Source organism: Streptomyces lydicus (assembly GCF_000717345.1).
Taxonomy (GTDB): Bacteria; Actinomycetota; Actinomycetes; order Streptomycetales; family Streptomycetaceae; genus Streptomyces; species Streptomyces lydicus.
In genome coordinates, this window is the sequence record NZ_JNZA01000026.1 from 56,429 (window position 1) to 104,319 (window position 47,891).

Below are 47,891 nucleotides of genomic sequence, written 5' to 3' on the forward strand. Positions count from 1 at the left end.
GTGCGAAGACCACCACCAGCCGCAGCCGCAGACTCGTCCAGCGCAGCAGCCCCGACGCCCGCCCCAGCAGCCGCGGCACCCGGCGGCCGGCGGTTGCCTCCGCGGCGCCCCCGGCCCCGTCGCCCGCGCCCTCGTCCGGCGCCCCGCCGCCGCGGGAAGGTTCCGTCACTGCGGGGAGTCCAGCCGGTAGCCGACGCCGCGGACCGTACGGATCAGCGTGGGCGAGGAGGGGACGTCCTCCACCTTCGCGCGCAGCCGCTGGACACAGGCGTCCACCAGGCGCGAGTCGCCCAGGTAGTCGTGCTCCCACACCAGCCGCAGCAGCTGCTGCCGCGACAGCGCCTGGCCCGGCCGGCGGCTCAGCTCCAGCAGCAACCGCAGCTCCGTCGGCGTCAGTTGCAGGTCCTCGCCGTTCTTGGTGACCGTCATCGCCGACCGGTCGATGACCAGCGAACCGAACGTCGCCGAGTCACTGGACTCCCGCTCGCCACGGCGCAGCACCGCCCGGATACGGGCGTCCAACACCCGCCCCTGGACCGGCTTGACGACATAGTCGTCGGCACCGGACTCCAGCCCCACCACGACGTCGATGTCGTCGTTACGCGCGGTGAGCAGGATGATGGGCAGCTGGTCCGTACGCCTGATCCGCCGGCACACCTCGAAGCCGTCGATGCCCGGCAGCATCACATCCAGCACGATCAGGTCCGGGCGCTGCTCACGCAGCAGCTTCAGGCCGTCCTCGCCCGTCGCCGCGGTCACCACACGGTGACCCTGGCGGGACAGCGAGAGTTCGAGGGCCGTGCGGATGGCGTCGTCGTCCTCGATCAGCAACAGGAAAGGCACAGCGCCATTCTGTCCCATGGGACGCCGGGACATCGACCAGTGGCGCCCCCGTGCACAAGGCCCGCACGCGCGGGGGACCCACGCGGCCGCCACCCGCCCCTGTGACAGGGCTGTGACAGTCGACGGACAACGCGATGAAACTGGCTTGGCAGTCTTTTGGGCACCGGGAGAGATCAACAACCCGGAGACACCGAACGAGCTGGCTCTACGACGGGGGGCGCGAGATGAACACACTGCACGGCACGACTTCCAGCGCAGTTATCACGCGACTCCACGACGTCGTACGGACCACCGAGAAGTCCGGTGCCGCAGGGCTCGGCGGCGCACGCAGCTGCACCCGCGGCGTCCCGCGTCAGCGGCCGCCCTACATGGTGGCCATCGACGCGACGACGATCAGCGTCACCGGGGGAAACGCGGCGCACGGGGGCGCCGCACACGGGGGAGACAACGGGGGAGCGGAGTACGGGGAGGCCACCGGGGAACGGCGTTCCGCGTCGGAGGCGGCCGAGGCCGAAGCGGCCTTCACCGCCTACGTCCAGGAGCGCCGCGCCTCCCTGTACGCCACCGCCTACCACCTGACCGGCGACCGCTACGAGGCCGAGGACCTGCTGCAGAGCGCGCTGTTCTCGACCTACCGCGCCTGGGACCGGATCAGCGACAAGGCGGCGCTCGGCGGCTACCTGCGCCGCACCATGACCAACCTGCACATCAGCGCCTGGCGCCGGCGCAAGCTCAACGAGTACCCGACGGAGGAGCTGCCGGAGACGGCCGGCGAGGTGGACGCGATGCGCGGCACCGAACTGCGCGCCGTGCTGTGGCAGGCCCTGGCCCGGCTGCCCGAGACGCAGCGCACCATGCTGGTCCTGCGCTACTACGAGGGCCGTACGGACCCGGAGATCGCGGACATTCTCAACATCAGTGTCGGCACGGTGAAGTCGAGCATCTGGCGCGCCCTGCGCCGGCTGCGCGAGGACGACGTCCTCAGCTTCGGCCGTGACGAGGAGGAGTCCTTCGGCGAGCTGGTGGCCTGAAGGAACCGGGCCCACGGGGGAAGCTGGGCCCGCACCCGAGGGGAAGCCCGAGGGGGGTACGGGGGATACGGGGGAAACCGGCAGAAGCGGAGCAATCCGCGGAAGCCGGACGTATCGGGGGATACGTAAAAGAGGGGAAACACGGGGGACACGGGGAAAACGGAGCGGGTTCGGGCGGCCGGGGGGTCTGCCCGAACCCGCTCCCTCGTTGTGCGCCGGGTCCGCGCCGGTCAGGCGCCCCGCACCGCCACCACCGGCACGTGCCGCACCGGGAAATTCACCGAGTTGGCGATGAAGCACTTCTGATGCGCGTCACCGTGCAGCGCCCGCGCCCGCTCGGCGTCGTCCGCCGACGCCACCTCGACCCGCGGCCGCAGCACCACATCGGTGAACCGGCCGCCGCCCGCACCGTCCTCCGCCATCGTGCCCTCCGCGTCGTCCACGTACCCCGTGACCACCACACCCGCCAGCGAGCACAGCGCCAGATACGTCAGCATGTGGCACTGCGCCAGCGAGGCGAGCAGCAACTGCTCCGGATTCCAGCGGTCCGCCGAGCCGCGGAACGCCGGATCGGCGGTGCCCGCGAGCGGCGGCGGCCCCTCCGCGCGCACCTCGTGCTCCCGGCCGTACGCGCGGTATCCGCTGGTCCCGGAACCGGAGTTGCCGGTCCAGGTGACGGTGGTGCGGTAGCTGTGCTGTCCCGGCATCGGGCCATCCCCTCGTCGACTGCCCGCAGCCTACGGCCGCCCGCCCGCCACGACACGAACGGCCGGGAGCCGGCAGCCCGCGACCGGACCTCAGGAGCGAACGGGCGCGCCCGGCACGCCCGCCGTCCGCGCGGCCACGATGCGCGCCAGCGCCTCCGGCCCCGCGCACGCATACGCACCCAGCGCGGTGTGCCGGGCCACCACGGCACGCTCACCGCGCATCAGCCGCAGCCCACGACGCACCAGATACGGCGCCGACTTGCGGCCCTCCCGCAGATCGCGCACCAGCCGCCGGCGGAACGTCGTGGACGGCCGGCCCCGCAGACACAGCGCGTCCGCCAGCACCCCCGCCGCCCGGCAGGCCGCGATGACATCCGCGGCGAAGATGCCCTCCGCGATGAACAGCCCGGACCCGCCCAGATCCAGCTCGGACCCGCCGACCCGGGCACTCGCGGCGATGTCGTACACCGGAACGTCCGAACGCCCCGTACGGCACAGTGCCTCGATCGCCGCCACCGCCGCGCCGGCGTCCCAGGAGAGCGGCGAATCCCAGTCCGCGCCGCCACCGTCGGCCAGTTGCGGCAGCGTCGGGTCCGTCCCGTCCTTGTAGAAGTCGTCGAGGTTGAGGACCGGCAGACCGCTGCGCGCGGCCAGGGACGTCTTGCCGGAACCGGACGGGCCCGTCAGCAGGACGACACGGGCGGGAGCGCCGCCCCGCTCAGGGCGGTCCCCCCGCCCGGCCGGAGCCGGGGGCGAAGGAGGAGCCGAGAGCTTGGCGGACGGCGGCAGGGCGAAGGAGTGAGAGCTCACGGGTACTCATTGTCGCCCATGCGGCCGTGTGGGGGACCCCTGGCGCGCGAGGTGGATCGGCCACCCCCGCTCAACTACGCTACGCAGTCAACCGATTACCCAACTCCTCCGCCCGTACAGCCATTCGACCCACAGGCAGGTGGCCCATGCCCTCCCACGCACGTCCCAGGACCGGTCGCGTCCCGCGCACCCTGCTGCGCGCAGGTCTGGCGGTCTCCGCGGCCGGAGCCGCCCTCGCGGCGGGCGGTGCGGCGACGGCGAGCGCGGCCCCCGCGCCCGCCCCGGCGCACGGCACCGACACCGGCGCCACGGCCTCCGCACTGACCGGCGCCCTCCTGCACTCCGTCGCCGGCGGCGTCGGCCCGGTCAAGAACCTCCAACTGGACCCGTTCGCCAACACCGCCGTCGACCCGCTCGCCAACGCCGTCGCCACCCAGATCGCCGACTTCAAGCCGCTGAGCACCACCGTCGTGACCGGCTCCCTCTCCCGCGGCGCCGCCCTCCGCGACGTACCGCTCGTCGGCCTCACCACCAGAGTGCTGCCCGGCTGACCGGCCGGCCCACCACGACGACGGCGCGGGACCCCACCACCACAGGTGGGGTCCCGCGCCGCCCTACGGGCCCGCAGGCCGCCCGGTCAGACGCCCATCGGATGCCAGACCGTCTTCGTCTCCAGGAAGGACAGCAGACGCTCCGTCCCCGGGGCGGCACTCCAGTCCACCGCCCCCGGGCGCAGCACCCGCTTGAGGTTGTCGGCCGCCGCCGTCTCCAGATCCTTCGCCAACCCGGCGTCCGCACCCGCGAGATCGATCGCGTTGACGTCCTGATGGGCGGCGAGCGGCGCCCCGAGCTCCGCCGTACGGCCCGAGAGGAGGTTGACCACACCGCCCGGCAGATCGGACGTCGCCAGCACCTCGGCCAGCGACAGCGCCGGCAGCGGCGCGTCCTGCGCGGCCACCACGACCACCGTGTTGCCGGTGACGATCGCCGGCGCCACCACCGAGACCAGACCGAGGAACGACGACTCCTGCGGCGCCAGGACGGCGACCACACCGGTCGGCTCCGGCGCCGACATGTTGAAGTACGGGCCCGCGACCGGGTTGGCGCCACCCGCGATCTGGGCGACCTTGTCGGACCAGCCCGCGTACCACACCCAGCGGTCGATCGCCGCGTCCACCTGCGCGGCGGCCTTGGCCTTCGAGCACCCCTCGGCGTCCGCGACCTCCGCGACGAACTGGTCCCGCCGGCCCTCCAGCATCTCCGCGACGCGGTAGAGGATCTGCCCGCGGTTGTACGCCGTCGCGCCCGACCAGCCGCCGAACGCCTTACGGGCGGCGACCACCGCGTCCCGGGCGTCCTTACGGGAGGCCAGCGGCGCGTTGGCGAGCCACCTGTCCTTCGAGTCGGTCACCTCGTACACCCGCCCGCTCTCGGACCGGGGGAACTTGCCCCCGACGTACAGCTTGTAGGTCTTGAGAACGCTCAGCCGATCAGACATTGAGGTACGCCTCCAGACCGTGCCGGCCACCCTCGCGACCGAAGCCCGACTCCTTGTACCCGCCGAACGGCGAAGCCGGGTCGAACTTGTTGAACGTGTTGGACCAGATGACGCCCGCCCGCAGCTTGCTCGCCATCCACAGCATCCGCGAGCCCTTCTCCGTCCAGATGCCCGCCGACAGCCCGTACGGCGTGTTGTTGGCCTTCTCCACGGCCTCCGCCGGCGTACGGAACGTCAGCACGGACAGCACCGGACCGAAGATCTCCTCACGGGCGATGCGGTGCGCCTGGGTGACACCCGTGAAGAGGGTCGGCGCGAACCAGTAGCCCGAGCCGGGCAGTTCGCAGTCCGGGGCCCAGCGCTCGGCGCCCTCGGCCTCACCCGCGTCGGCCAGCGCCGTGATCCGGGCCAGCTGCTCGGCGGAGTTGATCGCACCGACGTCGGTGTTCTTGTCCAGCGGATCACCCACCCGCAGCGTCCGCATCCGGCGCTTCAGCGCCTCCAGCAGCTCGTCCTGGACGGACTCCTGCACCAGCAGGCGGGACCCGGCGCAGCAGACGTGCCCCTGGTTGAAGAAGATGCCGTTGACGATGCCCTCGACGGCCTGGTCGATCGGGGCGTCGTCGAAGACGATGTTCGCCGCCTTGCCGCCCAGTTCGAGGGTGACCCGCTTGTCCGTGCCGGCGACCGTACGGGCGATGGCCTTGCCGACCTCGGTGGAACCGGTGAAGGCGACCTTGTTGATGTCCGGGTGCCCGACCAGCGCCGCGCCCGTCGAACCGTCCCCGGTGAGGATGTTCACGACACCCTTGGGCAGACCCGCCTGACGGCAGATGTCCGCGAAGAACAGCGCGGACAGCGGCGTCGTCTCGGCGGGCTTCAGGACGACCGTGTTGCCGGTCGCCAGCGCCGGGGCGATCTTCCACGCCAGCATCAGCAGCGGGAAGTTCCAGGGGATGACCTGGCCCGCGACACCCAGCGGGCGCGGGTTCGGGCCGTAGCCCGCGTGATCGAGCTTGTCGGCCCAGCCCGCGTAGTAGAAGAAGTGCGCGGCGACCAGCGGCAGATCGGCGTCCCGGGACTCCCGGATCGGCTTGCCGTTGTCCAGCGACTCCAGGACCGCCAGCTCACGCGAGCGCTCCTGGATGATCCGGGCGATCCGGAACAGGTACTTGGCGCGCTCGGCGCCCGGCAGCGCCGACCACTTCTCGAACGCCTTGCGGGCGGCCTTCACGGCACGGTCGACGTCCTCGGCGCTCGCCTGCGCCACCTCGGAGAGGGACTCCTCCGACGAGGGCGAGACGGTCTTGAACACCTTGCCGTCGGACGCCGGGGCGAACTCCCCGTCGATGAACAGGCCGTAGGACGGCGCGATGTCGACGACCGCGCGGGACTCGGGTGCGGGTGCGTAATCGAAGGTCATGGGTGCCTCAGTCCACCGTGACGTAGTCGGGGCCGGAGTACCGGCCGGTGCTGAGCTTCTGGCGCTGCATCAGCAGGTCGTTCAGGAGGCTGGAGGCGCCGAAGCGGAACCAGTCGGCGGTCAGCCAGGGCTCGCCGAGCGTCTCGTTGACCATCACCAGGTACTTGAGCGCGTCCTTGGTCGTACGGATGCCGCCGGCCGGCTTCACGCCGACCTGGACGCCGGTCGCGGCGTGGAAGTCGCGCACCGCCTCCAGCATCAGCAGCGTCACCGGCGGGGTGGCATTGACCGCGACCTTCCCGGTCGAGGTCTTGATGAAGTCCGCGCCGGCCAGCATCGCCAGCCAGGAGACCCGGCGCACGTTGTCGTACGTCTGGAGCTCACCGGTCTCGAAGATGACCTTCAGGTGCGCGGCGCTGCCGTCCGGGCGGGCGCACGCCTCCTTGACGGCCTTGATCTCCTCGAAGACCGCCATGTAGCGGCCGGAGAGGAACGCCCCCCGGTCGATCACCATGTCGATCTCGTCGGCGCCGGCCGCGACCGCGTCCCGGGTGTCGGCCAGCTTGACCGGCAGCGCGGCACGGCCGGCCGGGAAGGCGGTGGCGACGGACGCGACGTGGATCTCCGGAGCGCCGCCGTTGCGGAGCGCCTCCTTGGCCGTCGCGACCATGTCGGGATAGACGCAGATCGCCGCGACCTTCGGGGCGGTCCGGTCGGTCGGGTCCGGGTTGCTGCCCTTGGCGCACAGCGCCCGGACCTTCCCCTGGGTGTCCGCGCCTTCGAGGGTCGTCAGGTCGATCATCGAGATGGACAGGTCGATGGCGTACGCCTTCGCCGTCGTCTTGATCGAACGGGTGCCGAGGGTGGCGGCGCGGGCCTCGAGGCCGACCGCGTCGACGCCCGGGAGGCCGTGGAGGAAGCGGCGCAGCGCACCGTCGTCGGCGGTCACGTCCGCCATTGACGCCAGACGCCCCGCGGCTTCCTTGCCGTATGCGGGAACAGTGATGGGCATGGTCACGAGGGGAGCATATCTACGCGCGTAGCGCAATGTCACCCCCTCACCCGGCCGAATCCGGCCCCCGGCACGAATGATGCCGTAACGCAATGTCCGGCATCCGGACGGTCAGGCAGAATCGGCGGCATGACGAGCCAGGAACCCGCCACCCCGACCCCGCAGCGGTACGCCGAGCGCACCTACCGCTCACCCGCGGCCCTCGTCGGCGGCATCCTGCTCCTGCTGCTCGGACTCTGGCTCGCCGGCGACGCACTCCTGCGCGGCGACACCCACACCAGGCTCACGGCGGTGTGCGCCCTGCTGCTCGGCGTACCCCTGGTGATCGCCTACACCCTGCGGCCCCTGGTACGCGCGGGCGACGACCGGCTGACGGTCCGCAACCCGTTCCGCACCATCACGCTGCCCTGGGGCGCCGTGGAGGGCCTGCGGGCGTCCTTCTCCACCGAGGTCTTCACCACCACCGGCAAGTGCCAGCTGTGGGCCATCCCGGTCTCCCTGCGCCAGCGCAAGAAGGCCGGGCGCCAGGCGATGCGCGGCGCCGACGCGCCCCGCCCCCGCTTCGGCCCGAACGCCGACGCCGGCCCGCCCCCGCGCGCCGCGGCCGACCAGGCCCTCGACGAACTCCGCGACCTCAAGGAACGAGCCGACCGGCGCGCGGACGCGCAGAACACGGCCGAACCGGTCGTGCGCTGGGCATACGAGGTCATCGCCCCGGCCGTACTGGGCGCGATCGGGCTGGCCGTGATGATCGCGGTGTGACGGGGCGAGCGTGGTGTGGGCGTGACCGGGAAGGCGCACCCCTGAGGGCGTGACCGGGAAGGCGCGCCCCGCCGGTGCGGGGGGACCGGGAAGGCGCGCCCCGCTGAGAAGCGCGCGCCCGCCCGGCACACAGTCAGCCCCTCGGGCGCCCGACAAACAGTCAGCTCCTCGGGCAGCCATCCCCACGGGTCGTCAGATACCGGCCGCCGCAGCCACGTCCGCCTTGATCGCGGCCAGCGCCGTGGTCGCCTTCTCCCGGGCCTCCGGCAGCGCCTGCGCCGTCGCCACCGGGACCACGACCTCCAGATAGCACTTCAACTTCGGTTCGGTGCCACTGGGACGCACCACGACCCGCGCGGACTCGATGCCCGCGTCCGGGGAACCGGCGAGGTAGTACCGCAGGCCGTCGGTCGGCGGCAGCGCCTCGGTGCCCTTGGTCAGGTCGTCGGCACGGGTCACGGGCAGCCCGGCCAGCGAAGTCGGCGGCTGCTCGCGCAGCCGGCGCATCGCCGTGGCGATCAGCGACAGGTCCTCCACCCGGACCGACAGCTGGTCGGTGGCGTGCAGCCCGAACTCCACCGCGAGGTCGTCCAGCAGATCGCTGAGCGAACGCCCGTCCCGCTTGAGCTCCGCGGCCAGCTCCGTCACCAGCAGGGCCGCGGTGATGCCGTCCTTGTCGCGTACGCCCTCCGGGTCGACGCAGTAGCCCAGCGCCTCCTCGTACGCGTACCGCAGGCCGTCCACCCGGGCCAGCCACTTGAAGCCGGTCAGCGTCTCCTCGTAGGGGAGCGACGCGGCGGCCGCGATACGGGACATCAACTGCGAGGAGACGATCGTCGTGGCGAAGGTTCCGGACGCCCCCTTGCTGACCAGGTGGGCGGCGAGCAGCGCGCCGACCTCGTCGCCGCGCAGCATCCGCCAGCCGTCCGGCGTACCGGGGGCCGGGACGGCGACCGCGCAACGGTCCGCGTCGGGGTCGTTGGCGACGACGATGTCCACGACCGGCCCGCCCGCCGCGGCCCGCGCCCGGGCCGTCGCGAACGCGAGGTCCATCGCGCCCGGCTCCTCCGGATTGGGGAACGCGACCGTCGGGAAGTCCGGATCCGGCTCGGCCTGCTCCTGGACGACCGTGGGGGCCGGGAAGCCCGCCCGGTCGAACGCGGCGAGCAGGACGTCACGGCCGACGCCGTGCATCGGCGTGTAGACGACGCCGATGTCACGGGGCGAGCCGGGCGTCAGCACGGCGTCGGTGCGCGCCAGATAGGCGGCCGTCACCGCGTCGTCCAGGATCTCCCAGCCGGACTCGGGGCGCGGTACGTCCGCCAGCGAGCGCACCGCGGCGATCTCGGCGGCGATCTCACCGTCCGCCGGCGGCACGATCTGCGAGCCGTCGCCCAGATAGACCTTGTAGCCGTTGTCGCGCGGCGGGTTGTGGCTGGCGGTGACCTCGACGCCGGCCACCGCGCCCAGGTGCCGGATGGCGAACGCCAGCACGGGGGTGGGCAGCGGGCGCGGCAGCAGCGCGGCGCGCAGGCCCGCGCCGACCATCACGGCCGCCGTGTCCCGCGCGAAGTCGGCACTCTTGTGGCGCGCGTCGTACCCGATGACGACCAGCCCGGAGCCCTCGCCCTTCGCCTTCAGGTACGCGGCGAGGCCGGCCGCGGCCCGGATGACCACCGCACGGTTCATCCGCATCGGGCCCGCGCCCAGCTCCCCGCGCAGCCCGGCGGTGCCGAACTGCAGGGTGCCGGCGAACCGGGCGGCCAGCTCGGCGGTGATGTCGGCGCCGCCGGCGCCGTCGATGAGCTTGGACAGCTCCTCCCGGGTCTCCGGGTCGGGGTCCTCGGCCAGCCATGCCTGGGCCCGGTTGATCAGCTCCGCGGGATCGGTAGCCACGTGATGCTCCTGCCTGTGGGTGCGTGATGAGGTGACGTACGGGGTGGGCCTGAGGGCTGCCGGACGCCCGCCGCCCAGCACGGGGTGCGCCCGGGACTGCGGGGCGTGCGCCGCGCCGCGCACGCCCGGCTCGTACCCCTTACCCCGCGCGCGGGACGAACGACGCCAACCAGCCACCCGCCCGGCCCTGCGCCCGCCCGGCCTTGACCACACCCCCACCCCGTCACAGAATGTAACCGATCTCGGAACTAAACTACGTTCCGTAATCGTTGCCGTAGTGAAAGGGAGGAGGCGGCGGCACCCCAAGGCCCCGGTCGCCGAAGGGCGACGGCGAAGGGCTAGGCCGAAGGGTGACGCCGAAGGACGACGAACCGCAGGTGCCCAGCCGGAGCCGGCCAACAGCCGGAGGAGCCGACCGACAGCCGGACCGACCAACAACCGGAGCCGACCGGCAGCCGGAACCGACCAGCGGTCGGAACCGCGGACCAGCAGCGCCGGGCGTTCCCAGGCGCCAGGTGGGCGGCCTCATGGCCGACAGGTGGGCCGCCCACCAGCCGACGGGCTGTGGGCCAGGCGCCCGCCCGCAGCGTCGCGGCGTGGTGTCGACCGCGGCGTCGCGTCGGCCGGCGGCGTCGCGTCGGCTGGCCGGGCTGGGCGGTCGCCCGCTGCCGGCCCGGCCGACAAGCCGGCTAGATCTTGTTGAGGACCTGGCCGAGGAGGGCGCCCATCCGGGTCGCGGAGTCGCGGCCGGCCTGGAGGACCTCTTCGTGGTTCAGCGGCTCGCCCGTCATGCCGGCGGCAAGGTTCGTCACCAGCGACAGGCCCAGCACCTCGGCGCCGGCCTCGCGCGCCGCGATGGCCTCAAGGACGGTGGACATGCCGACCAGGTCGGCGCCCAGCGTGCGGATCATGCGGATCTCGGCCGGGGTCTCGTAGTGCGGGCCGGGGAACTGCGCGTAGACGCCCTCCTCCAGGCTCGGGTCGACCTCCTTGCACAGCGCGCGCAGCCGCGGCGAGTACAGGTCGGTCAGGTCGACGAAGTTCGCGCCGACGATGGGGGAGGTGGCGGTGAGGTTGAGGTGGTCGCTGATCAGGACCGGCTGGCCGGGGCGCATGCCCTCGCGCAGTCCGCCGCACCCGTTGGTGAGCACGATGGTCTTGCAGCCGGCCGCGGCGGCGGTACGGACGCCGTGGGCGACGGCGGCGACGCCCCGGCCCTCGTAGTAGTGGGTCCGGCCCAGGAAGACCAGCGCCCGCTTGTCGCCGATCTGGTAGGAGCGGATCTTGCCGCCGTGTCCGGCGACCGCCGGGGCGGGGAAGCCGGGCAGGTCGGTGACGGGGAACTCGTGCTCGGGCGCGCCCAGGGCCTCGGCCGCCGGCGCCCAGCCGGAGCCCATCACCAGGGCTACGTCGTGGGTCTCGGCGCCGGTCAGCTCGCGCAGGCGGGCGGCGGCGTCGGCGGCGGCGCTCTGCGGGTCGCGCGCGATGTCCGGGGTAACAGATGCGTTCACGCGGACGAGGGTAGCCGGTAATCCCCTACGCGCGTAGATGTCGCTGCTCACGGTCCTGGAATCGTTGTCTTGTGGCTTCCGCCAAATGGACTTCAGGATGCAGTTCGAGAGGGATTTCAGAGAGGGGCTTCGAGACAGGCTTGAGCAGGACTTCGAGGGGGAGGGGCTTCGGGCCTTGGGGGATGGGCTTCGGCCGCGTCGTGCGGCCCATGGGCGGCTTGGCGGCCCGGGAGGCCCTCGGCCCCGCATGCTCGTACGGCTGCCCGCACGATGCGGAAGGGTTCGGGCTCGCGCCCCGGCGTGACACCGTCCTCGCGCGCCCAGGTGAGTCCGGACACACCCCTCAGCTTCCGGCTGCGCCCCGGCGTGCTCCCGTACCCCCGTACCCCCGCTCGACAGCTCGACAGTCGACCGCGCGCCCCGCTCCCGGCTGAGCGGGGGCTCGCGACCCGCGCTCGCCTCAAGGCCGCTACCGTCGCCCCGGCCTCGGCAAGATCGCCGCTCCGGCCTCAGCAAGACCGGGCCCGGCGCCCGTCAGTCTCGACCGCTGCCCGGCCTCAGCCAAGGCCGCTACCGCCGCCCCCGCCTCAGCAAGGTCGTTTGCGGAGTTCCATGACGTAGTCGTGGGGGGCGCCGGCCGATTCGGCGGCGTCGGCGATTTCGCCCAGGTAGCGGGCGGAGGGGAGGCCGCCCTCGTAGCCGTTGAGGACGTAGATCCAGGCGGTCTCGTCGCCTTCGAGGGTGTGGACCCGTACCCGCATCCGGCGGTAGATGTCCATGCCGACGCCCTCCCAGCGGTCCATGGACTCCTCGTCCATGGGGGCGATGTCGTACAGCGCGACGAAGAGCTGGGAGTCCGGGTCCTCGACGACCGTCGCCAGTGCGCCCTCCCAGCCCATCTGCTCGCCGCCGAAGGTGAGCCGCCAGCCGTTGAGCCAGCCGGTGCCGCGCAGCGGCGAGTGCGGTGCGCGGCGGGACATCAGCCGCGCGTCGAGGTTGCCGGCGTACGCGGCGTAGAGCGACATGGTTCCGAGGGTACGGGAGGTTGCCCGTCGGGCTCGTGGTACCGGAGGTTCGCACGACGGGGCAGAGCGGAGCGTGCCCCGGGCGGCGCAAGGCATCCCGCCCCGGCCCCACGCCGTCTCCGCACCGCCCCCGCACTGTTTCTGTGCCGCCCCCGCCCGCCCCGTGCCGCGGTCCGCGCCCCCGGGCGAGAGGCACGTACGGGCGTGCGGGACAATGGAGTACGTGACTCGGATCGTGATCATCGGTGGCGGACCCGGCGGATACGAAGCGGCCCTGGTGGCGGCCTCTCTCGGCGCGGAGGTGACCGTCGTCGACTGCGACGGTCTGGGCGGGGCGTCGGTGCTCACCGACTGCGTCCCGTCGAAGACCCTCATCGCCACGGCCGAGGTGATGACCACCTTCGATTCGTCGTACGAAGAGCTCGGCATCATCGTCGAGGACGACACCCCCTACAAGGACCGGCCCGCCCGCGTGGTGGGGGTGGACCTGGGCAAGGTCAACCGGCGGGTCAAGCGCCTCGCGCTCGCCCAGTCGCATGACATCACCGCTTCCGTGACCCGTGCCGGCGGCCGGGTGATGCGCGGGCGCGGGCGGCTGGAGCCGGGGCAGGCGCCGGACGGGTCGCGCAAGGTGACGGTGGTCGCGGCGGACGGCTCGACGGAGGGCCTGATCGCGGACGCGGTGCTGATCGCCACCGGCGCGCACCCCCGCGAGATCCCCGACGCCCTTCCCGACGGCGAGCGGATCCTGAACTGGACGCAGGTCTACGACCTCGACGAGCTGCCCGAGGAGCTCATCGTGGTCGGCTCCGGCGTCACCGGTGCCGAGTTCGCCGGTGCCTATCAGGCGCTCGGCTCACGCGTCACGCTGGTCTCCTCCCGGGACCGGGTGCTGCCGGGTGAGGACCCGGATGCCGCCGCCGTGCTGGAGGACGTCTTCCGGCGCCGCGGCATGAACGTCATGGCGCGCTCGCGGGCCCAGTCGGCCAAGCGGGTCGGTGACCGGGTGGAGGTGACGCTGGCCGACGGGGGGACGATCTCCGGTACGCACTGTCTGATGGCGGTCGGCTCGATCCCGAACACCGAGGGCATCGGCCTGGAGGGTGCCGGGGTCAAGCTGAAGGACTCCGGTCACATCTGGGCGGACAAGGTCTCGCGCACCTCCGCCCCGGGCGTGTACGCGGCCGGTGACTGCACCGGCGTCTTCGCACTGGCGTCCGTCGCCGCGATGCAGGGCCGGATCGCGATGTACCACTTCCTCGGTGACGCGGTCACCCCGCTCAACCTCAAGACGGTCTCCGCGAACGTCTTCACCGACCCGGAGATCGCCACCGTCGGTTACTCCCAGGCCGACGTCGACGGCGGCAAGATCGACGCCCGGGTGGTGAAGCTTCCGCTGTTGCGCAACCCGCGCGCCAAGATGCAGGGCATCCGCGACGGTTTCGTGAAGCTGTTCTGCCGGCCCGGTACGGGCATCGTCGTCGGTGGTGTGGTCGTTTCCCCGCGCGCCAGTGAGCTGATCCATCCCATCTCGCTCGCGGTCGACAACAATCTGACCGTCGAGCAGATCGCCAGCGCCTTCACGGTTTACCCGTCGCTGTCCGGCTCGCTCGCCGAGGTCGCCCGCCAGCTGCACACGCGCAAGGGCGCCGGCGAGTAGCCGGGAGAACGGGAAGGCAGCCGCTGCGGCGACCGGGTGACGGGCGTCGCGGCGGCCGGCCGGAGCCGATTGAAAACTTTGTGCCCCCGGTGAGCACTTGGGATGAAACGTCCCTGCACGGCCCGGTGGGCCGGGGCGCGCCGCGGTCCGGTCGTCGTACCGGGCGGCAGGGGGCTGACCAGGCAGCAAGCGGCCCGGTCCGGCCGGGAGTTCGACGGACGAACGTCATATGCGTCCCGCATAGCACGTCACGCTGCGCTGCGTGAACAACTTCCGTTAATTGGTGCAACCTGCTGAAAACAGACGGTCGTTGGCGTTACTGTCAGTTTCGTGTTCGCTGCAGAACGTCGCCAATTGATCCTTGAAATGGTGCGCGCCAACGGGGCGGTATCGCTCCGGGAGCTCGCCCGCGTCGTCCAGACCTCCGAAGTAACCGTACGGCGGGATGTGCGGGCGCTGGAGGCAGAAGGACTGCTCGACCGCCGGCACGGCGGTGCGGTCCTGCCGGGAGGCTTCACCCGGGAATCCGGGTTCCCGCAGAAATCCCATCTAGCCACCGCGGAGAAGACGGCCATCGCCGATCTCGCGGCGGGCTTCGTCGAAGAGGGCGAGGCCATCGTCGTCGGCGCGGGTACGACCACCCAGGAGCTGGCCCGCCGGCTCGCCCGCGTCCCCGGTCTGACCGTCGTCACCAACTCCCTTCTGGTCGCCCAGGCGTTGGCCCATGCCAACCGCGTCGAGGTCGTGATGACCGGCGGCACCCTGCGCGGCTCCAACTACGCGCTGGTCGGCAGCGGTGCCGAGCAGTCCCTCCAGGGCCTGCGGGTGTCCCGCGCGTTCCTGTCGGGCAGCGGGCTGACCGCCGAGCGCGGGCTGTCCACGTCCAACATGCTCTCCGCCAGCGTCGACCGGGCGCTCGTCCAGGCGGCGGGGGAGGTGGTGGTGCTCGCCGATCACACCAAGCTCGGGTCCGACACGATGTTCCAGACCGTGCCGACGGACGTGATCACCCGCCTGGTCACGGACGAGCCGCCGGGGCACGACGACCGGGCCGCGACCGAGCTCCAGGCGCTGGCCGACCAGGGCGTGCAGATCGCCGTCGCGGGCGGCGCGGGTGCCGGTCACGGGGCGGGCCAGCAGGGGCTGGACAGTGCCGGTGAGCGCAGAGGGCCGCGGCGGGACGTGCCGCTGCCGGGCCAGCGGCGCAGTCACGCGCCGGGTGGCGGGGGCGGGGCGCCCCAGCTGCGCCCGGCCACGCCGCTGAGTGAGGCGCAGGGCGGCCGGGTCGCCGACCTGGCTCCCCGGCGGCGCTGAGCGCGGCGGGCGGAGGCGGCGCCGGACGGCGCGCGGGGTCCATCCCGCGGTGTGTCCGGTGGTGTCAGCGGCGGGTGGGTGCGGAACGGTTCCGCCTCACCGGGTGCCCGCCTTCAGCCCGCTCAGGGTGAGCGTCAGCAGCCGGTCGGCGAGCCCCGGATCGTCCGGGGACTCCTCGACGGCCAGCGCGATGCCGTTGGTCAGCTGCATCAGGTCGGTGATGTTCACGTCGGGGCGTACCGCGCCGGCCTGCTGGGCGCGGGCGAGGAGGGCGCCGCCGGCTTCCCGCATCGGTACGCTGCACCGCGCCATTCCCGAGGTCTCGTCCGCCGACGCGGTCATCAGTGCGCGGGACAGGCCGCGGTAGGTGCTGGCGTGGGTGATGATCGCGCGGAGCCAGTCGACGAGGGCGGTGCACGGCTGCGGGGCGTCGGCGAGTTCCTTGGCGTAGCCGAGCAGGGCGTCGACCTCGCCCTGGAAGACCGCGCCCATCAGGGCGGTGCGGTTGGGGAAGTGCCGGTAGAGGGTGCCGATGCCGACGCCGGCGCGGCGTGCGATGTCCTCCAGTGAGGTGTCCGTGCCGTGTTCGGTGAAGGCCGTGCGGGCCTCGGTCAGCAGCCGCTCGTAGTTGCGGCGGGCGTCGGCCCGCATCGGGCGGACGTCCTGTTCCCGCGCCGGTGCGGTCGCCTCCGGACCCCGCGCCGTCTGCCGCCGTCCTGCCGTCTCGGTCGCCATCGCCGTCCTCCCTCGGCCGGGCCGGTTGCGGCCCGGTGGCTCCAGGATGCCATTGCGTGGTGGGGGCCCGTTCCGGTGCGGAACCCCGGGCTTGCCGGAGGGTGCCTCGGCTTTGTTGCGTACGGTGCTGTCGCCGCGTCCGGTGGACGGCGGGCGGATCCGGTGTGAAGTCCCGGCGTACCCCCGTGGGCGCGCAGTCGAACACCTGCGGCGGGCCGCAACGCCGCGCCTCCAAGAGGCATCAAACCTGGCGCAAAGAGGTCTTCCGGGCGCTTCCGGAGACCTGGAAGGACGCCGTGGCGGGCCGCCGGGGGAGCGGTGCGCGGCGCGGGACATCTGGGGAATCGTCATGGGACTGACCAGCCGGTCGCTGTTGTACGCCATGGTCGCGGTCGCCGTGGTCTGCGTGGGGCTCACGCTCTGGCTGTGGCCGCGGTTCGCGGGGCGGGGGCCGCGGGCGGTGCTGGGGCGGCTCGGTTCGATCGTGGGTACCCAGCTGGCCGTCGTGGCGGCGCTGGGGCTGGCGGTGAACGCCAACTTCCAGTTCTACTCCTCCTGGCACGAGCTGCTCGGCCTGTACGACGACGCGCCGGCCGCCGTCGGCAAGTGGGGCGACGGGGGGACGGCGGGCCCGGCGGGCGATCCGTCGAAGGGGCTGGTGCAGACGGCCGGGCCGGACGGCCTGGAGAAGGTGCACGGGCTGCCGAAGGGCCCGCCGGAGCAGGTGGGCCGGGTGGAGTCGGTGCGGATCGTGGGCCGGCGGACCCGGGCGGTGGACCCGGCGTACGTCTATCTGCCGCCGCAGTACTTCCAGCCGCAGTTCGCCCGTCAGCGCTTCCCCGTCATCGTGGCGCTCAGCGGCTATCCGGGCGGCAGCTTCCTGCTGGGCCAGCACCTGCGGCTGCCGCAGACCGCCGCGCGGCTGATCCGGGCCGGCCGGATGCAGCCGACGGTCATCGTGATGATGCGGCCCACCATCGCGCCGCCGCGCGACACCCAGTGCGTCGATGTGCCGGGCGGCCCGCAGGCCGAGACCTTCTTCGCCCGCGACGTGCCGCAGGCGCTCGTCTCGCACTACCGGGTCGGCCACGACCCGGGTGGCTGGGGCGTCATGGGCTACTCGTCGGGCGGCAGCTGCGCCCTCCAGCTGGCCATGCGGCACGACCGTACGTACAGCTCGGCGGCGGCCCTGTCGCCCGATTACAGGGTCAGCAACGACCCCACGACCGGGAACCTCTTCGGTGACGGCCGGGACCGGGCGCGCCGCCGTCAGGAGCACGATCTGATGTGGCGACTGCGGCATCTGCCGGCGCCGCAGGTGAACGTCCTGGTGGGCACGAGCCGTTCCGGGGAGAAGAACTATCCGGCGGCCGAGGCGTTCCTGGCGGCGGTCCGGCCGCCGATGAAGGCGGACGCCCTGGTCCTCGACCACGGCAGCCACAACTTCGCGACCTGGCGGCGTGAACTGCCCGCCGCGCTGCTGTGGATGGACAGGCAGCTGACGTTCCCGGAGGACGTGGTCGGCAACTCGTAGGCGAGCGGCCGGCCTCGTCCGGACAACGGGCGAGGGGCTCCCGGCGGCTGGTGCCGGGAGCCCCTCACACGTGGTCGCGGGTGCGCGTCAGTCCTTGATCTCGCAGATCACCGCGCCGGAGGTGAGGGCCGCGCCGACCTCGGCGGTCAGGCCCTTGACGGTGCCGGAGCGGTGCGCGTTGAGCGGCTGCTCCATCTTCATGGCCTCCAGGACGACGATCAGCTCGCCCTCGGTGACCTGCTGGCCCTCCTCGACGGCGACCTTCACGATGGTGCCCTGCATCGGGGAGGCGAGCGCGTCACCGGAGGCGGCGCTGCCGGCCTTCTTGGCGGCCTTGCGCTTGGGCTTGGCTCCGCCGGCGACCGCGGCGCGGGCCAGCGGCATGCCCAGCGAGGACGGCAGCGAGACCTCCAGGCGCTTGCCACCGACCTCGACGACGACGGTCTCGCGGCTGTCCGCCTCGGCCTCGTCGCCGCCGGGGGCGGCGAACGGCGGGATCTCGTTGACGAACTCGGTCTCGATCCAGCGGGTGTGGACCGTGAAGGGGTCCGCGGAGCCGGTGAGTTCGGGGGCGAAGGCGGAGTCCTTGACCACCGCGCGGTGGAACGGGATGGCGGTGGCCATGCCCTCGACGGTGAACTCGTTCAGCGCGCGGGCGGCGCGCTGCAGCGCCTGCGCGCGGGTGGCGCCGGTGACGACCAGCTTGGCCAGCAGGGAGTCCCAGGCCGGGCCGATGACCGAGCCGGACTCCACACCGGCGTCCAGGCGGACACCGGGGCCGGACGGCGCGTCGAACCTGGTGACCGTGCCGGGCGCGGGCAGGAAGTTGCGGCCCGGGTCCTCGCCGTTGATGCGGAACTCGAAGGAGTGGCCGCGCACCGCCGGGTCGTCGTAGCCGAGTTCCTCGCCGTCGGCGATCCGGAACATCTCGCGGACCAGGTCGAGGCCGGTGACCTCTTCGGTGACCGGGTGCTCGACCTGGAGGCGGGTGTTGACCTCCAGGAAGGAGATGGTGCCGTCCTGGCCGACGAGGAATTCGCAGGTGCCGGCGCCTTCGTAGCCGGCTTCCTTGAGGATGGCCTTGGATGCGCGGTACAGCTCGGCGTTCTGCTCGTCCGTCAGGAACGGGGCCGGGGCCTCCTCCACCAGCTTCTGGTGGCGGCGCTGCAGGGAGCAGTCACGGGTCGACACGACGACGACGTTGCCGTGCTTGTCGGCCAGGCACTGGGTCTCCACGTGCCGGGGGCGGTCGAGGTAGCGCTCGACGAAGCACTCGCCGCGGCCGAAGGCGGCAACTGCCTCGCGCACCGCGGAGTCGTACAGCTCGGGCACCTCGTCGAGCGTGCGGGCGACCTTCAGGCCGCGGCCGCCGCCGCCGAAGGCCGCCTTGATGGCGATCGGCAGGCCGTGTTCCTTGGCGAACGCGACGACCTCCTCCGCGCCGGAGACCGGGTCGGGGGTGCCGGCGACCAGCGGCGCACCGGCGCGCTGGGCGATGTGCCGCGCCGCGACCTTGTCGCCGAGGTCGCGGATGGCCTGCGGGGGCGGTCCGATCCAGGTGAGGCCCGCGTCGAGGACGGCCTGGGCGAACTCGGCGTTCTCGGAGAGGAAGCCGTAGCCGGGGTGGATGGCGTCCGCGCCCGAATCGGCGGCGGCGGCCAGGACCTTGGCGATGTCCAGGTAACTGGTGGCAGGAGTGTCACCGCCCAAGGCGTATGCCTCGTCTGCCGCGCGTACGTGCAGGGCGTCCCGGTCGGGGTCGGCGTAGACGGCTACGCTGCCGATCCCCGCGTCCCGGCATGCACGGGCAACGCGAACAGCGATTTCGCCACGGTTGGCGATGAGCACCTTGCGCACGATGGGTCCTTCCTTGGCGCTTCGCCGCAACAAATTTGGATGCGGCGATTTTAGGGACTGGCGACACCGCGTGCCGACCCGTTCCCCGGGGTGAGCTTGCCCACACGGAGTGTGCTCGGAGCGCCGGCGAGGGGCCTGAGTCCTCTGGTATCCCAGGGTAGGCCCGGATTTCCGGGCTCGGAGCCGGGACGCGATGTGGCCTAGGTCTCGATCTTCCGACGTCCAGCGGATCGTCAATTCTTTGTGGAGTCCCTACGAATGGGCGAAGGAAACTTTGCTGCGGCTCCGTCCGCCGGGCGTGCCGCGGGACGCCGTTCGCGGTCCGCCGGCACCCACTCGTGCACGACCCTTGCCCCAGCTATTACCCATTAGTAGCGTGCCCGATGTCTTCTGTACTCGCGGTAACGGATGTTCTTCCGGGGCGCGGCGACAGTCCTGCGGCGAGCGGCAACGGAAGTGGGTGGACGGTGGTGGCACGACGGCCGGTGGCCTTGGTGGCGGCGGTGGTACTGGTCCTGGAGGCGTGCGGGATCGTGCTGCTCAACTGGATCCTGAGCATCGTGGTGGACCGGCAGCAGATGTCGCTGGCCGGGCTGGAGCCCGGTGCGATGTCCACCGGTTCGTGGGTGGGCGGCGGCGTCTTCGGCCTCTACCTCCTGCTGTGCGCCGGCATCCTGGTCCGCACCGCGCTGCGTGACCGCGCGCCGGGCGGTTTCGCCCGGATCGTGCTGATCAGTGCCGTGGTGGTGCACGGCATGGTGGGCGCGTTCGCCATCGGTCTGGTCGGCTGGGTCGCCTTCGTCGCGATGATGGTGGTGCTGGCGCTGCTGGTGTTCACCCTGGTGGCGTACGGGGAGGGTCGGGCGCGCGGTGGCGACGGCCCGGCCGCGGACGGCGCGCCGACCGGTCCGCGACCGGCGGCACCGGGCGCGGCCTGAGCGGTCCGAGCGCCGTGGCCGGGGGCTGAACTCCCGCCCGCGGCGCCCGTTTCGGCCCGCCCGCGCTCCCCGGTCCGAGGCGGTCCCCGGCCCCGCGACACGCCCGGGTAGTCTCGTCGCGCGGTGTCGTCGGACGGGGGTTGATGCGCATGCGGGCGCCGGTTGCGGGTGCCGGGGGACCGGTACGGACGGGTGTGCCGGGCACGGTCGGCCCGTACACGGTGCTGGGCCGGCTGGACGGCGAGGCGCCCGGGCTGCCCGTACCGGAGCAGCGGCTGATCGGGCGGAGCGCGGACGGGGACCGTACGGTCCTGATCGGTGTGCCGCTGCCCGGCGCCGACCCGGGGCGGTTCCTGGCCGAGGCGGACGCCTCGCGCTATCTGCTCGGGCCGTGGTCCTGGCCGGCCGTCGAACTCGCCGCGCCCGGTGAGCCGCCCTGGCACGCCCGCCCCTACCTCCCCGTCCTCCCGCTGCCGACCGCGCTCGCGGTGCACGGTGGGCCGCTGCCCGAGCGCACCGTACGGGCGCTGGGCGCGGCCCTCGTGGAGACGCTGATCATCGGGCACGGGCAGGGCCTCACCCATGCCGGAGTGTCGCCCGCCGCCGTCCTGTTGGCGGCGGACGGGCCCCGGCTGAGCTGCTTCGGGGCGGTACGGGCCGCGGCGGCGGACGGCGCCGGGCGCTCCGGGCTGCCGGGCCTGGAGTCCGGGAGCCTGCCGCCCGAGCAGGCCGGCGGCGGGCCTCCGCAGCCGGCGGGTGACGTCTACGCGCTCGGCGCGACGCTCGCCTACGCCGCCACCGGCCACACCGTGCCCGAACGGGACGAGCTGCCGGCCGCCCTGCGGACCGTCGTCACGTCCTGCCTGTCGCGGGACCCGGCGGCCCGGCCGCGCCCCGGCGAGCTGCTCGACGCGATCGGCCCGCTGCCCGCACATCCCGCCACGGCCCTCGACAGCGGCGGTGGGCCCGCCGGGCGGGCCGCCGCCGCGCTCGGGCCCGGCTGGCTGCCCGGCCGGATCATCGCGGCGCTGGCCCGCCAGTCGGCCGAACTGCTCGCCGCGACCCTCCCGCCTCCGCCCGCCGCACGCCAGGACTGACGCCCGCCATGCCTTCGCCGCTCACCCATGACGACCCGCCCGGCCTCGGCCCGTACCGTCTGCTCGCCCGGCTGGGCAGCGGCGGCATGGGCACCGTCTATCTGGGCCGCTCCGCGGGCGGCCGGACCGTGGCACTGAAGACCGTGCACGCCCGGATCGCGACCGAGACGGAGTTCCGCACCCGCTTCCGGCTGGAGTCGGACGCCGCCCGGGTCATCGGCGGCCGGTACGGCGCCCAGGTCGTCGAGGCCGACCCGCTCGCCGACACCCCGTGGCTCGCCACCGAGTACGTCCTCGGCCCGCCGCTCGACGAGGCGGTCCGGCTGGCCGGTCCGCTGCCGGAGGCCGCGGTGCGCGCCCTGGGGGCGGCGCTGTGCGGGGCGCTCGGGCAGCTGCACCGCTCCGACGTGGTGCACCGCGACCTCAAGCCGTCGAACATCATGGTCACCGCGTTCGGCCCGAAGGTCATCGACTTCGGCATCGCCCGCGCGCTCGGCGACGACCGGCTCACCCACGCCGGTGCGGCGGTCGGCACGCCGGCGTTCATGTCGCCGGAGCAGGCCACCGGCGCCGAACACGACCCCGCCGGGGACGTGTTCGCGCTCGCCGGGGTCCTGGTGTTCGCCGCCACCGGCCGGGGTCCCTTCGGCGACGGGCAGCCCGCGGACCTCCTCTACCGGGTCCGCTACGCCGAGCCGGACCTCACCGGCACCCCCGCCGCCCTCGTCCCGGTCCTGGCCCGCTGCCTGGCCAAGGACCCCGCCGAACGCCCCGGCACGACCGAGCTGGCTGCCCAACTGCACGACGGGTCGGGGGAGTTCGCCGACCACCTGCCGGACGCGGTGCTCGCCGAGATCGGGCGGCGGGCGGGCGAGGTGTGGCAGGTCGAGCCGCGGCGGCTGCCCGCACCGCCCGAGCAGCCGGCGACCCTCCCGTCCGCCGACGCCCCCGCCGCGCCCCGGCTCTCCCGCCGGGGGCTGCTGCTGGCGGGCGCGGGCTCCGTGCTCGGCGTGGCCGGCGCCGGGGCCGGGGTGTGGGCGTGGCTGGGGCGGGACGGGACCGCTGCCGGCCCGGGCACCGGACCGGGGTACACCCAGCCGAAGGCGGGGCCGAGCGTCGGCGCGCTGAAGAAGAAAAAGCTGGACTCGGTGTGGCAGAAGCAGACCGGTGGGCCGGCCGACGACCAGTCGCCCGAAGTGCCCATGGTGGCCGGCGACCAGGTCGTCCTGGTGGCCAACGCCGAGGCGCGCGGCGTCGACCCGAGGTCCGGGGAGTCCCGGTGGACGTTCTCGCTGTGGGCGGACGACTCCTGGCAGGTCGCCTCGGACGGCACACACGTCTACCGGATCCTGCGCGTCGAGCACGGCCAGGACCTGGCCACGAAGACCGTCTCGTGGTTCCTCGCCGGCGTCGACCTCGCCACCGGCAAGGCCGGCAAGCACCTCGCCCCGGTGTCCGACGCACAGCACAACGGCATCCTCAGCCGGCTGCTGGCGGTCGCCGACGGCACCGCCTACCTGGCGATCTCCCACGGGAAGGTCAAGCGGTACGAGCGCCAGTCCCCCTGGTTCGTGATCGCGGTGGACCTCGCCTCGGGACGCCGGAAGTGGTCGGACCCGGTGCCGTTCCACCCGGCCAGGAGCGACGACAACCACTTCATCGCCGCCAAGGCGACCGGCAACCGCCTGGTCCTCTTCCAGCAGACGAACGACAACAAGGTCCGGATCGTCGCCCGCGACACCCGCACCGGCAAGGTGGCCTGGGACAAGCCGTGGAACGGCGCCGACCCCCGGTTCGTGCGGGACCCGCTCGCGGTCGACGACCGTCATCTCTACCTGGGCTACGGCCCGTTGCGGGCGCTGCGGCTGAGCGACGGCGGGCAGGCGTGGGACACGTCCGCCGTCCGCGCCGGGAAGACGTACGGGCCGGCGGTCCTCAAGGGCGGCGCGGTGTACACGGTGGAGAAGGGCCTCGGCCTGGTGTCGTACGGCCCCGGCGGCGGGCAGCCGCGGTGGGCGGAGAAGAGCGCGGAGGGGCCGCGGGCGGAGCACGTGGTGCGGCCCGTGATCGGCTCCGAGTACGCCTACACGTACAGCAGGACCGACGGCGTGCTGCGGGCTGTCGGCCTCACCTCGCGCACCACCGAGCAGCTGTACACCACCAGCGGGACCCGCTTCACCGCCCACGAGAAGAGCCGAATGATCATCGCGTCCGACTCCCATTTCCTCGCCGGCTTCCCGCTCCGCTGAACCCGCCGGAAGGACTCCGCCCATGAAACCCCTCGGCACCGGCGACCCGCTGCGCCTCGGCCCGTACCGCCTGCTCGGCGTGCTCGGCGAAGGCGGGATGGGCAAGGTCTACGTCGGCCAGGACGGCGAAGGCACCGTCGCCGCGGTCAAGGTGCTCCGGCCCGAGCTCACCGGCGAGGCGAACCTCGCCCGCCGCTTCGTCCGCGAGGCGCAGGCCGCGACGGCCGTGACGAGCAAGGGCGTGGCCCGGGTCCTGGGGACGGACACGGAGGGCGGACGGCCGTGGATCGCCACCGAGTTCCTGGCCGGCCCGACCCTCGACGAGGCGGTCGAGACGTACGGCCCGTTCGACGAACCGGCGGTGCGCGCCCTCGCCGCGTCGCTCGCCCGCACCCTGGTGGACATCCACGCCACCGGGCTGGTGCACCGCGACCTCAAGCCCCCGAACATCGTGCTGACGTCCGGCGGTCCGCGCGTCATCGACTTCGGCATCGCCCGGCCCGAGCACGGCCTGACCCTCACCACCACCGGCCAGGTCCCGGTCACCCCCGGCTACGGCGCCCCCGAGCAGGTCCTGGGCCGCCGGGTCGCCGCACCCGCCGACGTCTTCTCGCTGGGCGCGGTCCTGGTCCACGCGGCCGGCGGCCGGCGGGCGTTCGACGGCGCCCACATCGCCGCCCTCCAGTACAAGGTCGTCCACGACGAGCCCGACCTGACCAGCGTCCCGGAGGTGCTGCGTCCGCTGATCGCCCCCCTCCTGGCCAAGGATCCGGCCGCCCGCCCCACGCCCGACCGGATCGCCGCGGCGTTCGCGCCGCCGCGGGGTGCCGAACGGGCCTGGCGGCGCGGCCCGGTGAGCCAGGCGATCAAGGAGCGGGAGAGCGGCATCCACGAGCTGACCACCACGCTCGTCGCGGGCGCCGCCCCGCAGCGGGTCTCCCGGCGCCGGCTGCTCACCGGCCTCGCCACGGGCGGCGCGGTCCTCGCGGCGGGCGGCGGCGCGGCCGCGGCGTGGTGGCCGCGTCCGCCGGCGCCACCCGGGAAGAAGGTCGACCTCTTCGCCTTCCCGCCCGCCGCCAGGACGCCCGTGGCGCACGTGCTGAACCCGGACGACGGCGACATGATCGTCGGCGGCTCGCCGAAGGAACTGTGGGTCGTCCACGGCCTCGGCGCGGACACCCCCGCCCCGCTGCCCGTCCGGGACGTCATCGTCTTCGGCACCCGCGACGGCGGGATCGCCGCCCACAACGTCGTGGACGGCAAACGCCGTTGGGCCGCCCGCGACATCAAACCGACCGGCCGCTACCTCTCCCTCTCGGATCGCCTGATAGCCGCGGTCGACGCCAAGGGGACGCTGCGCACCTTCGTCCCCTCCACGGGGGAACGCCGCTGGACCGCCGACGTCCGGGCCCACCAACTGCTGGCCGCGGACGACGAGGCGGTCTACCTCGTGACCGAGGACCACCGGCTGCGCGCCGTCGCCCGCTCCGACGCGACGGTCCGCTGGACCGTGCGTCCACCCGAGGGCTTCCGCGGCACGCTCGCCCCGCCGGGCGTCGCCGCCGAAGGCCGGCTGGTCGTCTCCACCGACAAGGGGGACGTCCTGGCGTTCGCCACCTCCGACGGCCGCCGGGTCTGGGAGTTGCGCAACCAATGGGACGCCCTGATCCGACCGGCCGTCCACGGCTCCACGGTCTATCTCAACGGCACCACCCTCACAGCGCGACGGCTGGCTGACGGAAAGGAGTTGTGGAAGGTCGAAGCCCGGGACGCGGCCTGGCACAAACACCAGGACTGGGGCCCGGCGACGCCGTACGACGACAATCTGCTCTATGCCACGCACGGCAACTGGGCCCGCAAGATCAAGCGCAGCGACGGCAGCAAGATCCTGGAGTGCCGTGGGACGGCTGACCTCAGCTGCCCGGTGCTCGCTCAGGGCAACGGTGTGTGGTCCATCGACGAGGCCATCTGGAAGCAGGTCAACGCGGTGGACCAGCGGACCGGCTACCTCGTCTGGGAGTACAAACTCCCTGAGGCCGAACGACGCTGGCTGGCGGCTGCCGGCAACCGCGTCTTCGTCATGAATGACGAGGCGCTCTATGCCCTGCCGGTGTTTTGACGTCCGTCCCGGGGCAGGGGTTGACGGCTGCAGACGGCTTGAGCGGTAGGGCGAGGCGCTGCGCGAGGTGCGCATTTTGAGGAGCCCTCATCAGCCCCTTTCACTAGCCTGTGTTGATCACCTCGGGCACCTTTGCGAGGCGATCGCGGTGAGAGTTCCTCTGGGACCGCAGAGGGATGCGGAAGCGTCAACTACGAGGGGGAAAGTATGCGGAAGACACGTGTGAGGGTGATGGCAGCGGTCGCGTGTGCGCTGATCGGCACTGCGCTGACCGGCGGCAGCGCGATGGCGAGCACTCCTGTACCGACGGACGTGCGCACTGTGCAGAGCGGACCGACAGGTCACGGACCGACCCTTGAAGCGGTGACGTTGCGAGCTGAACCGACCACACAGTCCGCTGCCTTGGGCGTTATCCCCAAGGGCTCGAAGGTCCTCATCTACGAAGGTGCGGTCCACGGGATGTACAAGGCTTGTGGAAAACGCGGGAACCTGTGGCTGCACGTGGTGGACCGCATGGGGGCTGAGGGATGGGTCGTCCGCACCTGCGTGAAGACGAACGCCTGGCCGTCGTGAACGGTCGGCGGGCCCGGGACACCGGTCCCGGGCCCGCCCCGCCTCAGTGCTTCACCGGTGCGTGCTCCCGCAGGATCTCCATGAACGCGCGCATCCAGTCGGGGTGGTCGTTCCAGGCGCGGGCCGAGACGACCTTGCCGTCGACGACCGCCGAGCCGTCGACGAAGACGCCGCCGCCCATCTCGACGTCGGGGGCGCAGGCCGGGTAGGCGGCGGTGCGGCGGCCCTTGAGGACGCCGAGGGGGGCCAGCGAGACGGCCGCGTGGCAGATGTGGGCGACGGGCTTGTCGGCGTCGAAGAAGTGGGTGACGACCCGGCGGTAGTCGGCGTCGTTGCGGAGGTACTCGGGGCCCCGGCCGCCGGGGAGGACCAGCGCCGCGTACTCGGCCGGGTCGACCTCGGACAGGGCGAGGTCGGACGGCCAGGAGTGGCCCTCGCGCTCGATGTAGGTGTCGAAGCTGTCGACGAAGTCGTGGACGACGAACTTCAGCTTCTTGCGGGACGGGGCGGCGACCCGCGGTTCGTAGCCCTCCTCCAGCAGCCGCTGGTAGGGGTAGAAGAACTCCAGGTCCTCGGTGGCGTCGCCGGCGATCAGCAGGATCTTGGGCATGCTGCCTCCTCCTCGTGAGCGCATCAACCGGTCTGATCGGGGTGATCGGGCCGTATCGGATCAATCGGTTCCCCACGCCGGGACGTTGAATGCGCCGGCCCGGGCCGGCTTTCCGGATTCCCCGGCGGCGGGCCCCGCCCCGGCCGGGGTCAGGCCGCCGCGCGGGCCGCCGTGCCGGGCGCCGTGCCGGCCGGTTCGCCCGTGAGCCGGGCCGCCCGGCGCCGCACGAGGAGGCCCTGCACCGTGTACGTCACCGCCAGGTAGAGGTGGAGGGTGGACAGGCCCAGCAGGCCGGCGGTGGCGGTGTGGTCGATCCACTGAGCCATCGCGGCGTGCACGGCGGCCGACACCAGCCACAGCGCCGTGGTGAGCGCGGTCCCCTTCCGCAGCACCCCGCCGTCCGGGCCGCGCCAGACCCGTACCGTCCGGGCCCGGACGACGCCCAGCGGCACCGCCAGGGCGAGGGTCAGCACGACCAGGGCGACGGGCAGCGCCGTCAGCGGGTGGTTCTTGGTCGCCGACGCGACGCCGAAGGCGAGGGCGGCCACGCCCAGGACGCCGAGGACGGCCGTGCCGATCAGCGGTGCCGTGGCGCGCACCGGCCGGGTCCGCAGCTGGCGGCGGACGATCAGTGCGACGACCAGCAGGGCGAGGGCCGGTCCGGCCGTGGTGTGCATGGTTCCCCCCGTTTTTTGTGTGGTGTGCCGGTCCCGGCGGTCAGGTCCACAGGTCGGTGATGGCGACGCCGAGGTCCGCGAGGAGGCGGCGCAGCAGCGGCAGGGACAGCCCGATGACGTTGCCGGGGTCGCCGTCGATGCCGTCGATGAAGGGTGCGGAGCGGCCGTCGAGGGTGAACGCGCCGGCGACGAAGAGCGGTTCGCCGCTCTCGACGTAGGCGGTGATCTCGGCGTCGGTCGGCTCGCCGAAGCGGACCGTGGTCGAGGCGGTCGCGGACACCTGCCGGCCGTCGGCGGTGTCGATGAGGCAGTGGCCGGTCTGCAGGACGCCGGAGCGGCCGCGCATGGACTTCCAGCGGGCGGTGGCGTCCTCGGCGTCGGCCGGCTTGCCGAGGGCCCGGCCGTCCAGTTCCAGCACCGAGTCGCAGCCGATGACCAGTGCGCCGTGCGCTTCCGGGCGGGCGGCGACCGCGGCGGCCTTCGCCTCGGCGAGTATGCGGGCCAGCTCACCGGGGGTGGCGGCGCTCAGCGCGTCCTCGTCGACGCCGCTGACGATCACCTCGGGCGCCAGCCCGGCCTGGCGCAGCAGGGCCAGCCGGGCGGGGGACTGGGAGGCGAGGACGAGGCGGCGGGGGCGGGCATGTTCGGTCATGCCCGCCATCGTACGGAGCCGCGGCGGGTGGGGGGCGGCCGGACTACTTGCCCAGTACCGCCTGCATCACCTGCTTGGCGATCGGGCCGCCGAGCTTGCCGCCGGCGATCTCGGAGCGCGGGATGTCCATGTCCTTGGGGTCGACGAAGACGGCGACCGCCACCGGGGAGGAGCCGTCGCTCTGCTTGGCGTAGGACACGAACCAGGCGTAGGGGCGCTCGTCGTTGACGTTCGCGCCGTGCTGGGCGGTGCCGGTCTTGCCGCCGACGGTCACGCCGTCGATGGCGGCCTTGTCGGCGGTGCCCTTGTCGACGGTGTACTCCATCATCTGCTGCACCTTCTTCGCGGTGCCGGCGGAGACGGCCTGGGACATCAGCTTCGGCTCGAACTTCTGCATCGTCGACAGGTCGGGGCCGCGCAGTTCGTCGACGAGGTGCGGCGTCATCAGCTTGCCGTCGTTGGCGAGCGCCGCGGCGACCATCGCCATCTGCATCGGGGTGCTGGTCAGGCTGCCCTGGCCCATGCCGGTGAGCGCGGTCTGCGGCTTGTCGAGCGACTTCGGGTAGAGGCTCTTGGTGGCCAGCAGGTCGCCGAACTCCTTGTCGTAGACGTCGGAGTTGAAGCCGAACTTCTCCGCGGTCTCGCGCATCTTGTCCTTGCCCACCTTCAGCGCGGTGTCCAGGAAGACGTTGTTGCACGACCACTGCATGCCGGTCTTGAGGGACGCCTTGTCGCAGGGCGCGCCGGCCACGTCGTTGCCGATCTTCGTGCTGCTCAGCGGCAGCTGGTACGGGGCGGGGGCGCCCGAGGGGGCGTCGATGTCGCTGACCACGCCGTGCTCCAGGGCCGCGGCCGCGGTGAGGATCTTGAAGGTGGAGCCGGGGGCGTAGGTCTCGCGCAGCGCCCGGTTGCTGAGCGGCTTGCTCTTGTCGGCGTCCAGCGCCTTGAACTTGCGGGCCTCGGAGTTGGAGATGCCGGCGAAGACCGACGGGTCGTAGGAGGGGGTGGAGGCCAGCGCGAGGATCTTGCCGTTGCGCGGGTCGAGGGCGACCACGGCGCCCTTGGCGTTCAGGTCGGTCAGCCCCTTGTAGGCGGCCTTCTGCGCCTTGGGGTCGATGGTGGTGATCACGTCGCCGCCGCGCGGCTTCTCGCCGGTGAGGATGTCCTGGGCGTGCTTGAGGGCGAGCCGGTCGTCTTTGCCGGAGAGCAGCTTGCTGTAGATGCCTTCCAGGAAGGTGCTGCCCTGGGCCTGCGAGGCGAAGCCGGTGACCGGCGCGTACATCGGGCCGTCCGTGTACGTCCGCTTGTACTTGAAGTCGCCGGCGGTCGCCACGGAGCCGGTGACCGGCCGGCCGCCGACGATGATGTTGCCGCGCGGGTAGGAGAACGCCTCGATCTTGACCCGGCGGTTGTTGGCGTCGTTGGCGAGATCGTCGCCCTGGACGAACTGGACCCAGGTCACCCGGACCAGCAGGGCCAGCACCAGCACCCCGCAGAAGACGGCTATATGCCTCAGCGGCCTGTTCATCGTTCTCCCACTCCCCGTCGACCGCGCCGCCCGGGGACGGCGAGCGTCCGAATTGCGCTCTTCGAGAGTGAAAGATGAGATTCCGGGGGCTCTGGTTGCGGCCGAGGCGTGTGAGCGTTACCTCCCGCGGGCGGGAACTTTTGCCCCGGGCGTGGGCGTCGGCGGTCAGCGCGACGAGAGCAGGAACATCAGCAGCACCGCGGCCACGGCCAGCACGATGCCCAGCCGGCGGAGCTTGGCCTGCACGTCGCGCAGCTCCTCGGGCGGTTCATCGGGCGGATCGGACCACAGCATGTATCGATCCTGTGCCCGGAACGTCCCCGGCGCCTGAGTACGCGTACTCAGGCGCCGGGGCGCAAAGGACTAGTCCGTGCATCATGCACCGACCTGCCCGGTGGGCCGGTCCGGCGCGCGCGACCGGTCAGCGCGGCCAGTGGCTGGTCCGCCAGGCCCGCGGTCCCGGGTGCGGCATGCGGGACCGGGCCGGCACCGTCGTCGCCGGATCCGACCACTCGGTGCCGGAGTCACCGCTGCCGGGGGCCGGGCCGGCGGCGGCCGCCGCGGCCCGGGCCTGCACCACCGCCAGTGCGGCGGCCAGCTCCTCAGGGGTCGGGTTGCCCCGTACGACCTTGATCATCCTCGACCGACCTCCTACAGCGGGATGTTGCCGTGCTTCTTCGGCGGCAGGGCCTCGCGCTTGTTGCGCAGCGCGCGCAGCCCCCGGACGATGTGCCGGCGCGTCTCGGACGGCATGATCACCGCGTCGACGTAGCCGCGCTCGGCCGCCACGTACGGGTTGAGCAGGGCCTCCTCGTACTCCCGGATCAGCTCCTGGCGGCGCTCCTCCTGCGCGGCCGGCTCGTCGATCGCGGCGAGCGTGCGGCGGTGCAGGATGTTGACCGCGCCCTGCGCGCCCATGACCGCGATCTGCGCCGTCGGCCAGGCCAGGTTCAGGTCGGCGCCCAGGTGCTTGGAGCCCATGACGTCGTACGCGCCACCGAACGCCTTGCGGGTGATGACCGTGATCAGCGGGACCGTCGCCTCCGCGTACGCGTAGATCAGCTTGGCGCCGCGCCGGATGATCCCGTCGTACTCCTGGTCCGTGCCGGGCAGGAAGCCGGGGACGTCCACGAAGGTCAGCACGGGGATGTTGTAGGCGTCGCAGGTCCGCACGAACCGCGCGGCCTTCTCGCTCGCCTTGATGTCCAGGGTGCCCGCGAACTGCATCGGCTGGTTGGCGACCACGCCGACCGAGTGGCCCTCGACCCGCCCGAAACCGGTGACGATGTTCGGCGCGAAGAGCGACTGGGTCTCGAAGAACTCCCCGTCGTCCAGGACGTGCTCGACCGCCGTGATCATGTCGTACGGCTGGTTGGCCGAGTCCGGGACCAGGGCGTCCAGCTCGCGGTCGTAGTCCGAGGTCTCCAGGTCCGCCTCCTCGGGGAAGACGGGCGGGTCGGAGAGGTTGTTGGACGGCAGGTAGGACAGCAGTCCCTTGACGTACTCGACGGCGTCCTTCTCGTCACCCGCCATGTGGTGCGCCACGCCGGAGGTGGTGTTGTGCGTCCGGGCGCCGCCCAGCTCCTCGAAGCCCACGTCCTCACCGGTGACCGTCTTGATGACGTCCGGGCCGGTGATGAACATGTGCGAGGTCTGGTCGACCATGACCGTGAAGTCGGTGATGGCGGGGGAGTACACCGCGCCGCCCGCGCAGGGGCCGACGACCAGGCTGATCTGCGGGATCACGCCCGAGGCGTGGGTGTTGCGGCGGAAGATCTCGCCGTACATGCCCAGCGAGACCACGCCCTCCTGGATGCGCGCGCCGCCGGAGTCGTTGATGCCGACGACCGGGCAGCCGGTCTTCAGCGCGAAGTCCATCACCTTGACGATCTTCTCGCCGAAGACCCCGCCGAGCGCCCCGCCGAAGACCGTGAAGTCCTGCGAGAAGACGGCCACCGGGCGGCCGTCGACCGTGCCGTAGCCGGTCACCACGCCGTCGCCGTACGGGCGGTTCTGCTCCAGCCCGAAGTTGGTCGAGCGGTGCCGGGCGAACTCGTCCAGCTCGACGAACGAGCCCTCGTCCAGCAGCAGGTCGATGCGCTCACGCGCCGTCAACTTGCCCTTCGCGTGCTGCTTTTCCACCGCCCGGGCGGAACCGGCGTGCGTGGCTTCGTCGACCCGCCGCTGCAGATCCGCCAGTTTGCCCGCGGTGGTGTGGATGTTTGCTTCCGGCTCGGACATCGGGATGCGGCTCCTGCTCGTCCTGGACTGGTGCTCGTACTGAGGGTGGTACGTGTGTGGCTACCAACCCGTAGCGTATCCGCGGGGCTGCTCAGCGGCACTGCGTCGTTGACCACACCTAGGCTGGTGCCATGACGCCTCAACCGCCGGGAAACCGGGACAAAGACGCCGGTCGCTGGAGCGATCTGGGCCGCCCGCCGCTGAACGCCACCGCGCTGCGCCGGGCACTGGTGCGCCCCGGCAGCCTCTGGACGTCCCTCGACGTCGTTCCCGCCACCGGCTCCACCAACACCGATTTGGCGGAACGGGCGTCGAAAGGCGCGGCCGAGGGGGCCGTTCTGGTGGCCGAGGAGCAGTCCGCCGGCCGCGGCCGGCTCGACCGCACCTGGTCGGCGCCCCCGCGCTCGGGCCTCTTCTTCTCCGTCTACCTCACCCCGCGGGTCCCCGCGGCGCGCTGGGGGTGGCTCCCGCTGCTCGCCGGAGTCGCCACCGCCACCGCCCTCACGCGCACCGCCGGCGTCGACACGGCACTCAAGTGGCCCAACGACCTCCTGGTCACTGTCGAGGGCGCCGAACGCAAGGCCGGCGGCATCCTCGCCGAACGGACCGACGGCGGCGTCGTCGTCGGCATCGGCCTCAACGTCACCCTCACCGCCGACGAGCTGCCCGTCCCCACCGCGGGCTCCCTCGCCCTGGCCGGCGCCCGCACCACCGACCGCGACCCGCTGCTGCGCGCCGTGCTGCGGTCCCTGGAGCACTGGTACGGCGAATGGCAGACCGCCGACGGCGACCCCGACGCCAGCGGCCTGCAGGCGACCTACGCCGCGGGCTGCGCCACCCTGGGCCGCGAGGTGCGGGCCGAACTGCCCGGCGACACCTCGCTCACCGGTGAGGCGGTCGCCATCGACGGTGACGGACGGCTGGTGCTGGCGACCGGCGAGGGCGTGCAGCAGCCGGTGGGGGCGGGCGACATCATCCATCTGCGAGCTACCGGAGGGGACGGCGCCGAACGGCCGGAGTGACCCGCCGTCGAGAGCCCGACGGCAGCCCGCCCTGACAGCAACCACCCACGGCTCCGCCCCGGGCCACCGCGACGCAGCCGCGGCGGGGCACCACGACGCACGTGAAGAGTGAGCCACAGCACACCTGCCGTATCGTTGAGGCGGTCCGCCAGGGAGCGGACCTCGGGCGAGCAGTGATCGGAAGGGCAGTGCGCAGGGATCGGACAGGGAGCGGCCGGTGAGCGCCGACGACTCGGGCGCCACCCCGCGCGAGGTGGCGACCGAGGACGACGCCGTACGCGACGTCCCGGAGGGCGAGCCGCCGGAGGCGGGCGGCGAGGGTGAGGAGGGCGAGGAGAACAGCATCGCGCTCCGCCTCGAACAGCTCATCCTCGGCGCCGACCGCCGCTACACGCCGTTCCAGGCGGCCCGCAGCGCCGGTGTCTCCATGGACCTCGCGGCCCGCTTCTGGCGGGCCATGGGCTTCGCCGACATCGGCCAGGTCAAGGCGCTCACCGAGGCCGACGTGCTGGCGCTGCGGCGGCTCGCCGGTCTCGTCGAGGCCGGCCTGCTGAGCGAGGCGATGGCCGTGCAGGTCGCCCGCTCCACGGGCCAGACCACCGCCCGTCTCGCCGACTGGCAGATCGACTCCTTCCTGGAGGGCCTCACCGAGCCCCAGGACTCCGGCCTGACCCGTACGGAAATCACCTATCCGCTGGTCGAGCTGCTGCTGCCGGAGCTGGAGGAGTTCCTGGTCTACGTCTGGCGCCGCCAGCTCGCGGCCGCCACCGGCCGGGTCGTACGGGCCCAGGACGACGCCGAGATGGTCGACCGCCGGCTCGCCGTCGGCTTCGCCGACCTGGTCGGATTCACCCGGCTGACCCGCCGCCTGGAGGAGGAGGAACTGGGCGAGCTGGTCGAGGCGTTCGAGACCACCTGCTCCGACCTGGTCGCCGCGCACGGCGGCCGGCTCATCAAGACCCTCGGTGACGAGGTCCTCTTCTCCGCCGACGACGCCGGGATCGCCGCCGAGATCGGCCTGCGGCTGATCGAGACGATGACGAACGACGAGACGATGCCCGAGCTGCGGGTCGGCATCGCCTTCGGCACCGTCACGACCCGGATGGGCGATGTGTTCGGCACGACCGTGAACCTGGCCAGCCGGCTGACGTCGATAGCGCCGAAGGACACCGTGCTGGTGGACGAGGCGTTCGCCGAGGAGCTGGGCCGGATCGGTGACGCGCCGGTCTCCGAGGCGGAGGCCGCGGCCGCGGAGAAGGCCGCCGAGGAGGGCACCGGCGCCGCACCGCCGTCGTACCGCTTCGCGCTCCAGCCGATGTGGCAGCGGCCGGTGCGCGGGCTCGGCGTCGTGGAGCCGTGGCTGCTGACCCGGCGCGGCTGACCGCCGGCACCGGCTGACGGGGCGCCATCCGGGTGTCCCGGAGGCGCCAACCCCGGCGCCCGTCCACGGAGCGTCGCCCCGTACCCCTGTCCCGCCCGGCCCTCACCTGGCATGATCCGTCCCGTCGCACAGGTCAACGCTCGTTAACAGGACGCCAGGAGGGCTTCATGCAGCGGTTCGGCGAGGACGGATGGGTCGGCATCGAGCGCCACGGCTTCGTGGCGGAGCTGGTCATGGACCGCCCCAAGGCCATGAACGCGGTCTCCACGGCCATGGCCGACGCCCTCGCGGGCGCCTGCGCCGAGCTGGCCGCGGACCACTCCGTACGGGCGGTGGTGCTCACCTCCACCCATGAGCGGGCGTTCTGCGTCGGCGCCGACCTCAAGGAGCGCAACTCCTTCACCGACGCGGACCTGATGCGGCAGCGCCCGCACACCCGCGCCGCCTACACGGGCGTACTGGAGCTGCCGGTGCCCACCGTCGCCGCGGTGCACGGCTTCGCGCTCGGCGGCGGCTTCGAGCTGGCGCTGGCCTGCGACCTGATCGTGGCGGACCCGACGGCGGTGGTCGGCCTGCCGGAGGTGTCGGTGGGCGTCATCCCCGGTGGCGGGGGCACCCAGCTGCTGCCGCGCCGGGTGGGGGCGGCGCGCGCCGCCGAGCTGGTGTTCACCGCCCGGCGGGTGCCGGCGCCCGAGGCGGCGGAGCTGGGCCTGGTCGACCGGCTGGCCGAAGAGGGGCAGGACCGGGCCGAGGCGCTGGAGCTGGCGGCCCGGATCGCCCGCAACTCACCGGTCGGGCTGCGTGCCGCGAAGCGGGCGATGAGGCTGGGTCACGGCCTGGATCTGCGGGCCGGCCTGGAGGTCGAGGACGGCGCCTGGCGCAGCGTGGCCTTCTCCGGTGACCGCGCCGAGGGTGTGGCGGCGTTCAACGAGAAGCGGGACCCGCAGTGGCCGGGGGAGTGACGGCGGGCGCCGGTCACGCTCCGCGACCGGTGCCGTCCGCGACCGGGATCCGGCCCGTTACCAGCCAGGACGCGGATAACGCCCCGGTGTCATTCCCACGCTGAAAGGGGCGAAAGGGGTTAAACATTCCTACGCTGTAGTACGGAGCGTGCTCACGGTGACGGAATGTGAGGATCCGGTGACGGGCGAGGGCGATGCGAGGCTGCGGGCAGTCGTGGAACTGGCGCAGGCGATGGCGGCCGCGCACACCCCGCGCGAATCGGCGCACGCCGCGGCGCAGGGCGTGCGCCAGGCCCTGGGCGGCTCCTTCGCGGCGATCTCGAAGTGGGAGCGCGAACTGGGCAAGCTGCGGGTGCTGGTCAACGTCGGTGAACTCGCCGAGGGCGAGGAGGAGTTCCCGGAGGACGAGAGCTACCCCGTCCACGAGTTCCCGGAGATCGTCGGCTTCCTGCACGAGCAGTGGGCCGGCGGCGGCGAGCCCAGCGCCTGGGTGGAGACCGCCGAGACGGACCCGGTGCCGCACGGGCCCGGCGACGGCGGCCCGTACAACCATCAGCGGGTGGCCGCGCTGCGCCGCCGCGGCCGGGGCTGCTGCGTCGTCGCGCCGATCGTGCTGCACGGCCGGGCGTGGGGTGAGCTGTACGTCGCCCGGCGCACCGGCGAGCCGGTCTTCGACCGGGCGGACGCCGACTTCGCGAGCGTGCTCGCCGCCGTCACGGCCGCCGGGATCGCCCAGACCGAGCGGCTGGCGGAGGCCCGCCGGCTGGCCTTCACCGACGCGCTGACCGGCCTCGCCAACCGGCGCGCCGTCGACATGCGGCTGGACGAGGCGCTGGAGCTGCACCGGGGCGGCGACGTGGTGGTCAGCCTGGTGGTGTGCGACCTCAACGGGCTGAAGCGGGTCAACGACTCCCGCGGCCACGCGGTGGGGGACCGGCTGCTGGAGCGGTTCGGTTCGGTGCTGTCGCTGTGCGGCGCGATGCTGCCCGGCACGCTCGCCGCCCGGCTCGGCGGCGACGAGTTCTGCCTGCTGGCGGTGGGGCCGCCGGCCGACGAGGTGGTCAAGGTGGCCGGTGAACTGTGCGAACGCGCCGGGGAGTTGGACCTCGGCGAGGGCGTCGCGGTGGGGGTCGCCTCGACCGGCGACCCGATCGGCCCGGTACGCAGCGGCCGCCGGCTCTTCCGGCTCGCGGACGCCGCCCAGTACAAGGCGAAGGCGGCCGGCTCGGGCGAGCCGGTGGTGGCCGGCCGGCACGGCGGCAAGGACGATCCGGTCGTCCGGCTCGCGGACGCGCCCGACCGGCGGCCGGGGCCGGAACGCCGGCGCTTCCGGAGGTGAGGCGACTGGGGTTGCGTGGCCGCCGGTCCGGGGTGCTCACTGCCGGTAAGGGGTGCTCCCGAAATCCGGTGGTGACATCCGGCGATTCAGTCTCTAGGGTGCCTGAATATGGATATGCACACTGTGGTGCTGGGGACGTCCGGCACGACCGCACAGGACGTCATCGCGGTGGCCCGCGGCGCGGCCCGGATCGAGCTGTCCGAGGAAGCCCTCGCGGCCGTCACCGCCTCGCGCGCCTTCATCGACGAACTCGCCGCCAAGCCCGACCCCGTCTACGGCGTCTCCACCGGCTTCGGTGCCCTCGCCGTCCGCCACATCAGTCCCGAGCTGCGGGTCCAGCTCCAGCGCAACATCGTGCGCTCGCACGCGGCCGGCATGGGCCCGCGGGTCGAGCGCGAGGTCGTCCGCGCGCTGATGTTCCTGCGGCTCAAGACCCTCGCCTCCGGGCACACCGGCGTCCGCCCGCTCGTCGTCGAGACCATGGCCGCCATACTCAACGCCGGCATCACGCCGGTGGTGCACGAGTACGGCTCGCTCGGCTGCTCCGGCGACCTCGCACCGCTCTCGCACTGTGCGCTGACGCTGATGGGCGAGGGCGACGCGGAGGGCCCCGACGGCGTCGTACGGCCGGCCGGCGAACTGCTCGCGGCGCACGGCATCGAGCCCGTCGAGCTGCGCGAGAAGGAGGGCCTGGCCCTCCTCAACGGGACCGACGGCATGCTCGGCATGCTCGTGATGGCCTGCGCCGACCTCGCCCGGCTGTTCACCTCGGCGGACATCACCGCGGCGCTCTCCCTGGAGGCGCTGCTCGGCACCGACAAGGTCCTCGCGCCCGAGCTGCACGCCATCCGCCCGCACCCCGGGCAGGCCGCCTCGGCCGCCAACATGCTGAAGGTGCTGGAGGATTCCGGCTTCACCGGCCACCACCAGGACGACGCCCCGCGCGTCCAGGACGCCTACTCCATCCGCTGCGCCCCGCAGGTCGCCGGCGCCGGCCGGGACACCCTGGCGCACGCCCGGCTGGTCGCCGAGCGCGAGCTGGCGTCGGCGGTCGACAACCCCGTCGTCCTGCCGGACGGCCGGGTGGAGTCCAACGGCAACTTCCACGGTGCGCCCGTCGCCTACGTGCTGGACTTCCTCGCCATCGCCGCGGCCGACCTGGGCTCGATCGCCGAGCGCCGCACCGACCGCCTGCTCGACAAGAACCGTTCGCACGGCCTGCCGGCCTTCCTGGCCGGCGACCCGGGCGTCGACTCCGGCCTGATGATCGCCCAGTACACCCAGGCGGCGCTGGTCAGCGAGCTGAAGCGGCTGGCCGCACCGGCCTCGGTGGACTCCATCCCGTCCTCCGCGATGCAGGAGGACCACGTCTCGATGGGCTGGTCCGCGGCGCGCAAGCTGCGTACCGCGATCGACAACCTCACCCGGGTCGTCGCCGTGGAGCTCTACGCCGCGACCCGCGCCGTCGAGATGCGCGAGGGCCTGACCCCGGCACCCGCCACCCGCGCGGTGCTCGACGCGGTCCGCGCGGCGGGCGTGCAGGGCCCGGGCGGGGACCGCTTCCTGGCCCCGGACCTGGAGAGCGCCTACGCGTTCGTGCGGAGCGGGAAGCTGGTGGCGGCCGTGGAGGCGGTCACCGGAGAACTGGCGTAGCGGCCTCGCGGGGGCCCGGGCGGAGCGTCCGGGCGCCCCGCCGGCGGGCGGGTCAGGCGCTCCCGTCGCGGGTGCGGCGCACCGAGTAGCTGACCAGCCCGGCGCCGAGCGCGAGGCTGGCGGCACCGCCGATCACGTACGGGGTGGTGTCCGGGCTGCCGGTGTCGGCGAGGTGGTGCGGCGCGACGGCGGAGCCGGCGGCCTGCGGGCCGCGGGCCGGGCCGCTCCCGTCGCCGGCGGCGCTGCCGGTGTGCGCGCCGTCGGCCGCCGGGTCGGTCCCGGTGGCGTCGGTGAGACCGGACCCGGCCGGGGCGGCGGCCGCCCGCAGGCCGGAGTGTGTCGCCCCGTCAGCTTCCGCGGTCGCATTGGCGGAGGGCACGAACCACAGGGCGAGCAGCACCGATCCCGCGGCTGCGGCGGTCAGTAGTGGTCGACGTGCGGTCACGGCAGCGATCCTCCTTGTGGGTCCGGCGAATTGGCCGTTGAGCGCAGATGTTAGTGACCGCCGCGGGTCGCGGGGAAGTCAGGACCCGACCATGCCTAACCTCCGTGCTATGAGCAATGGTGAGACATCACGTTTTGTGCGCCTTCATGTGGAACTGATCATGGAGGTCACCGACACCGGCCGGCTGACCGGCGCCGCCCTGGAGCACATCGACCGCGACTCCTCACTCCCGGACGAGGAGCGCAGACAGTCGCAGGAGACCGCGAAGGAGGACCCGGCGGAGGCGCTGGCCCAGCTGATCGACCCGTTCGACCTCGTCACCGCCGTACCGGGTGTCGAGCTCGCGCAGGCATCCTGGAGCAGTGAGGAGCTGACCGACTACGACCCGGACGCCGAGTGGGACGCGGCGGAGTGGGACCTGGCGGACGACGCGGACGGGGAGGGCTGACACCGGCCCCGCGCCCGCCCACCGGACACGGCCCCCGTACGGCATCCCCGCCGTGCGGGGGCCGGGTGCGTTCCGGGGCGCGGGCCGGTGCGCGGGGCGGTGGGGACGATCATGGGCATAGGTGTCCTATCCCACACTTTTCATAGGAATGGAACGGGCGAAACGGAAAAGGCGTTCAATTGGGCGTCGGCCGGAATGCCAGCGTCCGGATATGCCTGCGTTCAGTTGGCAGATCGCTCGGGGATGTTTTGCGAACTCGGTAGCAATGGAGATGCGTGTGATGACGGACAGCAAGCGCCGCAAGGGCCTCATAGCCAGCGCCGCGCTGCTCGGGGGCGTACTCACGCTGGCGGCGTGCGGCGGCAGCAGTGCGGCGGACGGCGGCAGCGGCGGCAGTGGCGGCAGTGGCGCTGACGGCATCCGGCACGAGAACACCCAGCAGGTCGACGAGGCGGCCGCCAAGGACGCCTCGGACGCCAGAATCACCATCTCCCCCGAGGACGGCGCCGCGGGCGCGGGCATCAACAGCGACGCCAAGGTCACGGTCAGTGGCGGGAAACTCACCGACGTCACCATGACCTCCGTGGAGACCAAGCAGCCTGTCGACGGCACGCTGTCCGCCGACGGCACCTCCTGGACGCCGAACCAGCCGCTGCACCGTGCGACGAAGTACAAGGTCACCGCGCACGCCGTGGACCCGCAGGGCCGCAAGGCGGTGGAGAACTCCAGCTTCACCACGGTCTCCCCGGCGAACAGCTTCATCGGGAACTTCACGCCGGAGGACGGCTCGACCGTCGGCGTCGGCATGCCGGTGTCGATCAACTTCGACAAGCCGGTCAGGAACAAGGCCGCCGTGGAATCCGCGATCAAGGTGTCGGCCAGCAGTAACCAGCAGGTCGTCGGCCACTGGTTCAGCGACACCCGGCTGGACTTCCGGCCCCAGAACTACTGGAAGCCGAACTCCGACGTCACGATGAAGCTCGGCCTCGACGGCGTCCAGGCGTCGCCGGGCGTCTCCGGCATCCAGAACAAGACCGTCAGCTTCCACGTCGGCCACTCGCAGATCAGCACCGTCGACACCAAGTCCCACCGGATGACCGTGGTGCGCGACGGCCGGGTCGTCAAGACCATCCCGATCTCCGCCGGCAGCGACGAGCACCCGACCTACAACGGTGCGATGGTCATCTCCGAGCGGTTCAAGCAGACCCGGATGAACGGCTCGACCGTCGGCTTCAAGAAGAAGGACGGCAAGGGCGAGTACGACATCCCCGACGTCCCGCACGCCCAGCGGCTGACGTCCTCCGGCACCTTCATCCACGGCAACTACTGGGGCAAGGGCATCTTCGGCCACGCCAACACCAGCCACGGCTGCATCGGCCTGGAGGACGTCAAGGGCGCCGACAACGCCAAGACGAACGGCGCCTGGTTCTTCGACCACTCGCAGACCGGTGACGTCGTCAAGGTGATCAACTCCCCCGACCACACCGTCACGCCCGACAACGGCCTCAACGGCTGGAACATGAGCTGGTCGCAGTGGGTCGCGGGCAGCGCCGCCGGCTGACGCCCGGCGGCCCGCCCCGCGGGGCGCGACTCGTAGAGTGACCCGGTGAGCGAGCGGGGAAAGAAGCAGCGCGGCGGGGCGTCGCCGTCGGCGGCCAACGAGCTGGTCGGGCGGGTGCTCGGCAGCGTCCGCTACGCGCCGGACGGCGAGCCGGCCGAGGACGCCATAGAGGCGGGCGCCTCGATGCTGGCAGCGGCCGAGCCCGGCTGGGAGGCCGTGAGCGCGGCACTGGTCGCCGCCGCCGTGGCGGCCGTCCGGCAGTGCTGGGCGGGCGGCTGGCAACCCGCCGACCTGGAGCGGATCGTACGGCGCGACGCGCCCCACCCGGCGCGCACCGCACTGGTCGTCGACGCCATCGCCGCCGAGGCGGCCCGGCCCTCGGGGCGGCGGACCACGCACGGCGCCCGCTGGGACGGGCAGCTGCGGCAGATCGGCGCCGAGGTCTGGTGGGAGTCCGACCGCGGATACCTCGACGCGCTCGCCCGGCGCCGCCGCACCTCCCGCTTCGAGACCGTCTACGACCTGCTGGCGGCGCTGCGCACGCTCGCGCGGCTGCCCCGCATCTCCCCCCTCCCGGACCCGCCCGCGGCCGGCACCACGAGCGGCGGAACGCCCCGGGACCGGGACCGCACCGCCGCCGCCTCCCGCGCGCTCGGCCGGATCCGCGGCCTGCTCGCCAAGGCCGAGGCCACCGACTTCCCCGAGGAGGCGGAGGCACTGTCCGCCAAGGCGCAGGAGCTGATGGCGCGGCACAGCATCGACGAGGCGCTGCTCGACAGCGCGGCCGGCTCCGCGGACGGCGCGGGCGGCCCGTCGGCCCTCCGCATCGGCATCGAGGGACCGTACGAGCAGGCCAAGGCGCTGCTCCTGGACGCGGTCGCGACGGCCAACCGCTGCCGGGCCGTCTGGGCCGCCGACGTCGGCTTCTCGACCCTCGTCGGCTTCCCGCCGGACCTGGAGGCGGCCGAACTGCTCTACACCTCGCTGCTCCTCCAGGCCACCACCGCGATGAACCGGGCCGGCGACCAGCACCATGCCCGTGGCCGCTCCCGCCGCACCCGCGACTTCCGCCAGACCTTCCTCGTCGGCTACGCGGACCGCATCCGCGACCGGCTGACGGCGGCCACCGAGGCCGCCACCGCCGCGGCCGGCGCCGAGTCCGCCGGCACCGCCCCGGACCTCCTCCCGGTCCTCGCCGCCCGCGAACTCGCCGTCGAGGAGACCACCGGCACCCTCTTCCCCGACACCGCCCCGGTCCGCCTGCGCGGCGTCCACGACGCGGCCGGCTGGCACCAGGGCAGGGCCGCCGCGGACCGCGCGCAACTCGACGGAGGGTGAGCCGGCCGGCGGGGTGGCGGTAGGGGCGCCGCGCTCAGCTCAGCAGACCGCGCTCCAGCGCCGTGAGCACCGCCGCGGTCCGGTCCGCCACGCCGAGCTTCCGGAACGCGCGCAGCAGATGCGTCTTCACCGTGGCCTCACCGATGAACAGCTCCCGGCCGATCTCGGCGTTGCTCAGCCCCTGACCGACCAGCCGCAGCACCTCGCACTCCCGGCCGGACAGCAGCGGCGCCACCTCCGTCCGCGCCCGGACCAGCTTTCCGGCCAGCGACGGCGTCAGCACCGTCTCGCCCCGCGCCGCGGCGTGCACCGCCTCGACCAGCTGCGCCCGTGAGGTCCCCTTGAGCAGATAGCCGGCCGCGCCCGCCTCCACCGCGCGCAGGATGTCGCCGTCGTCCTCGTACGTGGTGACGATGACCACCCTGCTGCGCGGCGAACGCCGCAGGATGTGGCCGGTCGCCGCGACCCCGTCCATCCCGCCCATCCGCAGATCGAGCAGCACGACGTCCGGCGCCAGCCGCTCCGCCTGCGTCACCGCCTCCTCGCCGGAGCCCGCCTGCCCGGCGATCTCGATACCCGGGTCGGAGGCGAGCATCGCGCACAGCCCCTCCCGTACGACGGGGTGGTCGTCGGCCAGCAGCACCCTGACCGCAGCCGTCCGCTCAAGCGTCATCGTCCGCCCCCGCTCCCGCGGCCACGCCGCGCACCGGCACCGGCAGGTGCACCTCCACGACGGTGCCCTCACCCGGCCTGCTGACCACTGTCATCACCCCGCCGCACTCCGCGACCCGCGCCCGCAGCCCGGCCAACCCGAACCCGCCCGCCGAACTGCCGTCCGCCGCGTCCACCGCGTCATCCCCTGCCTCCCCGGGCGCGAAGCCCCCGCCGTCGTCCCTGACGACGAGGCCGACCCGCCCCGCGCCGTACCGCAGCGTCACCTCCACCCGCCCGGCGGCGGCGTGCTTGCGTACATTCGCCAGCGACTCCTGCGCCGCACGCAGCAGGACGACGCCCACCTGCATCGGCAGCGGCCCTTCCGCGCCCTCCACGGCGAACCGCACCGGCACCCCGGTCTGCGCGGTCAGGCCCTCCGCCTGCCGTCGTACGGCCCGGGCCGGCGAACTCTGCTCCAACGGCGCCGGCGCCCGCCCGGCCACGAAGGCGCGCGCCTCGGCCAGCGAGTCCCTGGCCACCCGTCCCGCCAGCGCGAGGTGCCGGCGGGAGCCGTCGAGCCCGGGCGCGTCCGCCACCTCCGCCTCGGCGGCCTGCACCAGCCCGATGATGCTGGTCAGGCTCTGGGCGAGGGTGTCATGGATCTCCCGTGCCAGCCGCTCCCGTTCGGCGGCGATCCCCGCCTGGTGCGACAGCCGGGCCACCTGGGCGCGATTGCGCTGCAACTCCTCGATCAGCTCGGCGTGTTCCCGGTTCTGCCGCACCACGCGCTTGATCCACAGTCCGAGCAGCGCCGACAGCGCGACGCCGAGCAGCGAGGCGAGCACCGCGGCCGGCGGAGGCGGGTCGCCGGCGTCCGGCCGCAGCCACCACGCCACCGGCGGCAGGAGGTTGACGAGTACGGCGACCACCACGGCGGGCCGGGCCGGCAGGCTCATCATCAGCATCGGGACCACGCCGAACAGGGCGAACGAGCCCGTCAGGTCGGCGCACGCGACCAGCGCGAAGACCCCGACCAGCCCGGCGCAGAAGACCACGTTGCGCCGCCCGCCGCCCCCGCGCCCGGTCAGCAAGGGCCGGCCGAGGGCCGCGTACCAGACGGCGGCCACGGTCAGCCCGCCGATGGCGAGGACACGACGACCCTGCGGCGCGCCGGACGTGAACACCAGCGCCGTGGTGACCAGATGACACACCACGAAGTAGCCGTCCCACAGGCCGAGCCACCGCACCCGCGCCCGCGGCCCGCGCTCCGCCTCAACCGCCACCGCTCACACTCTCCCCGCACCGGGTGTCCACCGGCCGGTGGACACCGCGTCAACCGACCGGTCGTACCGTCCCCGCGCCCCGCCGCCATACCGTCGAAGACAGCCGCGGGAAGCACCAGGCAACCCCAACGGCCTTGCGGGAAGCGCCCGCTGACCTGCACTCACCAGCCCGGGCACGAGTCCCACTGCCCCACCCACCGCCATCAGAAGGCCCTGTTCCCGATGTTCTCGATGAGTCCCTTCCTGACCGCACTCCTTGCCAGCGGAACGATCCTGATCATTATCCTCGCCACCGACTTGGGCGTACGCCGGGTCACCACGATGCGCATGCTGCGTTCCGTGGCAGCCGTCGCCGTCGTCATCGGGCTCTTCGTGCACTCCCTCCCGACGTCCGGTAACGCCCCGTCCTTCCAGCTCATCGGCGTCGGGGTCGGCGTCATCTGCGGTCTCGTCGCGGGCGCCCTCCTCCCCGCCCACCGGGGCGCGGACGGCCGCGTCCACACCACCGGTGGCGCCGGCTACGCGGCCCTGTGGCTCGTCCTCTCCAGCGCCCGCGTCCTGTTCGCCTACGGCTCCGAGCACTGGTTCGCCGCGGACCTGATCCGCTTCAGCATCGACAACCGGCTGAGCGGCCCCGACGTCTACGCCAACGCCTTCGTCTTCATGTCCCTCGCCATGGTCCTCACCCGCACCGCCGTCCTCCTCACCAAGAGCCGCCGCCTCCGGCGGACGGCCCCCGCGACGGAACCTGCGCCCCGGCACTCGGCGACCGTGTGACGCGCGGCCGGTAACCGGCCGGGGGGAGCGCGGCCAGTGACGCCGTCACGGCCGCGCTCCCCGCCCTCATCAGGCCGGCTCCGGCACCCGGGCGGCGCCGCGGAACACCTGCGCCGTGTGCCACGCGATGCGCTCGGCGGCGACCCGGTCACTCCCGCTCTGCGGCCCGAGGAGGCCCTGGCCGCTGAGCCCGAGGACCTGACTGCGCGCGGCGCCGCCGCGCCCGACGAACTCCCGCGACACCGTGATGTTCCGGTCGGCGTCCAGCCCCAGCACACCCCTGTCGAACAGCTTGTGGTGCAGGGAGCACAGACACAGGCAGTTGGCGAGGTCGTCCGGCCCCTGGAACGCCCACCACTGGACGTGCGCCGCCTCCAGCCCGACCGGCACCCGGCCGAGCGCCCCGTCGAAACCGCAGAAGGCGCAGCGGTACTCGTACGCCACGAGCACGTCCCGGCGCAGCTCGACCGCGCGCCGCCGCCGGTCGCGCACGGTCCCCGCCGGGAGCGGGGCCGCGCCGGCGTCCTCCAGACCGAGCCCGACCGAGGCGGCGATGTCCGGATGGATCGACGGCGGGAAGTGGACGTCCAGCAGCAGCTGCGTCAGCCGCCCCAGCAGCGCCGGATCCGCCACCAGCGCGGCCCGCAGCCCCGGCGCCAACTGCCCCCGCGCCCCGCTCTCCCGCAGCGCCTGCACCCCCGACCCGGGACTGCCGGCGCCGGTGTCCGTCCGCACCTCCCACACCCCGTCACTGACCAGATGATGGAAGGGGTACGACGGCGACGTGGGATGCGTGGGCCCGTAGTCCTGCAACAGCTCCCGCAGGTCCCGCTCGACGTCCGAGTACCGCATCTCCCCGTCGGGGCTCCGCCGGAACCGCCCCAGCGCGTACAGCAGCAACAACGGCTTGTGCGGCGCCCGCGCCCCGTTCCGCGCCCACTGCCGCAGATTCCCCACCCGCTCCATCCAGTCCATGGCCAAGGACTGTAGGGGGCAACAGGACGGGCGAGGAGGGAAGTTGGGGCATGGGCCCGGCAGGGCGGGGGAAGTGGGCGGGGGGGAGTGGGCGGGCCTCTCCGGCGTCAGCCGGCGTCGGAGCCGGAGGTGACGTCGGACGGGGCGACGTCGGAGGTGGTGCCGCCGGCCCGCCGGTCGCGCCGCTGCTTGAGATGGCCTGCCGCCGCCAGCGCCGCCACCACGACGGCCGTACCGGCGAGCTGCTGACGGCCCTCCGCATGGGCGGCCATGACGGCGAAGATCCCGAGGATGGCCGCGAACGCGACCCAGGTCAGAACGGGGAAGCCCCACATCCGCACCGAGAGCAGCTCGGGTGCCTCACGCTCCAGGCGGCGGCGCATCCTCAGCTGGGTGAGGCAGACCAGCGACCAGACGACCAGCACCGAGCAGCCGGCGATGTTCAGCAGCCAGGCGAACACGGTGGTCGGCCAGACGATCCCGGCGATCACGGCCGCGAAGCCGAACGCACACGACGCCAGCACCGCCGCCGCCGGCACGCCCCTGGTGACCCGGCCCAGCAAACGCGGGCCGAGGCCCCGGTTCACCAGGGAGTACGCCATCCGCGACGAGCCGTAGATGTTGGCGTTCATCGCCGAGAGCAGCGCCACCAGCACCACGATTTGCATGATCGTGCCGGCCGCCGGAATGCCGAGGTGGTCCAGCACGGTGACGTACGGGCCGTCCGTGGCGACCTTCGGGTCGTTCCACGGCACCAGGGTGACGACCACGGCCATGGACCCGATGTAGAAGACGGCGATGCGCCAGACCGCGGTACGGACGGCCCGGGCCACGTTCTGGCTCGGACGGTCGGATTCCGCCGCGGCGATGGTGACGGTCTCCAGGCCGGCGAACCCGGAAATGGTGGTCAGCAGCCCGGCGGCGAGCCCGCCGGCACCGGTCGGGAAGAAGCCGCCGTGACCGGTGAGATGACTCGTGCCGGGTGCCCTGCCGAAGACGCCGAGAATGCCGAGCACACCCAGCACCAGGAAGGCGACGATCGTGGTGACCTTGATGGCGGCGAACCAGAACTCGAACTCGCCGAAATTCTTGACCGCGGTCAGATTGCTTGCGCAGAAGAACACCATGAAGACCGCCACCCAGCCGTAGGCGGGAAGGAACGGCACCCAGGTGTGCATGATCGTGCCCGCCGCGGTGGCCTCGGCGGCCACACCCGCACAGAGCATCAGCCAGTACATCCAGCCCGAGGTGGCACCGGCCCAGGAGCCGATCTCCTCCTCGGCGTGCACCGAGAACGACCCCGTGGAGGGCCGCGCCGCGGACATCTCCCCGAGCATCCGCATGATCAGCATGACCAGCGCGCCGGCCCCCACGAAGAGCAGGACGATGGCCGGCCCGGCCGCGGCGATACCCACCCCGGAACCCACGAAGAGCCCGGCGCCGATGACCCCGCCGAGCGCGATCATCGACAGATGACGCTGCTTGAGACCGTGCGACAACACGGCCCCGCCCTCCTGCACGGCCTGCGGGGTGCCCTGTGGTGACTGGGTTGATGTCCGACTCATGGTCGTGCCTGTTCCATCGATCGAGACGTACGTTGAACCTCAGGAGTCTGAACGCCGCCCGAACCCGTACGCCGTGAACGCCCGCTATGCGGACACTCCCCTCACACCCGGTAAAGACACAGACACACCCCCAATCCCCCCCCGCCCCCGCCACCCCCATGCACCCGCCCACCCCCGCTCGTACAC

At 72.9% G+C, this 47,891-nt stretch carries 44 protein-coding genes (1 of these 44 cut by a window edge); 20 read left to right on the forward strand and 24 right to left on the reverse strand.

Annotated features, from left to right (window positions below; all coding sequences use genetic code 11):
• Window positions 1–268, reverse strand: partial view of an ATP-binding protein gene (locus OO62_RS23640; protein ID WP_410177144.1) — the 5' portion only. Its footprint begins 1,610 nt before the window's first position; 268 of the gene's 1,878 nt are visible here — the first part of the coding sequence; it begins with the start codon at window positions 266–268; its stop codon lies beyond the left edge, outside the window.
• A complete protein-coding gene (gene afsQ1, locus OO62_RS23645; protein WP_026169550.1) occupies window positions 166–843 on the reverse strand; it encodes a two-component system response regulator AfsQ1 in 678 nt (225 codons plus the stop codon). Before afsQ1 ends, OO62_RS23640 begins: the two co-directional genes overlap by 103 nt.
• A 224-nt stretch (window positions 844–1,067) precedes the next feature.
• Between afsQ1 and OO62_RS23650 the strand changes: the two genes are divergently transcribed.
• Window positions 1,068–1,874 carry a SigE family RNA polymerase sigma factor gene (locus OO62_RS23650; RefSeq protein ID WP_033269570.1) on the forward strand — a complete coding sequence of 269 codons (807 nt, stop codon included), beginning with the start codon at window positions 1,068–1,070 and terminating at the stop codon, window positions 1,872–1,874.
• Between the two features lie 230 nt (window positions 1,875–2,104).
• Here OO62_RS23650 and OO62_RS23655 read toward each other — a convergent pair whose 3' ends face one another.
• Together OO62_RS23655 and OO62_RS23660 are read right to left on the reverse strand one after the other, a co-directional pair.
• Complete coding sequence (locus tag OO62_RS23655) at window positions 2,105–2,581, reverse strand: OsmC family protein (RefSeq protein WP_033269571.1); 477 nt, start codon at window positions 2,579–2,581, stop codon at window positions 2,105–2,107.
• A 90-nt stretch (window positions 2,582–2,671) separates the two neighbouring features.
• Entirely contained in the window at window positions 2,672–3,391 is a 720-nt protein-coding gene (locus OO62_RS23660; RefSeq protein ID WP_398741806.1) for a uridine kinase family protein, read from the reverse strand.
• A 146-nt stretch (window positions 3,392–3,537) separates the two neighbouring features.
• Here OO62_RS23660 and OO62_RS23665 point away from each other — a divergent pair, with 146 nt between their 5' ends.
• On the forward strand, window positions 3,538–3,942 hold the full coding sequence (locus OO62_RS23665) for a hypothetical protein (RefSeq protein ID WP_033269572.1): 405 nt from the start codon (window positions 3,538–3,540) through the stop codon (window positions 3,940–3,942).
• 86 nt (window positions 3,943–4,028) lie between these two features.
• Here the strand turns inward: OO62_RS23665 and OO62_RS23670 are convergent, their stop codons facing one another.
• From OO62_RS23670 to deoC, 3 genes are read right to left on the reverse strand one after another with little or no spacing between them, the layout of a single operon-like run.
• Window positions 4,029–4,889: an aldehyde dehydrogenase family protein gene (locus OO62_RS23670; protein WP_033269573.1), complete on the reverse strand. Its 861-nt coding sequence runs from the start codon at window positions 4,887–4,889 to the stop codon at window positions 4,029–4,031.
• On the reverse strand, window positions 4,882–6,312 hold the full coding sequence (locus OO62_RS23675; protein ID WP_033269574.1) for an aldehyde dehydrogenase family protein: 1,431 nt from the start codon (window positions 6,310–6,312) through the stop codon (window positions 4,882–4,884). The genes OO62_RS23670 and OO62_RS23675 overlap by 8 nt, the downstream gene beginning before the upstream one ends.
• Before the next feature lie 7 nt (window positions 6,313–6,319).
• Complete coding sequence (deoC, locus tag OO62_RS23680) at window positions 6,320–7,324, reverse strand: deoxyribose-phosphate aldolase (protein WP_180290227.1); 1,005 nt, start codon at window positions 7,322–7,324, stop codon at window positions 6,320–6,322.
• A 129-nt stretch (window positions 7,325–7,453) separates the two neighbouring features.
• Here deoC and OO62_RS23685 point away from each other — a divergent pair, with 129 nt between their 5' ends.
• Window positions 7,454–8,086, forward strand: coding sequence for a PH domain-containing protein (locus tag OO62_RS23685; RefSeq protein WP_033269576.1), 633 nt, complete (start codon window positions 7,454–7,456; stop codon window positions 8,084–8,086).
• A gap of 192 nt (window positions 8,087–8,278) precedes the next feature.
• Here the strand turns inward: OO62_RS23685 and OO62_RS23690 are convergent, their stop codons facing one another.
• From OO62_RS23690 to OO62_RS23700, 3 genes are all read right to left on the reverse strand, one after another.
• Window positions 8,279–9,982, reverse strand: a complete 1,704-nt coding sequence (locus OO62_RS23690) for a phospho-sugar mutase (RefSeq protein ID WP_033269577.1) — start codon at window positions 9,980–9,982, stop codon at window positions 8,279–8,281.
• A gap of 689 nt (window positions 9,983–10,671) precedes the next feature.
• The gene (locus OO62_RS23695) at window positions 10,672–11,493 is read right to left on the reverse strand and encodes a purine-nucleoside phosphorylase (RefSeq protein ID WP_033269578.1); all 822 of its coding nucleotides are present in this window, start codon (window positions 11,491–11,493) and stop codon (window positions 10,672–10,674) included.
• 587 nt (window positions 11,494–12,080) lie between these two features.
• A complete protein-coding gene (locus tag OO62_RS23700) occupies window positions 12,081–12,518 on the reverse strand; it encodes a gamma-glutamylcyclotransferase family protein (protein WP_033269579.1) in 438 nt (145 codons plus the stop codon).
• Between the two features lie 214 nt (window positions 12,519–12,732).
• Here OO62_RS23700 and OO62_RS23705 point away from each other — a divergent pair, with 214 nt between their 5' ends.
• Both OO62_RS23705 and OO62_RS23710 read left to right on the forward strand, forming a co-directional pair.
• Window positions 12,733–14,178, forward strand: coding sequence for an NAD(P)H-quinone dehydrogenase (locus OO62_RS23705; protein WP_033269580.1), 1,446 nt, complete (start codon window positions 12,733–12,735; stop codon window positions 14,176–14,178).
• A 330-nt stretch (window positions 14,179–14,508) separates the two neighbouring features.
• On the forward strand, window positions 14,509–15,492 hold the full coding sequence (locus OO62_RS23710) for a DeoR/GlpR family DNA-binding transcription regulator (RefSeq protein WP_077193331.1): 984 nt from the start codon (window positions 14,509–14,511) through the stop codon (window positions 15,490–15,492).
• A gap of 96 nt (window positions 15,493–15,588) precedes the next feature.
• Here OO62_RS23710 and OO62_RS23715 read toward each other — a convergent pair whose 3' ends face one another.
• Entirely contained in the window at window positions 15,589–16,227 is a 639-nt protein-coding gene (locus OO62_RS23715; protein ID WP_033269582.1) for a TetR/AcrR family transcriptional regulator, read from the reverse strand.
• Window positions 16,228–16,576: 349 nt separating this feature from the next.
• On the opposite strand from OO62_RS23715, the gene OO62_RS23720 reads away from it, so the two are divergent.
• Entirely contained in the window at window positions 16,577–17,761 is a 1,185-nt protein-coding gene (locus OO62_RS23720; protein ID WP_033269583.1) for an alpha/beta hydrolase, read from the forward strand.
• 87 nt (window positions 17,762–17,848) lie between these two features.
• Here the strand turns inward: OO62_RS23720 and OO62_RS23725 are convergent, their stop codons facing one another.
• Window positions 17,849–19,618, reverse strand: coding sequence for an acetyl/propionyl/methylcrotonyl-CoA carboxylase subunit alpha (locus OO62_RS23725; protein WP_033269584.1), 1,770 nt, complete (start codon window positions 19,616–19,618; stop codon window positions 17,849–17,851).
• Between the two features lie 470 nt (window positions 19,619–20,088).
• Here OO62_RS23725 and OO62_RS23730 point away from each other — a divergent pair, with 470 nt between their 5' ends.
• The 5 genes from OO62_RS23730 to OO62_RS39085 all read left to right on the forward strand — a co-directional run bounded on the left by OO62_RS23730 (window position 20,089) and on the right by OO62_RS39085 (window position 26,594).
• Complete coding sequence (locus OO62_RS23730) at window positions 20,089–20,556, forward strand: hypothetical protein (protein WP_228332519.1); 468 nt, start codon at window positions 20,089–20,091, stop codon at window positions 20,554–20,556.
• Between the two features lie 149 nt (window positions 20,557–20,705).
• The gene (locus OO62_RS23735) at window positions 20,706–21,653 is read left to right on the forward strand and encodes a protein kinase family protein (protein WP_051733545.1); all 948 of its coding nucleotides are present in this window, start codon (window positions 20,706–20,708) and stop codon (window positions 21,651–21,653) included.
• Window positions 21,654–21,661: 8 nt separating this feature from the next.
• Entirely contained in the window at window positions 21,662–23,902 is a 2,241-nt protein-coding gene (locus OO62_RS23740) for a protein kinase domain-containing protein (protein ID WP_078617330.1), read from the forward strand.
• Window positions 23,903–23,924: 22 nt separating this feature from the next.
• A complete protein-coding gene (locus OO62_RS23745; RefSeq protein WP_033269587.1) occupies window positions 23,925–26,021 on the forward strand; it encodes a protein kinase domain-containing protein in 2,097 nt (698 codons plus the stop codon).
• A 231-nt stretch (window positions 26,022–26,252) separates the two neighbouring features.
• The gene (locus OO62_RS39085) at window positions 26,253–26,594 is read left to right on the forward strand and encodes an SH3 domain-containing protein (RefSeq protein ID WP_157850166.1); all 342 of its coding nucleotides are present in this window, start codon (window positions 26,253–26,255) and stop codon (window positions 26,592–26,594) included.
• A 43-nt stretch (window positions 26,595–26,637) separates the two neighbouring features.
• Here OO62_RS39085 and OO62_RS23750 read toward each other — a convergent pair whose 3' ends face one another.
• From OO62_RS23750 to OO62_RS23775, 7 genes are all read right to left on the reverse strand, one after another.
• Window positions 26,638–27,204, reverse strand: a complete 567-nt coding sequence (locus tag OO62_RS23750; RefSeq protein WP_033269588.1) for a DJ-1/PfpI family protein — start codon at window positions 27,202–27,204, stop codon at window positions 26,638–26,640.
• Between the two features lie 149 nt (window positions 27,205–27,353).
• Window positions 27,354–27,881 (reverse strand): hypothetical protein, encoded by a 528-nt coding sequence (locus OO62_RS23755; RefSeq protein WP_051733546.1) that lies wholly within the window; start codon window positions 27,879–27,881, stop codon window positions 27,354–27,356.
• Between the two features lie 40 nt (window positions 27,882–27,921).
• On the reverse strand, window positions 27,922–28,533 hold the full coding sequence (locus OO62_RS23760) for a nucleoside triphosphate pyrophosphatase (RefSeq protein ID WP_033269589.1): 612 nt from the start codon (window positions 28,531–28,533) through the stop codon (window positions 27,922–27,924).
• Between the two features lie 43 nt (window positions 28,534–28,576).
• Window positions 28,577–30,061 carry a peptidoglycan D,D-transpeptidase FtsI family protein gene (locus OO62_RS23765; RefSeq protein WP_033269590.1) on the reverse strand — a complete coding sequence of 495 codons (1,485 nt, stop codon included), beginning with the start codon at window positions 30,059–30,061 and terminating at the stop codon, window positions 28,577–28,579.
• A 165-nt stretch (window positions 30,062–30,226) separates the two neighbouring features.
• The gene (gene mmpB, locus OO62_RS41380; protein ID WP_266105137.1) at window positions 30,227–30,355 is read right to left on the reverse strand and encodes a morphogenic membrane protein MmpB; all 129 of its coding nucleotides are present in this window, start codon (window positions 30,353–30,355) and stop codon (window positions 30,227–30,229) included.
• 127 nt (window positions 30,356–30,482) lie between these two features.
• Complete coding sequence (locus OO62_RS23770; protein WP_033269591.1) at window positions 30,483–30,698, reverse strand: acyl-CoA carboxylase epsilon subunit; 216 nt, start codon at window positions 30,696–30,698, stop codon at window positions 30,483–30,485.
• Window positions 30,699–30,712: 14 nt separating this feature from the next.
• Window positions 30,713–32,302, reverse strand: coding sequence for an acyl-CoA carboxylase subunit beta (locus OO62_RS23775; protein WP_033269592.1), 1,590 nt, complete (start codon window positions 32,300–32,302; stop codon window positions 30,713–30,715).
• Window positions 32,303–32,433: 131 nt separating this feature from the next.
• Between OO62_RS23775 and OO62_RS23780 the strand changes: the two genes are divergently transcribed.
• The 5 genes from OO62_RS23780 to hutH all read left to right on the forward strand — a co-directional run bounded on the left by OO62_RS23780 (window position 32,434) and on the right by hutH (window position 38,659).
• Window positions 32,434–33,324, forward strand: coding sequence for a biotin--[acetyl-CoA-carboxylase] ligase (locus OO62_RS23780; protein WP_033269593.1), 891 nt, complete (start codon window positions 32,434–32,436; stop codon window positions 33,322–33,324).
• 217 nt (window positions 33,325–33,541) lie between these two features.
• Window positions 33,542–34,705, forward strand: a complete 1,164-nt coding sequence (locus OO62_RS23785; protein WP_051733547.1) for an adenylate/guanylate cyclase domain-containing protein — start codon at window positions 33,542–33,544, stop codon at window positions 34,703–34,705.
• 167 nt (window positions 34,706–34,872) lie between these two features.
• A complete protein-coding gene (locus OO62_RS23790; protein ID WP_033269594.1) occupies window positions 34,873–35,667 on the forward strand; it encodes an enoyl-CoA hydratase/isomerase family protein in 795 nt (264 codons plus the stop codon).
• Between the two features lie 232 nt (window positions 35,668–35,899).
• The gene (locus tag OO62_RS23795) at window positions 35,900–37,006 is read left to right on the forward strand and encodes a GGDEF domain-containing protein (RefSeq protein ID WP_051733554.1); all 1,107 of its coding nucleotides are present in this window, start codon (window positions 35,900–35,902) and stop codon (window positions 37,004–37,006) included.
• Between the two features lie 108 nt (window positions 37,007–37,114).
• On the forward strand, window positions 37,115–38,659 hold the full coding sequence (gene hutH / locus OO62_RS23800) for a histidine ammonia-lyase (protein WP_077193339.1): 1,545 nt from the start codon (window positions 37,115–37,117) through the stop codon (window positions 38,657–38,659).
• 52 nt (window positions 38,660–38,711) lie between these two features.
• Here the strand turns inward: hutH and OO62_RS23805 are convergent, their stop codons facing one another.
• Window positions 38,712–39,104 (reverse strand): hypothetical protein, encoded by a 393-nt coding sequence (locus OO62_RS23805; RefSeq protein WP_033269597.1) that lies wholly within the window; start codon window positions 39,102–39,104, stop codon window positions 38,712–38,714.
• 109 nt (window positions 39,105–39,213) lie between these two features.
• Between OO62_RS23805 and OO62_RS23810 the strand changes: the two genes are divergently transcribed.
• The 3 genes from OO62_RS23810 (at window position 39,214) to OO62_RS23820 (ending at window position 42,451) form a co-directional block, all read left to right on the forward strand.
• Window positions 39,214–39,552, forward strand: a complete 339-nt coding sequence (locus OO62_RS23810) for a hypothetical protein (protein ID WP_033269598.1) — start codon at window positions 39,214–39,216, stop codon at window positions 39,550–39,552.
• 280 nt (window positions 39,553–39,832) lie between these two features.
• On the forward strand, window positions 39,833–41,113 hold the full coding sequence (locus OO62_RS23815) for a L,D-transpeptidase (RefSeq protein WP_033269599.1): 1,281 nt from the start codon (window positions 39,833–39,835) through the stop codon (window positions 41,111–41,113).
• Between the two features lie 45 nt (window positions 41,114–41,158).
• Complete coding sequence (locus OO62_RS23820) at window positions 41,159–42,451, forward strand: DUF2786 domain-containing protein (protein WP_228332520.1); 1,293 nt, start codon at window positions 41,159–41,161, stop codon at window positions 42,449–42,451.
• A 34-nt stretch (window positions 42,452–42,485) separates the two neighbouring features.
• Here OO62_RS23820 and OO62_RS23825 read toward each other — a convergent pair whose 3' ends face one another.
• Together OO62_RS23825 and OO62_RS23830 are read right to left on the reverse strand one after the other, a co-directional pair.
• A complete protein-coding gene (locus OO62_RS23825) occupies window positions 42,486–43,124 on the reverse strand; it encodes a response regulator (RefSeq protein ID WP_033269600.1) in 639 nt (212 codons plus the stop codon).
• Window positions 43,114–44,388: a sensor histidine kinase gene (locus OO62_RS23830; RefSeq protein WP_051733548.1), complete on the reverse strand. Its 1,275-nt coding sequence runs from the start codon at window positions 44,386–44,388 to the stop codon at window positions 43,114–43,116. Before OO62_RS23830 ends, OO62_RS23825 begins: the two co-directional genes overlap by 11 nt.
• A 231-nt stretch (window positions 44,389–44,619) precedes the next feature.
• Here OO62_RS23830 and OO62_RS23835 point away from each other — a divergent pair, with 231 nt between their 5' ends.
• The gene (locus tag OO62_RS23835) at window positions 44,620–45,165 is read left to right on the forward strand and encodes a hypothetical protein (RefSeq protein WP_228332521.1); all 546 of its coding nucleotides are present in this window, start codon (window positions 44,620–44,622) and stop codon (window positions 45,163–45,165) included.
• Between the two features lie 69 nt (window positions 45,166–45,234).
• On the opposite strand, the gene OO62_RS23840 is transcribed toward OO62_RS23835, so the two are convergent.
• On the reverse strand, window positions 45,235–46,140 hold the full coding sequence (locus OO62_RS23840; RefSeq protein ID WP_033269602.1) for a phosphorothioated DNA-binding restriction endonuclease: 906 nt from the start codon (window positions 46,138–46,140) through the stop codon (window positions 45,235–45,237).
• A 107-nt stretch (window positions 46,141–46,247) separates the two neighbouring features.
• Window positions 46,248–47,705 (reverse strand): amino acid permease, encoded by a 1,458-nt coding sequence (locus OO62_RS23845; RefSeq protein ID WP_051733549.1) that lies wholly within the window; start codon window positions 47,703–47,705, stop codon window positions 46,248–46,250.
• Window positions 47,706–47,891 lie beyond the last annotated feature (186 nt).

What these genes read in the sequence shown, in the direction of transcription:
- OO62_RS23650 (WP_033269570.1), top strand. Translation starts at nt 1,068, where the DNA reads ATGAACACACTGCACGGCACGACTTCCAGCGCAGTTATCACGCGACTC.
- OO62_RS23655 (WP_033269571.1), bottom strand. Translation starts at nt 2,581, where the DNA reads ATGCCGGGACAGCACAGCTACCGCACCACCGTCACCTGGACCGGCAAC.
- OO62_RS23665 (WP_033269572.1), top strand. Translation starts at nt 3,538, where the DNA reads ATGCCCTCCCACGCACGTCCCAGGACCGGTCGCGTCCCGCGCACCCTG.
- OO62_RS23670 (WP_033269573.1), bottom strand. Translation starts at nt 4,889, where the DNA reads ATGTCTGATCGGCTGAGCGTTCTCAAGACCTACAAGCTGTACGTCGGG.
- OO62_RS23675 (WP_033269574.1), bottom strand. Translation starts at nt 6,312, where the DNA reads ATGACCTTCGATTACGCACCCGCACCCGAGTCCCGCGCGGTCGTCGAC.
- deoC (WP_180290227.1), bottom strand. Translation starts at nt 7,324, where the DNA reads ATGCCCATCACTGTTCCCGCATACGGCAAGGAAGCCGCGGGGCGTCTG.
- OO62_RS23685 (WP_033269576.1), top strand. Translation starts at nt 7,454, where the DNA reads ATGACGAGCCAGGAACCCGCCACCCCGACCCCGCAGCGGTACGCCGAG.
- OO62_RS23700 (WP_033269579.1), bottom strand. Translation starts at nt 12,518, where the DNA reads ATGTCGCTCTACGCCGCGTACGCCGGCAACCTCGACGCGCGGCTGATG.
- OO62_RS23705 (WP_033269580.1), top strand. Translation starts at nt 12,733, where the DNA reads ATGGAGTACGTGACTCGGATCGTGATCATCGGTGGCGGACCCGGCGGA.
- OO62_RS23715 (WP_033269582.1), bottom strand. Translation starts at nt 16,227, where the DNA reads ATGGCGACCGAGACGGCAGGACGGCGGCAGACGGCGCGGGGTCCGGAG.
- OO62_RS23720 (WP_033269583.1), top strand. Translation starts at nt 16,577, where the DNA reads ATGGGACTGACCAGCCGGTCGCTGTTGTACGCCATGGTCGCGGTCGCC.
- OO62_RS23735 (WP_051733545.1), top strand. Translation starts at nt 20,706, where the DNA reads ATGCGGGCGCCGGTTGCGGGTGCCGGGGGACCGGTACGGACGGGTGTG.
- OO62_RS23740 (WP_078617330.1), top strand. Translation starts at nt 21,662, where the DNA reads ATGCCTTCGCCGCTCACCCATGACGACCCGCCCGGCCTCGGCCCGTAC.
- OO62_RS23745 (WP_033269587.1), top strand. Translation starts at nt 23,925, where the DNA reads ATGAAACCCCTCGGCACCGGCGACCCGCTGCGCCTCGGCCCGTACCGC.
- OO62_RS39085 (WP_157850166.1), top strand. Translation starts at nt 26,253, where the DNA reads ATGGCAGCGGTCGCGTGTGCGCTGATCGGCACTGCGCTGACCGGCGGC.
- OO62_RS23750 (WP_033269588.1), bottom strand. Translation starts at nt 27,204, where the DNA reads ATGCCCAAGATCCTGCTGATCGCCGGCGACGCCACCGAGGACCTGGAG.
- OO62_RS23755 (WP_051733546.1), bottom strand. Translation starts at nt 27,881, where the DNA reads ATGCACACCACGGCCGGACCGGCCCTCGCCCTGCTGGTCGTCGCACTG.
- OO62_RS23760 (WP_033269589.1), bottom strand. Translation starts at nt 28,533, where the DNA reads ATGACCGAACATGCCCGCCCCCGCCGCCTCGTCCTCGCCTCCCAGTCC.
- OO62_RS23765 (WP_033269590.1), bottom strand. Translation starts at nt 30,061, where the DNA reads ATGAACAGGCCGCTGAGGCATATAGCCGTCTTCTGCGGGGTGCTGGTG.
- mmpB (WP_266105137.1), bottom strand. Translation starts at nt 30,355, where the DNA reads ATGCTGTGGTCCGATCCGCCCGATGAACCGCCCGAGGAGCTGCGCGAC.
- OO62_RS23770 (WP_033269591.1), bottom strand. Translation starts at nt 30,698, where the DNA reads ATGATCAAGGTCGTACGGGGCAACCCGACCCCTGAGGAGCTGGCCGCC.
- OO62_RS23775 (WP_033269592.1), bottom strand. Translation starts at nt 32,302, where the DNA reads ATGTCCGAGCCGGAAGCAAACATCCACACCACCGCGGGCAAACTGGCG.
- OO62_RS23780 (WP_033269593.1), top strand. Translation starts at nt 32,434, where the DNA reads ATGACGCCTCAACCGCCGGGAAACCGGGACAAAGACGCCGGTCGCTGG.
- OO62_RS23790 (WP_033269594.1), top strand. Translation starts at nt 34,873, where the DNA reads ATGCAGCGGTTCGGCGAGGACGGATGGGTCGGCATCGAGCGCCACGGC.
- OO62_RS23795 (WP_051733554.1), top strand. Translation starts at nt 35,900, where the DNA reads ATGGCGGCCGCGCACACCCCGCGCGAATCGGCGCACGCCGCGGCGCAG.
- hutH (WP_077193339.1), top strand. Translation starts at nt 37,115, where the DNA reads ATGGATATGCACACTGTGGTGCTGGGGACGTCCGGCACGACCGCACAG.
- OO62_RS23810 (WP_033269598.1), top strand. Translation starts at nt 39,214, where the DNA reads ATGAGCAATGGTGAGACATCACGTTTTGTGCGCCTTCATGTGGAACTG.
- OO62_RS23815 (WP_033269599.1), top strand. Translation starts at nt 39,833, where the DNA reads ATGACGGACAGCAAGCGCCGCAAGGGCCTCATAGCCAGCGCCGCGCTG.
- OO62_RS23825 (WP_033269600.1), bottom strand. Translation starts at nt 43,124, where the DNA reads ATGACGCTTGAGCGGACGGCTGCGGTCAGGGTGCTGCTGGCCGACGAC.
- OO62_RS23835 (WP_228332521.1), top strand. Translation starts at nt 44,620, where the DNA reads ATGAGTCCCTTCCTGACCGCACTCCTTGCCAGCGGAACGATCCTGATC.
- OO62_RS23840 (WP_033269602.1), bottom strand. Translation starts at nt 46,140, where the DNA reads ATGGACTGGATGGAGCGGGTGGGGAATCTGCGGCAGTGGGCGCGGAAC.
- OO62_RS23845 (WP_051733549.1), bottom strand. Translation starts at nt 47,705, where the DNA reads ATGAGTCGGACATCAACCCAGTCACCACAGGGCACCCCGCAGGCCGTG.